45 protein-coding genes (1 of these 45 running past the window's edge) are annotated in these 57,671 nt (G+C 72.1%); 28 read left to right on the forward strand and 17 right to left on the reverse strand.

The features are described from left to right. The first annotated feature begins 895 nt into the window (after positions 1–895). The 9 genes from AB0M28_RS17455 (at position 896) to AB0M28_RS17495 (ending at position 13,159) form a co-directional block, all read left to right on the forward strand. On the forward strand, positions 896–1,657 hold the full coding sequence (locus tag AB0M28_RS17455; RefSeq protein ID WP_365404883.1) for an acyltransferase: 762 nt from the start codon (positions 896–898) through the stop codon (positions 1,655–1,657). 117 nt (positions 1,658–1,774) lie between these two features. Further along, complete coding sequence (locus tag AB0M28_RS17460; RefSeq protein ID WP_365404886.1) at positions 1,775–2,563, forward strand: GDSL-type esterase/lipase family protein; 789 nt, start codon at positions 1,775–1,777, stop codon at positions 2,561–2,563. A gap of 186 nt (positions 2,564–2,749) precedes the next feature. Continuing rightward, positions 2,750–3,958, forward strand: a complete 1,209-nt coding sequence (locus AB0M28_RS17465; protein ID WP_365404889.1) for an SGNH/GDSL hydrolase family protein — start codon at positions 2,750–2,752, stop codon at positions 3,956–3,958. Between the two features lie 107 nt (positions 3,959–4,065). Then, positions 4,066–5,625 (forward strand): phosphodiester glycosidase family protein, encoded by a 1,560-nt coding sequence (locus AB0M28_RS17470; RefSeq protein ID WP_365405014.1) that lies wholly within the window; start codon positions 4,066–4,068, stop codon positions 5,623–5,625. Between the two features lie 164 nt (positions 5,626–5,789). Then, complete coding sequence (locus AB0M28_RS17475; RefSeq protein WP_365404891.1) at positions 5,790–6,812, forward strand: alpha/beta hydrolase family protein; 1,023 nt, start codon at positions 5,790–5,792, stop codon at positions 6,810–6,812. A 138-nt stretch (positions 6,813–6,950) separates the two neighbouring features. After that, positions 6,951–8,099: an ROK family transcriptional regulator gene (locus AB0M28_RS17480; protein ID WP_365404894.1), complete on the forward strand. Its 1,149-nt coding sequence runs from the start codon at positions 6,951–6,953 to the stop codon at positions 8,097–8,099. A gap of 341 nt (positions 8,100–8,440) precedes the next feature. Then, positions 8,441–10,039 (forward strand): carboxylesterase family protein, encoded by a 1,599-nt coding sequence (locus tag AB0M28_RS17485; protein WP_365404897.1) that lies wholly within the window; start codon positions 8,441–8,443, stop codon positions 10,037–10,039. Positions 10,040–10,095: 56 nt separating this feature from the next. Next, a complete protein-coding gene (locus tag AB0M28_RS17490; RefSeq protein ID WP_365404900.1) occupies positions 10,096–11,514 on the forward strand; it encodes a neutral/alkaline non-lysosomal ceramidase N-terminal domain-containing protein in 1,419 nt (472 codons plus the stop codon). A gap of 31 nt (positions 11,515–11,545) precedes the next feature. Further along, a complete protein-coding gene (locus AB0M28_RS17495) occupies positions 11,546–13,159 on the forward strand; it encodes a carboxylesterase family protein (protein WP_365404903.1) in 1,614 nt (537 codons plus the stop codon). 65 nt (positions 13,160–13,224) lie between these two features. On the opposite strand, the gene AB0M28_RS17500 is transcribed toward AB0M28_RS17495, so the two are convergent. Both AB0M28_RS17500 and AB0M28_RS17505 read right to left on the reverse strand, forming a co-directional pair. Next, on the reverse strand, positions 13,225–15,297 hold the full coding sequence (locus tag AB0M28_RS17500) for an NAD(+) synthase (protein WP_365404905.1): 2,073 nt from the start codon (positions 15,295–15,297) through the stop codon (positions 13,225–13,227). 55 nt (positions 15,298–15,352) lie between these two features. Beyond that, positions 15,353–16,339, reverse strand: a complete 987-nt coding sequence (locus AB0M28_RS17505; RefSeq protein ID WP_365404908.1) for an acetylxylan esterase — start codon at positions 16,337–16,339, stop codon at positions 15,353–15,355. A 183-nt stretch (positions 16,340–16,522) separates the two neighbouring features. Between AB0M28_RS17505 and AB0M28_RS17510 the strand changes: the two genes are divergently transcribed. Next, positions 16,523–17,554 carry a hypothetical protein gene (locus AB0M28_RS17510; RefSeq protein ID WP_365404910.1) on the forward strand — a complete coding sequence of 344 codons (1,032 nt, stop codon included), beginning with the start codon at positions 16,523–16,525 and terminating at the stop codon, positions 17,552–17,554. A gap of 74 nt (positions 17,555–17,628) precedes the next feature. On the opposite strand, the gene AB0M28_RS17515 is transcribed toward AB0M28_RS17510, so the two are convergent. Continuing rightward, on the reverse strand, positions 17,629–20,799 hold the full coding sequence (locus AB0M28_RS17515) for a caspase family protein (RefSeq protein WP_365404913.1): 3,171 nt from the start codon (positions 20,797–20,799) through the stop codon (positions 17,629–17,631). A gap of 70 nt (positions 20,800–20,869) precedes the next feature. Here AB0M28_RS17515 and AB0M28_RS17520 point away from each other — a divergent pair, with 70 nt between their 5' ends. Beyond that, positions 20,870–21,283, forward strand: coding sequence for a hypothetical protein (locus AB0M28_RS17520; RefSeq protein WP_365404914.1), 414 nt, complete (start codon positions 20,870–20,872; stop codon positions 21,281–21,283). Between the two features lie 6 nt (positions 21,284–21,289). Here the strand turns inward: AB0M28_RS17520 and AB0M28_RS17525 are convergent, their stop codons facing one another. Both AB0M28_RS17525 and AB0M28_RS17530 read right to left on the reverse strand, forming a co-directional pair. Beyond that, positions 21,290–22,141 (reverse strand): NAD(P)H-binding protein, encoded by an 852-nt coding sequence (locus AB0M28_RS17525; RefSeq protein WP_365404917.1) that lies wholly within the window; start codon positions 22,139–22,141, stop codon positions 21,290–21,292. 82 nt (positions 22,142–22,223) lie between these two features. Next, entirely contained in the window at positions 22,224–23,054 is an 831-nt protein-coding gene (locus AB0M28_RS17530) for a helix-turn-helix transcriptional regulator (protein ID WP_365404920.1), read from the reverse strand. Positions 23,055–23,185: 131 nt separating this feature from the next. Here AB0M28_RS17530 and AB0M28_RS17535 point away from each other — a divergent pair, with 131 nt between their 5' ends. Then, complete coding sequence (locus tag AB0M28_RS17535) at positions 23,186–23,995, forward strand: NAD(P)-binding domain-containing protein (protein WP_365404923.1); 810 nt, start codon at positions 23,186–23,188, stop codon at positions 23,993–23,995. Between the two features lie 59 nt (positions 23,996–24,054). After that, positions 24,055–24,660 carry a hypothetical protein gene (locus AB0M28_RS17540; RefSeq protein WP_365404926.1) on the forward strand — a complete coding sequence of 202 codons (606 nt, stop codon included), beginning with the start codon at positions 24,055–24,057 and terminating at the stop codon, positions 24,658–24,660. A gap of 110 nt (positions 24,661–24,770) precedes the next feature. On the opposite strand, the gene AB0M28_RS17545 is transcribed toward AB0M28_RS17540, so the two are convergent. The 3 genes from AB0M28_RS17545 to AB0M28_RS17555 form a co-directional block, all read right to left on the reverse strand. Further along, positions 24,771–25,526 carry a MerR family transcriptional regulator gene (locus AB0M28_RS17545; protein ID WP_365404930.1) on the reverse strand — a complete coding sequence of 252 codons (756 nt, stop codon included), beginning with the start codon at positions 25,524–25,526 and terminating at the stop codon, positions 24,771–24,773. A 71-nt stretch (positions 25,527–25,597) separates the two neighbouring features. Continuing rightward, on the reverse strand, positions 25,598–26,359 hold the full coding sequence (locus AB0M28_RS17550) for a PIG-L deacetylase family protein (protein WP_365404933.1): 762 nt from the start codon (positions 26,357–26,359) through the stop codon (positions 25,598–25,600). A gap of 134 nt (positions 26,360–26,493) precedes the next feature. Continuing rightward, a complete protein-coding gene (locus AB0M28_RS17555; RefSeq protein WP_365404936.1) occupies positions 26,494–27,798 on the reverse strand; it encodes a glycoside hydrolase family 18 protein in 1,305 nt (434 codons plus the stop codon). 240 nt (positions 27,799–28,038) lie between these two features. On the opposite strand from AB0M28_RS17555, the gene mgtE reads away from it, so the two are divergent. From mgtE to AB0M28_RS17585, 6 genes are all read left to right on the forward strand, one after another. Next, positions 28,039–29,373: a magnesium transporter gene (gene mgtE, locus AB0M28_RS17560; RefSeq protein WP_365404939.1), complete on the forward strand. Its 1,335-nt coding sequence runs from the start codon at positions 28,039–28,041 to the stop codon at positions 29,371–29,373. Between the two features lie 181 nt (positions 29,374–29,554). After that, positions 29,555–30,307, forward strand: a complete 753-nt coding sequence (locus AB0M28_RS17565) for a GntR family transcriptional regulator (RefSeq protein ID WP_365404942.1) — start codon at positions 29,555–29,557, stop codon at positions 30,305–30,307. 329 nt (positions 30,308–30,636) lie between these two features. Beyond that, on the forward strand, positions 30,637–30,831 hold the full coding sequence (locus AB0M28_RS17570) for an SPOR domain-containing protein (protein WP_365404945.1): 195 nt from the start codon (positions 30,637–30,639) through the stop codon (positions 30,829–30,831). Positions 30,832–31,013: 182 nt separating this feature from the next. Then, entirely contained in the window at positions 31,014–31,421 is a 408-nt protein-coding gene (locus AB0M28_RS17575) for an ATP-binding protein (RefSeq protein ID WP_365405017.1), read from the forward strand. 116 nt (positions 31,422–31,537) lie between these two features. Next, positions 31,538–33,976, forward strand: a complete 2,439-nt coding sequence (locus AB0M28_RS17580) for a SpoIIE family protein phosphatase (RefSeq protein ID WP_365404948.1) — start codon at positions 31,538–31,540, stop codon at positions 33,974–33,976. A gap of 28 nt (positions 33,977–34,004) precedes the next feature. Next, on the forward strand, positions 34,005–34,412 hold the full coding sequence (locus AB0M28_RS17585; RefSeq protein ID WP_365404951.1) for a hypothetical protein: 408 nt from the start codon (positions 34,005–34,007) through the stop codon (positions 34,410–34,412). A gap of 30 nt (positions 34,413–34,442) precedes the next feature. Here the strand turns inward: AB0M28_RS17585 and AB0M28_RS17590 are convergent, their stop codons facing one another. The 4 genes from AB0M28_RS17590 to dacB form a co-directional block, all read right to left on the reverse strand. Then, positions 34,443–35,195, reverse strand: coding sequence for a PspA/IM30 family protein (locus tag AB0M28_RS17590; RefSeq protein ID WP_365404954.1), 753 nt, complete (start codon positions 35,193–35,195; stop codon positions 34,443–34,445). A 90-nt stretch (positions 35,196–35,285) separates the two neighbouring features. After that, positions 35,286–37,394 (reverse strand): TPM domain-containing protein, encoded by a 2,109-nt coding sequence (locus AB0M28_RS17595; RefSeq protein WP_365404957.1) that lies wholly within the window; start codon positions 37,392–37,394, stop codon positions 35,286–35,288. A 103-nt stretch (positions 37,395–37,497) separates the two neighbouring features. Further along, entirely contained in the window at positions 37,498–38,343 is an 846-nt protein-coding gene (locus tag AB0M28_RS17600; RefSeq protein WP_365404960.1) for an NAD(P)H-binding protein, read from the reverse strand. A 73-nt stretch (positions 38,344–38,416) separates the two neighbouring features. Further along, positions 38,417–40,009, reverse strand: a complete 1,593-nt coding sequence (gene dacB, locus AB0M28_RS17605; protein WP_365404963.1) for a D-alanyl-D-alanine carboxypeptidase/D-alanyl-D-alanine-endopeptidase — start codon at positions 40,007–40,009, stop codon at positions 38,417–38,419. A 355-nt stretch (positions 40,010–40,364) separates the two neighbouring features. Between dacB and AB0M28_RS17610 the strand changes: the two genes are divergently transcribed. Beyond that, positions 40,365–41,342 (forward strand): hypothetical protein, encoded by a 978-nt coding sequence (locus AB0M28_RS17610; RefSeq protein ID WP_365404966.1) that lies wholly within the window; start codon positions 40,365–40,367, stop codon positions 41,340–41,342. Between the two features lie 57 nt (positions 41,343–41,399). On the opposite strand, the gene AB0M28_RS17615 is transcribed toward AB0M28_RS17610, so the two are convergent. The 4 genes from AB0M28_RS17615 to AB0M28_RS17630 form a co-directional block, all read right to left on the reverse strand. Next, positions 41,400–42,158: a succinate dehydrogenase/fumarate reductase iron-sulfur subunit gene (locus AB0M28_RS17615; RefSeq protein WP_365405019.1), complete on the reverse strand. Its 759-nt coding sequence runs from the start codon at positions 42,156–42,158 to the stop codon at positions 41,400–41,402. Between the two features lie 59 nt (positions 42,159–42,217). Continuing rightward, a complete protein-coding gene (locus AB0M28_RS17620; RefSeq protein ID WP_365404970.1) occupies positions 42,218–44,155 on the reverse strand; it encodes a fumarate reductase/succinate dehydrogenase flavoprotein subunit in 1,938 nt (645 codons plus the stop codon). A gap of 17 nt (positions 44,156–44,172) precedes the next feature. Further along, on the reverse strand, positions 44,173–45,015 hold the full coding sequence (locus tag AB0M28_RS17625; RefSeq protein WP_365404973.1) for a hypothetical protein: 843 nt from the start codon (positions 45,013–45,015) through the stop codon (positions 44,173–44,175). 143 nt (positions 45,016–45,158) lie between these two features. Beyond that, entirely contained in the window at positions 45,159–45,446 is a 288-nt protein-coding gene (locus AB0M28_RS17630; RefSeq protein ID WP_365404975.1) for a hypothetical protein, read from the reverse strand. A 436-nt stretch (positions 45,447–45,882) separates the two neighbouring features. Here AB0M28_RS17630 and AB0M28_RS17635 point away from each other — a divergent pair, with 436 nt between their 5' ends. From AB0M28_RS17635 to AB0M28_RS17665, 7 genes are all read left to right on the forward strand, one after another. Continuing rightward, the gene (locus tag AB0M28_RS17635) at positions 45,883–48,162 is read left to right on the forward strand and encodes an ABC transporter family substrate-binding protein (RefSeq protein WP_365404978.1); all 2,280 of its coding nucleotides are present in this window, start codon (positions 45,883–45,885) and stop codon (positions 48,160–48,162) included. 351 nt (positions 48,163–48,513) lie between these two features. Next, positions 48,514–50,427 (forward strand): translational GTPase TypA, encoded by a 1,914-nt coding sequence (typA, locus tag AB0M28_RS17640; protein ID WP_365404981.1) that lies wholly within the window; start codon positions 48,514–48,516, stop codon positions 50,425–50,427. A 442-nt stretch (positions 50,428–50,869) separates the two neighbouring features. Next, entirely contained in the window at positions 50,870–52,507 is a 1,638-nt protein-coding gene (locus AB0M28_RS17645; RefSeq protein WP_365404983.1) for an ABC transporter substrate-binding protein, read from the forward strand. 95 nt (positions 52,508–52,602) lie between these two features. Further along, entirely contained in the window at positions 52,603–53,529 is a 927-nt protein-coding gene (locus AB0M28_RS17650) for an ABC transporter permease (protein WP_365404986.1), read from the forward strand. Further along, complete coding sequence (locus AB0M28_RS17655) at positions 53,522–54,433, forward strand: ABC transporter permease (protein WP_365404989.1); 912 nt, start codon at positions 53,522–53,524, stop codon at positions 54,431–54,433. Before AB0M28_RS17650 ends, AB0M28_RS17655 begins: the two co-directional genes overlap by 8 nt. Positions 54,434–54,446: 13 nt before the next feature. Beyond that, a complete protein-coding gene (locus AB0M28_RS17660; protein WP_365404992.1) occupies positions 54,447–55,454 on the forward strand; it encodes an ABC transporter ATP-binding protein in 1,008 nt (335 codons plus the stop codon). Then, complete coding sequence (locus AB0M28_RS17665; RefSeq protein ID WP_365404995.1) at positions 55,447–56,478, forward strand: dipeptide ABC transporter ATP-binding protein; 1,032 nt, start codon at positions 55,447–55,449, stop codon at positions 56,476–56,478. The genes AB0M28_RS17660 and AB0M28_RS17665 overlap by 8 nt, the downstream gene beginning before the upstream one ends. Before the next feature lie 205 nt (positions 56,479–56,683). Here AB0M28_RS17665 and AB0M28_RS17670 read toward each other — a convergent pair whose 3' ends face one another. Further along, a complete protein-coding gene (locus AB0M28_RS17670; protein WP_365404998.1) occupies positions 56,684–56,929 on the reverse strand; it encodes a hypothetical protein in 246 nt (81 codons plus the stop codon). 166 nt (positions 56,930–57,095) lie between these two features. Here AB0M28_RS17670 and AB0M28_RS17675 point away from each other — a divergent pair, with 166 nt between their 5' ends. After that, positions 57,096–57,671, forward strand: partial view of an ABC transporter substrate-binding protein gene (locus AB0M28_RS17675; protein WP_365405001.1) — the beginning only. 1,065 nt of this gene lie beyond the right edge of the window; 576 of the gene's 1,641 nt are visible here — the first part of the coding sequence; its start codon is at positions 57,096–57,098; the stop codon falls past the right edge of the window.

Below are 57,671 nucleotides of genomic sequence, written 5' to 3' on the forward strand. Positions count from 1 at the left end.
GTCTTGTGATATGCCCTCCCGGCGCTCGCCGGGCGCGCCCCTCATCACCGCGGGGTGGTGTGGCCGCCCCGCCACCCCCGGGGGCCGCCCCCCCCGGGCCCCCGGGGGAGAGGCGGCCGCGTCGGCCCGGACCGGGCTGCGGGCGCTCGTGCCGTCTTCGGACCGCCGCGCGGCGGTGTTGCTCCGTCGGGGGAGGGGGGCCGCGTCGGCTCGAACGCGGCTGTCGGCGCCCGTGCCGCCTTCGGGCGGCCTGCTGCGGACGCGCCGGAAGCGGGCGCAAGCCCCGAAGGGCGCGGACCAGCGCCCGGCGCGAATCGGGCCCGGCACGGCCCGTCCCCCGGGCCCCGGAGGACGTCGACCCCGGCGGACGCCGGACACCGAGCCCCGCCGGGACGTCCGCGCACACGTCGCACGGCAGCCACGTCGGCCTGGGGCGGTCATCCCCCTGCCCAGGGGCCCAGGGGCGAAGGCCCGGCGGAGCAGCACCGCCGCGGGGCCGGGGCTTGCCCGGGTGGGCGTGGGCGCCCCGGGGCCGGGACCTTCCCGCAGGCCGGGGTGGGCGCCGGCGTGCCGTGCCGGGCTCCGTTCCGGCCCCTCGTCGCGGCGGCCGCGTCCCTGCTCGCCCGCGCCGGGCGGCGGGGCCGTCTCACCCGACCGGGGTAAGCGCCGGTGGCGGTGTGCCGTGCTCGGCCGGGGCGATCCCGGGGCGTGTGACCACCCTGTCGCCAGGGGGTTCCGGGGGCGGAGCCCCCGGGATACAGGGGGCGGCGGGCCTCGCCGCGGACCGCGTTCCGGCCGTGCGGGGCGCGCGGGGGTGGCGGTCAATGGGGGTCGTACACACCGGCAGGAGCCGATCGCGGCCGCCGGACCGGACGTACGGGACGGAGTACGGGCCATGTCGGCACTGGGAACGGGGCTGTCGCGGCTGCGGGCGGCCACCGGAGGCGCGGGCACCCGATGGACCGCCGCCGCGGGCGACGCGGGCACCCGATGGACCGCCGCCGCAGGCGACGCGGGTGCGCGGATGGCCGCGGCCATGGTCCACCGGGGCGACGACTGGATCCGCCGGCGCGGACAGCTCAGCCGCGGCCGCACCGGCCGCTACCGGTTCGCGCACTTCGGGGAGGGCACCCGGATCGGCTTCCCCGTCGGCTGCCTGTTCAACACCGAGTGGATCTCCCTCGGCTCCCGCACGCTGGTCGGCGAGCACGTGAGCCTGACCGCGGGCATGGCCCCGTGCCAGGACCTGGGGGACCGGCCGCCGCTGCTGTGGATCGGCGACGCCTGCGTCATCGGCCGCGGCAGCCACATCGTCGCGCACGAGTCCGTGCGCATCGGCGGCCACGTCTACGTCGCCCCGTACGTCTACATCACCGACCAGAACCACGGCTACACCGCACTCGAGGAGCCCATCGGGCTGCAGATCCCGGCGAACCGCCCCGTGGTCGTCGGCGACGGCTGCTGGATCGGGACCGGCGTGATCATCCTGCCGGGCACCCGCCTCGGCCGTAACGTCGCCGTGGCCGGCGGCGCCGTGGTGCGCGGCACGTTCCCCGACCACTGCGTGATCGGCGGCGTCCCGGCCCGCGTCCTGCGCCGCTACGAGCCCGGGACCGGGTGGCGGGCGGTCGACCTGGACCGCACCCGTTCGGCCTAGGGGACCGGCCCGCCGGCCGGCGCGCGCCCCGGCAGGATCCGAAGGACAGGCCCCAGGGCCGCGGGAGGCATCACGGTCAGGGATCTCGACACGCCCGAGTCCGCCGACGTCACGATGATGGTGGTCGGCGACTCGATCAGCCACGGCAGCACCGGCGACTACACCTGGCGCTACCGCTTCTGGCGGCACCTGCGCGAGCAGCGCGTCGCCGTGGACTTCGTGGGGCCGAAGAAGTCCCTCGACACCGTCGCGACCCACACCATGGGCGACGAGGACCTCCGCTACGCCGATCCCGGGTTCGACCGCGACCACGCCTGCCAGTGGGGACTGACGTACGCCGACGCCAAGAACGAGATCGCCGATCTCGTGCTCACGTACCGACCGGACTACGTGCTGGTGCTCCTCGGCATCGACGACATCGTCTGGAACGACACGCGACCGCCCGGGTTCGAGGCCAACCTGCGGGAGTTCCTCACCGCCGCGCGCCGGGGCCGGACGGACGTACGGCTGGTGATCGGCACCATCCTCGACACCAACCGGGCGCACGAGGACGTCGGCTTCGCCCGGCGCGTCTTCCAGTGCAACGAGGTGATCCGCGACGTCTGCTCCGAACTGGACGACGAAACGTCGCCGGTCGCCGTCGCCGACACCTGCCGGGAGTTCTTCGCCCCGGACCACACCTGGGACGGCACGCATCCCAACCCGCGCGGCGAACTGCGCGTCGCCGCCGCCTTCGCGGACATGCTGGCCCTGCGCTTCGGGGTGGGACGGGCGTTCCGCCGGCCGCTGCCGGACGTCGGGGACGTGGCCGCGGAGCTGAAGCGCGACGCGGTGCCGGAGCTGAGGCTGGAGCGGTCCAAGGGCGGCTGGTACTCGATCCGGGAAAAGGGCGAGCAGACGCCCTGAGCCGACGCACTGAATCGATTCCGGGTCCACCGCCGTCACACCCGTCCGCCGCCCCCGTCACACGCGTCCGTGTGATCCCAACCGCCCCTTGGGTATTGACGATTGGTTGCCGCCCGTTCACCGTTGAGGTGTTCGATTCACCGTGCACGTGACCGGTCCGCCCAACCTCGGGGAAGGGATGAATCGTTGGAACAGCAGGGGCTGAGTCGGAAGCAACTCCTCGGCATGGCCGCCGCGGGCGCCGGCGCCCTCGTGCTCGGTCCGGGGCTTCCCCGGGCGTACGCGGACGGCGACGCCACCTACGCGGACGGCGATGCCACCGCGGGCGCCGCCGAGGCGCAGGCCCTGGTCGACGAGGCGGTCGACTGGTACGACGTGTCGCAGTGGGGCGTGGAGGGCAGGGGCTGGAGCGACACGGCCCGCTTCTACGACCGGCTCCCCGCCCGGGCGCAGGCGTCGGTACGCCCGGTGATCTGGAACCTCAGCCGCAACTCCGCCGGGATGGCGACCCGGTTCCGCACCGACGCGACGGCCGTGTACGTCCGCTACACGCTGCGCTCGACGAGCCTCGCCCTGCCGCACATGCCGGCGACCGGGGTGAGCGGCATCGATCTGTACGCCCGTGACGAGGCGACCGGACGCGACCGCTGGGCCGCCGTCGTCAAACCCGCCGCGCGGACCGTGGAGACGGCGCTCCTCACCGGGATCGACCCGGGCATGCGCCAGTTCACGGCGTATCTCCCGCTCTACAACGGCGTCGACTCGCTGGAGTTCGGCGTCCCGGCCGGCTCGGCCTTCCGTCCCGTGACGCCCCGGGAGCGCAGGCCGGTCATCATCTACGGATCGTCCATCGCGCAGGGCGCCTGCGCCTCCCGGCCGGGGATGGCGTTCTCCGCGATACTGGGCCGGCGCTTCGACCGGCCGGTCATCAACCTGGGCTTCTCCGGCAACGCGTTCATGGAACCGGAGGTCGGCGCGCTGCTCGCCGAGCTGGATCCGGAGGTGTTCGTGGTCGACGCCCTGCCGAACATGGAGGCGGACCTGGTGGCCGAGCGGGGTGAGCCGCTGATACGGCAGCTGCGCGCGGCGCGGCCGGAGACCCCCGTCGTGATGGCCGAGGACCGGACGTACGCGAACGCCTGGCTCTCCGCGGGGCTGCGGGAGCGGCAGGCCGCCAGCCGCGCGGCCTACCGGGAGGCGTACCGCAGCCTCCTCACCTCCGGCGTCCAGCGGCTGATCTACCTCGCGGGGGAGGACCAGCTCGGGAGCGACGACGAGGCCACGACCGACGGATCCCACCCCAGCGACCTCGGCATGGTCCGCTACGCCGACGCCTACACCCAGGTGCTGCAGCGGGTGCTGCACCCCGACGTCCCGGCCCCGGCCGGGTCGTGAACCCCCCTCCCAGTCCCCCCAGTCCGGCTCCTTCCTCCAAGGCGGTACAGGTGAAGCGCAGATCCATCGGTGTCCTCGGTACGGGGACCGTCCTCGGCCTCCTCGCCCTGACGGGTGTGGCCCCGGCGCAGGCCGCGCCGGAGCCGTGGTCCGGGCTCCCGCTGGGCCCGGCCGGGCTGACCGAGACCCGGACGACCGAGACCCTCCAGCCCGGTGTCACGCTCACCCGTATCGTGCGCGGCGCGGACGCCCCGGCGCTGACGTGGACGGTCGAGCTGGCCATCCCGGGCGGGGCCGGCTCGCCCGACCCCGACGCGCCGCCGACCGCGCTCAAGGACCAGGTGAGCGCGCAGGAGCTGCGCGCCGAGCTGGTCGCGGGCGGCTTCGCCGCGCGGGCCGAGGAGGTGGTGACGCCCGAGGTCGCCGACTACGCGGGCGGGACGCTCGGCTGGCGGGTGCGGGTCGGGGAGTTCGCCACCCAGACCGCCGCGAACGCCGAGCGCACCCGGCTGCGGAACGCCGGGTACACCGGATCCGCGTGGTACACCGGCTGGGACGGCGACCGGCCGTCCGACCCCGGTCCGTGGCGGATCGACGTCCTCACCATCGACCCGAGCCGCTTCCACGGCGCCCTGGAGGCGTCGTACGGGCCGGATCTCCAGGACCGGGAGAAGACCAGCGATCTGGCCACGGCGGCCGGCGCGTTCGCCGCGGTCAACGCCGGGTTCTTCGTCCTCGACCCGCGCGCCGGCGCGCCCGGCGACCCGGCCGGTACCGGCGTCTACGACGGGCGGCTGCTGAGCGAGCCGGTGGCGGGGCGGCCCGCGTTCGTCGTCCACAACGACGGCCGGCTCGGCCAGGTCGCTCGGCTCACCTGGCAGGGGCAGGTCGCCGGCAAGGACAGCGCGCTGCCGCTGGACGGCCTGAACCGCGTGCCGGGGCTGATCCGCAACTGCGGCGGCACCGCGGACGATCTGCCGACCGCCGCCCCGCTGCACGACGTGACCTGCACCGACCCCGACGAAATCATCGCCTTCACCCCGGAGTTCGCGGCGGGCACGCCGGCCGGCGACGGGCTGGAGGCCGTGCTGGACGCGCACGGCGAGGTCGTCGAGCTGCGCTCGCCGCGCGGCGGCGCCCTGCCGGCCGGCGGCAGCTCCGTCCAGGCGACGGGGGAGGCGGCCGGCCGGCTCGCCGCCCTCGCGCACACCGGCGAGCGGCTGCGGGTGACGAGCGATCTGCGGGACGAGCACGGCGCGCGGGTGTACCCGTCGCCCGAGACGAGCATCGTCAACGGCGGCCCCGAACTCGTCCGCGACGGACAGCAGTACGTCACCCTGGCCACCGACGGCATGGTGCAGCCCGGCAACCCGAGCTTCTACTACGGGTGGGTCCACAAGCGGAACCCGCGGACCATCGCCGGGACCGACGCCCAGGGGCGGATCGTGCTCGTGACCGCCGACGGCCGCGACACGGACGCGCTGGGCCTGAGCATCCCCGAGAGCGCGGCCGTGGCCCAGGCGCTCGGGCTGCGCGACGCCGTGAACCTCGACGGCGGCGGGTCGACCACGATGGTCGTCGGCGGCGCGGTGATCAACGATCCGTCCGACGCCGCCGGTGAACGCCCCGTCGGGGACGCGCTGCTGCTCGTGCCCGGCGACGACTGAGCCACGGGGTCCGCACCGGACCTCGACCGGCACACGGGGTCCGCACCGGACCTCGACCGGCACACGGGTCCGAACCGGACCTCGACCGACCCGCGGGGTCCGCACCGGCCCGGTGCGGACCCCGGCACGTCCTCCTCGTACGTCCACCGACCGAGGGAGCCGCCATGTCCGGCGTACCGACCGTCCTGCCCGCCCTGTACGGGCGGGCGCACCGGCTGCTCGTCCTGCTCGCGCTGCTGCTCGCCGCGCTGGCGCCCGCCCCGTCGGCGCTCGCCGTCGAGCCCGCCCCGCCGCCCTCGCCGCCGGGGGCCGAGGTCGTCGGCGTCACCCAGGTCGCCGACCGGCAGGTGGACCTCGCCGTACGGTCGCAGGCGCTCGGCGGCCGGACGGTGAAGGTGCGGCTGCTCACGCCCGACGGCTGGGACCCGGCCGACCGGAGCGAGCGGTGGCCGACGCTGTGGCTGCTGCACGGCTGCTGCGGGGACTACACGTCGTGGACGAAGGCGACCGACGTCGCCTCGATCGACAGCCTGCGCGACGTGCTCGTCGTGATGCCCGAGGCCGGCTGGAACGGCTGGTACAGCGACTGGTGGAACCACGGCGAGGGCGGCGACCCCGCCTGGGACACCTTCCACACCCAGGAGCTGCGGCTGCTGCTGGAGACCGGCTGGGGCGCGAGCAGCAACCGCGTGGTGGCGGGGCTGTCGATGGGCGGCCAGGGCGCGCTGCTGTACGCGGCACGGCACCCGGGGATGTTCAAGGCGGCGGCTGCGTACTCCGGTTCGGTGCACCCGCTGCTGAACGACGAGTCGGTGAACCGGATCATGGGGTACTTCGCCGGCCAGGGCAACGACCCCCTGCGGGTGTGGGGCGACCCGGTCGCCCAGCGCGACGTCTGGGAGGCCCACGACCCGTACCACCTGGCGTACCGGCTCCGCTCGATCCCCGTGTACCTCTCGTGCGGTGACGGCACCACGGGCCCCCTGGACCCGCCGGGACGCACCAGCGCGGTCGAGACGGACTTCAACCGCCAGAACCAGGCGCTGGCCGCCGAACTCGAGCGGCTGGGGGCAAAGCAGGTCGTGACGAACTTCTACGGCCCGGGCACCCACGCCTGGGCCTACTGGCAGCGCGAACTGCACGCGTCGCTCCCGATGTTGCTGGGAGCGCTGCGGGCGGAGGGCTGAGCCCGCCGGGACCGAACGCGGCGCGGTCCCAAATCACCGTTTGCTGTCAGGACTTGAACCCAGGAAAGTTTCGGCGATCGGTCGTCCGGCGCCCCAGGATATGTAAAGCCCACTGACGGATCTGCTAGCGTGCCGCGCATGGCTGAGGGGCGGCGGGACGCCGTGCGCGGGCTGCACCGGGACCATGTGGTCGGCGTGTTGCGCGACCACGGGTCCGCCAGCAGGTCCGACCTGGTGCGGGCGACCGGGCTGTCCCGGCCGACCGTCTCGGCGATCGTCGCCGAACTGCTGGGTGCGGGAACCGTCCGCGAGGTGGGCACGGCCAGCTCGGGCGAGCGTAAGGGCCGGCCCTCCAAGCTGCTCGCGCTGACCCCGCCGAGCGGGCGCGTGCTGGCTGTCGACATCGGGCACACCCACGTCCGCGCGGTCGTCGCCGACGCGTCCGGGCACGTCGTCCAGGAGCGCGCCGTGGCCTTCGAGCGGAGCGGCGGCCTCGGCGACGTCCTCGGCCAGGCGCGGCGACTGGTCGACGAAGTGCTGCGCGCGGCCGGCGTGGAGCCGCGCGGGCTGCACGCCGCCACCGTGGGCGTCCCGTCGCCGGTCGACCTGGCCGCCGGGCGCCCCCTGGCGTCGCGCTACCGGGGCCTCGGCCTGCCCGGTTCGCTCGGGCTCGACGCCTGGACCGACCGGGTGCGCGTGGCCAACGACGCCGATCTGGGAGCGGTCGGCGAGGCCGCCTTCGGATCCGGGGCGCGGTTCGGCACGTTCGTGTACGTCAAGGTCTCGCACGGCGTCGGCGCCGGACTGATCCTCGGCGGCCGGCTGTTCCAGGGCCGGGGATTCGCCGGCGACATCGGCCATATCCGCATCGTCGACGACGGCGAGGTCTGCATCTGCGGAAACCGCGGCTGCCTGGAGACGTTCACCTCCAGCGCCGCCCTGCTCAGGGCGCTGCAGCCCGCCCACGACACCCCCCTCGGCTTCTCCGACCTGGTGCGCCTCGCCGACGCCGGCGACCGCGGTACCTGCGCCCTGCTCGGCGACGCGGGCCGCACCATCGGCCGCGCCCTGTCGGCCGTCGTGACCACGCTGAACCCCGAGGCGATCGTGGTCGGCGGCGCGCTGGGCTCCCTCGGCGGACCGGTGGTGGGCGGCATCGAGGAGGCGCTGCGGCGCTACTGCCAGCCGGCCGCGCTGCGGGACCTCGTGGTGACCGTGGCGACGTGCGGGGAGCACGCCGAGGCGCTGGGCGGAGTGGCCCTCGGCTTCGGGCTCGTCGGGCACTGATTCCACCACCGGCGCACCACTGGCAAACGTCAAGTTCTTTGACGTAATACCCCTGTCATGCAGCCGTATTACGCCATTGACACGTCAGAAATCCCCTCTCTAAGCTCCGAACCCAACCGCCGGTGGTCACCGCTCAGTCAAGGCACTTGTCGAACCCTCACGACACCGCACCACACCGTGAAGCGGAGATTCCATGCCCAGGCCCGGTTACGCGGCCCGCACCGCCGGCGGCGGCGAGACCCTCGCGTGGGTCTTCGTACCCGGGTGAGAGCCCACCGCCCTCCAACAGCTCCTCAGGCACCGGAACGGTCCACCGCACCCCGATCCAGAAGGAGACTCCCTTGAGGTTCCCCCCGAAGAAACGCCTCGCCGCACTCATCTCCGCCCTCGTCCTCCCCGCCCTCGTGCTCACAGGCGCGGGCTCGCCGGCCGCGGGCGCCGGGGCGCCGGCCGGCGCCGACCCCGTCGTCCTTACGGACAGCGGCGCCGTCCGCGGCGACACGACGACCCTGACCCGGGCCGGCGCCACCCAGCGCTTCGACCAGTTCCTCGGACTGCCCTACGCCGCCCCGCCGGTCCGCGACCTGCGGTTCGCAGCGCCCGCCGCGCCCACGGCGTGGGAGGGGATCCGGGAGGCGGACCGGCAGTCGCCCGCCTGTCTGCAGTTCGAGCCCACCGGCGTCCGCGAGGAGCAGGCGGTCAGCGAGGACTGCCTCTACCTCGACGTCTACCGGCCCGCCCGGACCGACAGGAGCGCGAAACTGCCGGTGATGGTGTGGTTCCACGGCGGCGGCCACACCCAGGGCACCGGCGTGATCTACGGCGGCGGCACCATGGCCGCCAAGACCGGCACGATCGTCATCTCCGTCAACTACCGCCTCGGCGCACTGGGCTTCCTCGCCCACCCCGCCCTCAGCGCCGCCACCCCCGGCGGGTCCGGCAACTACGGGCGGATGGACCAGCTCGCCTCCCTGCGCTGGGTCCGGGACAACATCGCCCGCTTCGGCGGCGACCCCGGCAACGTGACGGTCTACGGCCAGTCCGCCGGCGGCTCCGCGGTGTGCGACCTGCTCGCCATGCCATCGGCCAAGGGTCTGTTCCACCGGGCCGCCGTCGAGAGCTCCGTCTGTACGTCGACCCGCACCACCCTCGCCGCCGGCGAGCAGAGCGGCGTCAGGTTCGCCACCTCCGTCGGCTGCACCGACGCGGCGACCGTCGTCGCCTGTCTGCGGAAGGCCTGGCCCGGCACCCTCATCGCCAACCAGGCTAACTACCAGGGCGGTTCCAAGGTCGGCGGCTCCCTGCTGCCGAAGTCGTTCAGCGAGGCGTTCGCCGACGGCAGCTGGAACGCGGTCCCGGTCCTGACCGGCACCATCCGCTCCGAGAACCGCCTCACCTCCACGGCGCTCGCCGGCATCACCGCGCACGGCTACACCGATCTGGTCCGCTCCACGTACGGCGCCAAGGCGGACGGCGTGCTGGAGCGCTACCCGCTGAGTGACTTCAAGAGCCCCTGGGACGCCATCACCCAGGTCCAGACGGACTCCCAGCGCGCCTGCCCCAACAACCAGGCCGCCCAGGTCATCGGTGCCAGGACCCCGGTCTACCGGTACGAGTTCAACGACCCGACCTCGCCGACCCTGTACGGCTTCCGCGTCCCCGGCGAGGACATGTCGAACGGGCACAGCGCCGAGCTGGCGTACCTCTTCGACTTCACCCTCGGCGAGGGCCCGCTGACCGCCGAGCAGGAGCGGCTCTCCGACCAGATGATGCGCTACTGGGGCGCCTTCGCCCACAGCGGCGACCCCAACACCGGCCGGGCGCCGACCTGGCCCGTGTACGGCGCCGCGCACAACGTGCTGCAGCTGCGCACCGGCGGCGCCAGCCAGGTCATCCACACCTTCGAGGCCGACCACCACTGCGCCTTCTGGCTCGGCTGACCAAGGCTCCATCCCCGCATCCCCGCATCCCCGCATCCCCGCATGAAGGGTGAGCAATGAATCCAGGAAGAGTACGGGGAGTCGTCGCCGCCATCGCCCTGGCACTGGCGGTCGGCGTGTCCCCCCTCGGCAGCACCGCAGGCGCCAGCGGCACCCCCGCCCAGGCCCCCGCCCAGGGCAAGGGCCAGCTCCGGGCCGGCGCGGCACGGGTGGACATCACCCCGCCGGCCGACCCGAAGTACCCGGCCCTGAACGAGTACGACAGCGAGAAGCTCTACCTCCGCGCCATCGTCTTCGAGAACCGGGGCGTACGCGGCGCCCTGATCGGCGCCGACCTCGGCGGCATCGACGAGGCGGTCTGGGCGGACACGGTCGCGAAGGTCGCGGGCGAGCTGAGGACGGCGCCCGAGAACATCATCGTCTCCTCCACGCACACGCACAGCGGCGTACCCGCCGGCCCGCCGGTCTCCGGCCCCCGGTACGGCACGGCGTTCGTCGCGGACACCGCCCTGAAGGCTGTCAGGCAGGCACGTACGCACCTGGCGCCCGCCCAGGTCGGCTACGCGGTCGGCGAGGCGTCGCTGAACGTCAACCGCGACGCCATCAGCCCGGCGACCCACAAGTGGACCCAGGCCGCGAACTTCGACGCCCCGGTGGACCGGTCCGTACCGGTCCTCACCTTCTACCGGAAGGACGGCGGCTGGCCGATCGCCACGTACGCCAACTACGCCATGCACCCCGTCAACGGCTACCTCAGCGGATTCACCTCCGCCGACTTCGCCGGGGCGACCAGCCGGTACGTGGAGCAGGCGTTCGGCGACGACATGGTGGCGGTGTTCACCCAGGGCGCCTCCGGCGACGTCAACCCGCGCTGGCTGCGCACCGGCACCAACGTGCTGGCGTCCCGGACCGACGTCCCCGTCACCGGCTACGAGATGGTCCGCGAGGACGTCGAGGCACCGCTGAGGGACGGCAAGGTCCCGTTCGGCGAGGCGGATCCCGCCGTCGTACGCCGGCTCTTCGACTACATGCAGGCCGTCGGCATCGTCCTCGGCGAAGAGGTCATCCGGGTGATGTCCCACCCGGGGGACCGCTCCTCCGACCCGGTGATCCAGGGGCGGCAGACGACCGTCACCTGCCCCGGCCGCACCCGGCTGGACAACGCCCGCGAGGGCGTCCCCGGCCAGTACGAGGACGGGCCCGACGTGTCGATCCGGATCGGCGCCCTCACCCTCGGCGACATCGCGCTCGCCACCACCGGCGCCGAGGTCTACACCCGCATCGGACTGCGCGTGAAGGAGCAGTCACCCCTCACCAAGACCATGTACGTGACCCTGGCCAACGGCCGGGCGGCGTCCGGCTACATCCCCGACGACGAGTCGTACGGACACCAGACCTTCCAGGTCCTCGGCTCCCGGCTGAAGCCCGGCTGCGCGGAGGACGCCATCGCGGACGGCATCGCCGACCTGATCTGACGGACGACGAACGAAGGCAGGAGGAAAACGCATGAGAGCCAGTGCAAGGACGGTGCTGGTGGCGGTGGTCTCGGCCGCGGTCTCGGCCGCGACGGCGCTCACGGCCACGGCCCAGCTCGGCGGCGGGGACTCCGACTACCCCGGTCAGTACCCGGTGGTGAGGACCGACAAGGGAGCCGTCCGGGGTGAGGCGAAGGCCATGGTCACCTCGTTCAAGGGCATCCCGTACGCGAAGGCGCCGGTCGGCGGGCTGCGGTGGAAGGCGCCGCAGCCGGCCGGGGCTTGGCAGGGGGTGCGGGACGCGACGCGGTTCGGCGGGTCCTGCGTGCAGGGCACCGGCTGGGACCCGGGCTACGAGCAGCCGACGCTCACCGAGGACTGCCTCTACCTCAACGTCTACGTCCCCTCGGACGCCGGGAAGAGGAAGCTGCCCGTCTTCGTCTGGAACCACGGCGGCGGCAACACCGGCGGCGCGGGCCGGGACACCAACCCCGACAAGTTCGTCACCCGCGAGGACGTCGTCTACGTCACCATCAACTACCGCCTCGGCGCGATGGGCTATCTCCTCACCCCCGCGCTGGAGCAGGACAACACCGACGGGGCGGCCGGCAACTTCGGCATCCTCGACCAGCAGGCCGCGCTGCGCTGGGTGCAGCGCAACATCGGCGCCTTCGGCGGCGACGCGGACAACGTCACCCTGGCCGGCCAGTCCGCGGGCGCGTCCAACACCGCCGTCCAGCTGGCCGCGCCCGGCGCCCGCGGCCTGTTCGACCGGGCGATCCTGCAGAGCGGCGGCGGCAACGCGGCGCGCACGCTCACCTCGGCCCGTACCAGCGGTGAGCGCTTCGCGGCCGAGCTCGGCTGCGCGCCGGGCGCGGACCAGGCGGCGTGCCTGCGGGCCAAGAGCCCGGCGGAGATCCTCGCCACGCAGCAGAAGGTCGGCACGTCCGGCGCCGTCGCCGGCACGCCCGTACTGCCCGAGGACCCCGTCGCGCTGATGAAGGCGGGCAAGCTCACCAGGCTGCCGGTCATCGTCGGCGGCACCTCCGACGAGCGCCAGCAGGCCGTCTTCGGCCAGTACGACTACCGGGGCGACCCGCTCACGGCGGCGCGGGTCGACGAGCTGATCGGCTCCTCGTACGGCGGCGGGGCGGACAAGGTGCGCGCCGCGTACGACGTGGGGGACTACTGGTCGCCCACCGTCGCCTGGGGCGCGATCACCAGCGACGAACGGGCCTGCCGCGACCGGACGCTGCGCGAGCGGCTGGCGGCCAACACCCGCACGTACGGCTACGAGTTCGCGGAGAAGGACGGCCCGCCGTTCACGTCGATCTGGCGCCTGGGCACGGACTACCCCTTCGGCGCCACCCACGTGAACGACCTCGGCTATCTGTGGGACTACCTCGGCACCGCGCTGCCGTTCAGCACCGCGCAGGTCGACCTGTCCAACCAGATGATCAGCTACTGGGGCAGCTTCGCGAAGGACGGCGACCCCAACACCGCGCTCGCGCCCGCCTGGCCGCGCTACGCCGCGCAGGGTGACGTGCTGCAGTTCCACGCCCCCTCGGCCGACCGGGTCGGGCCCGCCGCCATCGGCGCCGCGCACAACTGCGCGCTGTGGGACGAGGTGAGCCCGCTGCCCTGACGGCGCCCTTGGGAGACTCCGCCACGGCACGCCTGCGGGTCAGGCGCGGTGCGTGCCGTGGCGGCTCACGCCTTCTCCGGCTCCGCGGTCTCCGGCTCCTTGATGCTCCCGACGTCCCACCGCGCCAGATCGCGCAGCCACACCTCCGCCGAGCCGTCCGACGGGGCGCGCCAGTCGCCGCGCGGGGACAGGGAGCCGCCGGCCAGGACCTTCGGGCCGTTCGGCATCGCGGAGCGCTTGAACTGGGCGAACGCGAAGAAGCGGCGGCAGAAGTACTCCAGCCAGTGCCAGATCTCCGGCAGGTCGTACCGCACGCGCTTGGCGTCGGGGAAGTTCGGCGGCCACGCGCCCGACTCCCGGTCGTGCCAGGCGTGCCACGCCAGGAAGGCGATCTTCGAGGGGCGGAAGCCGTGGCGCAGCACGTGGAAGAGCGTGAAGTCGTGCAGCGCGTACGGGCCGATCTTCGACTCCGTCGACTGCAGCTCCTCGCCCGGCACCAGTTCCGGGCTGATCTCCGTGTCGAGGATCGCGGCCAGCGTGGCGTTCGCGTCCTCGTCGAACTGGCCGGTGCTGATCACCCAGCGGATCAGATGCTGGATGAGGGTCTTGGGCACCCCGGAGTTCACGTTGTAGTGGCTCATCTGGTCGCCGACGCCGTACGTGCACCAGCCCAGCGCCAGTTCCGACAGGTCGCCCGTGCCCAGCACGATGCCGCCGCGCTGGTTGGCCAGCCGGAACAGGTAGTCGGTGCGCAGGCCGGCCTGCACGTTCTCGAAGGTGACGTCGTACACCGGCTCGCCCTCGGCGAACGGATGCCCCATCTCCTTCAGCATCAGCCGGGCCGTCTCCGTGATGTCCAGCTCGGCCGCGGTCACCCCGAGGGCGCGCATCAGCCGGTGCGCGTTGTCCTTGGTGTGGTCGCCGGTCGCGAAGCCCGGCATGGTGAACGCCAGGATGTCGCTGCGCGGGCGGCCCATCCGGTCCATCGCGCGGGCGGCGACGATCAGCGCGTGCGTGGAGTCCAGGCCGCCGGAGACACCGATGACGACCTTCGGGCCGCCGATGGCGGTCAGCCGCTGCTGCAGCGCGGAGACCTGGATGTTGTACGCCTCGTAGCAGTCCTGCGCGAGCCGGTTCGGGTCCGCCGGTACGAACGGGAAGCGCTCCACGCGGCGGCGCAGCCCGAGGTCCGTGAGCGGCGGGTCGAGCCGGAACGCCACCCGGCGGAAGTCGCCGGTGCGGGCGGCGTGGGTACGGCGGTTCTCGTCGAACGTGCCCATCCGCGCCCGCTCCTGGCGCAGCAGGTCCAGGTCGACGTCCGCGACCGCGTACCGGTCGCCCTGCGGGAAGCGGTCCGTCTCGGCGAGCAGCACGCCGTTCTCGTAGATCATCGTCTGCCCGTCCCAGGACAGATCGGTGCTCGACTCGCCCAGTCCGGCGGCCGCGTAGACGTACGCGCCGAGATAGCGGGCGGAGGCCGAGCGGCACAGCAGCCGACGGTCCTCGGCGCGGCCGACGGTGATGGGGCTGCCCGACAGGTTGGCGAGCACGGTCGCTCCGGCCAGCGCCGCCTCCGCGCTCGGCGGCACCGGCACCCACATGTCCTCGCAGATCTCCGCGTGCAGCACCAGCCCCGGCACGTCCTCCGCCTCGAACAGCAGGTCCGTGCCGAACGGGACGTACGCGCCGCCGACGCGGATCGTGCCGCCGCGCTCGTCGTCGCCGGGGGCGAGCTGGCGGCGCTCGTAGAACTCGCGGTAGGTCGGCAGGTACGACTTGGGGGCCACGCCCAGGATCCGGCCGCGGTGGACGACCACGGCGCAGTTGTAGATCCGGTTGCGGTGGCGCAGCGGGGCGCCGACGACGAGGACCGGCAGCAGGTCCGCGGAGCCCGCCACCACGGTCGCGAGCGCCTGTTCGACGTCGTCGAGCAGGGCGTCCTGCAGCAGCAGGTCCTCGATGGAGTACCCGCACAGACAGAGCTCCGGGAAGACGGCGACGGCGGCCCCGTCGTCGGCGCAGCGGCGCGCCTGGCGCAGGACCGCCGCCGCGTTGGCCCGGGGGTCGGCGATGGCGGCGTGCCCGGTGCAGGCGGCGATCCTGGCGAAGCCGTGCTGGTAGAGCGACCAGAAGTTCACCGCACCAGTATCCCATCCGGGGGTGCGCGTGATCGGAGGCGAGGCCCCCGCGGGCCTATCCGAGCGCCCGGCCGAAGAACTCCGCCTTCGCCTTCGTCAGCGCCGCCGTGGCCGCGTCCAGCCCGTCGTACTCGAAGTGCCCGGCCGCCAGGACGTGCGGCTCGCCCTGGGGCAGCGCGTTGTGCACCGCGAACTGGCCGGGCGGCGGCACCGACGGATCGAACAGCGCTGGCGCCGTCAGCACCGGCTTGCGCAGCCGCGTCGCCGCCGTCGCCGCGTCGAAGTACCGCAGGACCTCCGCCACCTCGGGGTGCGTGCGGTGGTACGCCCGCACCGACTCGCCGCTGCCCGTGCAGGGCAGCGTCAGCCGCAGCGGATGGTTGCCGAACGTCGGCACCGTCAGCTGGCCCGCCGCGAAGCGGTCGTCCCAGGGCAGGGCGAGCGCGCCCAGCCCGCCGCCGAAGCTCTCGCCGAGGTAGCCCAGACGCGGGGCGCCGGCCAGCTCCGGCACCAGCCGCAGCAGCGCCGACGCCGCGCACCACAGGTCGGCCACGCAGCCGCCGATGACGTACGACTCACGCGACCCGATGCCGTGCAGCACGTGCTCCGCGGCCTCGGACGGGATGCCGGGGACCGTGCCGCGCTCCGCCATGCCGCGCACACAGGGCAGGATCGCCGCCGACCGGGGCAGCGGCAGCGGCATGTCGGGACCGGGCTCGCCGCGACCGCCGTAGCCGTGGCCGATCACGAAGCCGTGCTCGGCGGGCCCGTCGGCGGGCAGGGCCAGCCAGCCGCCGAGCCGCAGCCCGTCCACCGACGTGTACGTCACCTCGTGGACGCGTACGCCGTCGCGCTCCTCGACGAGCGGACCCACCTCCGGCCGCGGGTCCACGGCGAGCGCCTCGGCGTGACGCCCGCGCCAGAACGCCTCGAAGTCGCCAGGCGCGGCGGGTGCGGGGACGCGGAGCAGTTCCTCGCGGGTGTAGCCGTGCGTGGGGTCGAAGGGCAGGTCGTGGGCGAAGGACGGCATGGCATCGGTCATGCGCCCGACCCTAGGCCAGGGGGCGTCGCAGGCATATTTGAGCCACGTAAGCCGCAGGAATGCCTCACACGGTTATGCGAGGTCTTAGAAGGGGAGGTATCGGGCGACTTCAAGTCACCTATGGGCTTTAGTAGTTGGCAGATCGCCCACGGGTGATCGTATCCGATCCCGAGGAGACCAGAAGTGACCATCGCGAGTGAGCTGCCCACCGGGGCACGGATACCTGCCCTGTGGTGCCCGATCGATCACCAGTTGCACCCGGAGGCGGAGGGCGCGGACGACCGGCTCTTCGCCTGGGCGCGGAAGTTCGACCTGATTCGCGGCGAGGCCGCGGCGGAACGTTTCTACAGGGCCGGTTACGGATACTTCTGCGCGCTGACGTATCCCCGGGCCCGCCGCCTGGACCTGATGTCCGAGTGGAACGCCTACAACTGGATCCTCGACGATCTCCTCGACGAGGGCCATGCGGACTCCACGCACGAGGACCGCATACGCATCTGCCGGGAGGTGCTCGCGCAGATGCCCGCGGACATGAACGCACCCCGGCCCACCAGCCCCCTCACCGAAGCGGCCGCCGACCTCTGGGAGCGCTCCGCCCGCCCCATGTCGGTGGCCTGGCGCAAGCGGTACGTCGCGCACTACGCGGACTGGGTCGGGCAGTCCATGCTGCAGCACGTGCCCTCCGGGCCCGCGGACGAGGGCAGCCTGTACACGCATCTGCGGCGGCGGCGCATCCACTCCGGCTGCGAGCTGAGCTTCGACCTGATCGAGACGGGCAACCTCGAGGAGGTCCCCGAGGAGATCACCTCGGTCGACGCGTACGAGGCCGTGCGCGCCTCCGCGTCGGACGCGATCTGCTGGACGAACGACATCTACTCCATCCGCAAGGAGACGGCCCGCGGCGACTACGACCACCTCGTGCCCTTCCTCGTGGACCGCCAGTCCCTCGACTGGGACGGCGCGCTCGACGCCGCCGCGGGAATGATCGAGACGGCCACCCGCGACTACCTCGCGGCCTGCCGCGACCTGCGCGCGCTGCGCCCGCTGTTCACCATGCCGGACGAGGCGTGGACGCGGGTGGAGAACTCGCTCACCGACCTCGGTCTGTGGATCACCGGCAGCCTCCAGTGGCACCGCTGGTCCCCGCGCTACTCGGTGGTGGAGGCGACCACCGCGGGCCGGACGCCGAGCTACATCGAGTGGCACGTGGCCTGACGCCCTTCCGTGCGGCCAGGCCGACCCGGCCGCACGCGCCACCGTGACACGCGGACTCTCGCCGGCGAGGGGCGTCAGAGGGACCCGTCCACAGATCTGCCGAGCCTGCCCTCGAAGTAGCGGTCCTCGTACGCCTGCATCAGGCGCTCACCCAGCAGTCGCCGCGCCTCCGTCTCCAGCGCGTGGTGTGCGATGTGTACGGACCCGCCGTCGGGCGGCCCGCCCCTGGTGAAGCGGAACAGCCTGCCCAGACCGCCCGCGAGCATTCTGTCGACCTCGTACGGCGCCACACCGGCCAGCTCCGCCAGCACGGCCACCGTGACCTCACCGCCAGCGGCCAGGGCCAGGCCCACCACGTCGCGCTGCGCCTCCGAGCCGGTGAACACCGCGCTCAGTTCGGCCCCTGCCGCACGCAGCGGCTCCCCGGCGAGCGTCCACGGCTCCAGTTCGTGCACCGGACAGGCGCGCAGCGGATGCGCGGGCGATACGTCGTCGGGCAGCGGCACTTCGCGGCCCGTGACCAGCACCCGGAGCCCGGGGCCGGGCGTCGCGGGCAGCAGCGAGGCGATGCTCGGCAGCCCCGTCGCAGGGCCGAGGTCCTCGTCGATGCCGTCCACGACGAGGAGCAGCCGGCGGCGCTGCTGTTGGGCCTTGCCGGCCGCGTCGGCCAGCAGCCTGCGGCGCAGGGTGTCGAGCGCGCCGGTCTGCACCGAGGACGTGGTGCGCGGCTCGTCCAGATACCAGCAGAGCTGGTCGACGAGGGCGTCGGTGAACGCGGAGCTGTCGTTCTGGCCGGCGAGCCGGCTGGTGACGAAGAAGGAGAGGACGTCCACGTCCGGCGGCGGCTGCAGGGTGAAGTACGACGCCAGCGCCGTCTTGCCCGACCAGGGCCGCCCGCGCCAGCGGGCGTACGGGGCGTCGCCGCGGCAGAAGGCGAGGAGTTCCGTCAGCTCACCGTTCCGGCCGGAGAGCCGCTCGGGCGCGAGGTCCTGCACCCGCGCCAGATAGCCCGACGAACGCGGCAGCGCCGGCGCGGGTGTCTCGGGCAGGTCGACGGGCTCGGGGATGCCCAGCAGCGCGGGGAGGGCCGCGTGCTCCGGTGAGGAGCCGACGAGCAGACCGTCGATGCGGGCGGCGAGCACCGTGGCGTCGTCTTTCCTGTGCCGCCGGTTGACGATCCCGACGAGCAGCCCCTCGGCCCACACGGGACTGCCCGACACGCCGTGCCACGCGGCCGGGGTGAACTGGATGCTGAGCGGGCTGGTGCGCCGGCTGGCCAGGCTGGACGCGACCCCCTTCGCGTGGACCAGCTCGAACAACCCCGGCGACGAGCCGGACATCTCGTACCGGGACAGACCGGCCGCCTCGACCTCGATGAACTCGGGGCCCGTCGACACCCTGCCGTAGCGCACCGGGGCGACGACCTCTGCCTCGCCGGGCGGTGTGAAGCGCAGCACGGCCACGTCCGCGGAGGCGTCCGCGAAGACCACCTCGACCCGTGCCTCCCACGGCGTCGCCCCGTGCGGGAACCGCAGGGCGTACTCGCCCGCGTCGGCGACCACATGCGCGGCCGTGAGCGCCGTGTCGCTTGTCACCCGGTACGCCATGCCGCGTACGAACGCGTCGCCGTGAAGCGTCACTCCCGCCATCCGGTGCACCTCGATGGTGCTCGACTGTCCCGTCCGGGGGGCAGGTACGACGACGCCCGTAGCCGGCGGCCCGGAGTCCTCCGCCGGCGCCACCAGCGGGAACACCGTCACCGTGATCATCCCCTGCCGGATCGCCACCACCGGCTCCGGTGCGCCCACCGCCCGGCAGTCGGCCACCGAGCGCGGCAGCCCCGCGCCGACCGACTCGACCAGCTTCGCCCACGACAGCACCCGGGCCAGCCGGAAGTTGCGCGGCTGCGACTGGCGCTCCAGGGTGCCCAGCCGCTGCTGGCCGTCCGGCACCGGCACACCGCCGCCCCAGGTCCCCGGGCTGATCACCTCGACGCGGTCGTCGTAGACATGGATCTGCACGCAGGCGTCGGGGTGCGTGTAGTCGCGGTGGACCAGCGCGTTGGCGATGATCTCGCGGACGGCGATCATCGGATAGCGGTAGAGCCCGTCGCTCGTGGCGCCCTCCGCCGTCGGCAGCTCGCCGAGCAGCGCGGCCGAGGCGACGAAGTCGCGGGCCTGGACGATGAGTTCGGGCAGTGTGCCGTGCAGCTCCGTGCCCGTGAGGGGCCGCGTCTTGTCCCGGCCGCGGAAACGCGCGCAGCGCACCATCGCGGTCGGCAGCAGGGCGCTCGGGTTCTCCCCGAAGAGCAGCGCCGCGGCGTACGTCGGCCGGCCCTCCCGGACCAGGCCCGAGCGCTGCAGGAACTCGCTCGACGTCAGCTGCGGCGGATAGGCGGTCGCCATGTCCTCGCGCAGCTCCCCGCGGAACGACCGGATCCGGGTGTCGTCCAGGATCGCGCCCGGGGCTACGCTCTCCAGCAGGTCCGCGCCCTGCGGGGCGGGGGCCGCGGGCTGTACGGGGATCGGGGGCGGCCCGGCCGGCGCGTCCGTCCGGCGTGCGATCGGGACGGCCCCGGCGCCGTCGTACTTGCGCTGCGGCTCGTGGCCGTTGAAGCGTACGCGCGCCACATGGGCGTACAGGTCGTCCAGATCCACCGCGCCGTCGCCGTCGCCGTCCGCGGCCCCGGTCAGCAGCCCTTCGACCAGCGCCTTCGTGAAGGGGCTCGGTTCGCCGCGCCGCTCCGCGTCCCCCGCCCGGTCCGCGGCCGACGCCGCGGCCAGGACGAACCGGCCCCTGCCCGACAGCCCTTCGACGAGGTCCCCGCCCTTGAAGCCGCCGCCGTGGCAGCAGTCCAGGATCACGATCTTCACCTGGGCGAAGCTCCGGTTGATCATCCGGGACAGGGTGCTGGACGCGACGGCCGACGACTCCAGCCGGTCGGCGCGGGTGTTGCCCGCGCACAGGTACAACTCCTGGCCGAGGCTGCGTCCGTGGCCGCTGTAGTAGAGCAGCAGGGTGTCGTCCGGCTCGGCGCCCGCGAAGAAGTCGTCCACCGCGTCGAGGACCTCCGGCGCGTCGGCCTCCGGCAGCAGGGCGACGTTGCTCCGGTCGAACATCCCGGTGCCCGGATCCGTGAGCGCGTCCCGCAGCAGCATCCCGTCCGCCTTGGGCCCGTTGAGCTCGGGGAGGGCCGAAGCGTCTTTCGCAAAGCGGGAGTTGCAGACGATCAGGGCCCGGTACATAGGATCCTATCCACGCTCAGCCATCCACCAGCCACGCTGTACGCCAGCTTAGGTCGCGGAGGAACCAGCCATGGGACGGACGAGGGAAGTCAGGATCGAGGAGCGGCTCGCCGGACTCGACGCGGGACACGAGGCGGCCCTGGAGGCGCGGGCGGAGCTGCTCGCCGACCTGCGGGCCGCGGCCGGGCTGGAGGCGCACGAGCGGGCGCTCCCGGCCGAGGGGACCAAGGGCGTCGCCACGGAGCTGGTGATCGGGCTGAGCGGCGCCGGCTCCGTCGGGGCGTTCGCGCAGATCGTCAAGGCGTGGCTGGGCCGCGACCGGCGCAGGTCGCTGACGGTGACCGTCACCGAGAGTGCGAACGGCAAGGTCGTACGCGTCGAGGGCGACACCGTCTCGAACGACGCGCTGATCGCCGCCCTGAACGGCCAGGAGCAGCCGACCGCCCCGTCTGCCGCGGAGGAGGAGCCCACGGGGCAGGCATGAGGGCGGTCAGCCCCCGAAGTCCGCGGCGTGGTCCCGGGCCCACTGGAGATACGTCCGGGCCGGGCGGCCCGTGATCTGCTCGACGGCCGGTGACACGGTCTCCGGCTCGTCGACCATCCGGGCGTGGGCGGCGAGGATGGCGCGGGCCACCTCCTCGGGGAGGCCGTGCGCGGTGTACTGGGCGAGGGCCTCCTCCGCCGGGATCTCCACCATGCGCACGGGGCGGCCCAGGGCCTCGCCGATCGCGTCGACCTGCGCCGCCTGGGTCAGCGCCTGCGGGCCCGTGAGGTGGTACACCGCCTCGGCGTGGCCGCCCGCGGTGAGGATCCGGGTGGCGACCGCCGCGATGTCGGCCTCGTGGATCAGCGAGCGGGTGGCGCCCGCGTACGGGGCGTACACCGTGTCCCCGGCGCTCACCTGGGGTGCCCAGCCGAGGGTGTTGGTGGCGAAGCCGCCCGCCCGCAGCACGGTCCACTCCAGTCCCGACGTACGGACGAGGCGCTCGACCCCGGCGTGCGTGCCGAGGATGTCCCCCTCGGGCCGCGAGCCGTCGTCCGGCACGCCCCAGGCGGACAGCTGCACGATACGGCGGGCGTGCCGCCCGATCGCGGCGACGACCTCGGCGGCGGGCCCGGGCGTGAGCAGCGGCCAGATCAGGAAGACGCCGTCGACGCCGGGCAGCGCCTCCTCGACGGAGACGGGGTCGGTGAGGTCGCCCCGCACCACCTCGACGCCCGCCGGCAGCCCGGCCGCCTCCGGTTTACGGACCAGCGCGCGCACCTGCGCCCCGGCGTCGAGCAGCTGGGCGACGGCCTGCCGGCCGACCGTGCCGGTGGCGGCGGTGACGAGAACGCGCATGAGGACCTCCGTGACTCGGGCTGGTGCGTGGCCTCCAGCCTGCGAGCTGAACCGGGGTTGAGGTCAAGCGCCGCCCACGCGCTCACGGTTCCACGAGCCCGCGCAGCGCCTCCTCGGACGCCGAACCCGGCTCCGCGGCGTACAGGTCGAGCCCGCAGCACGCCGGGGCGTCGGGCAGGGACACGAGTTCGCCGTGCAGGGTCAGCGCGCCGGCGACCGGATGGTCCAGGACCAGGACGCGGTGCCGGGCCCGGGCGACCGGGTACATCGCCCACATCCGTGCGAAATCCGCGCTCAGCCCCCGCATGTCCGCGAGGTGCGCGGCGAGCCCGGCGTCCCCGCGGAACCGGCCGAGCAGCACGCGCAGATGCGCCACGTGCCCGTACGCCGCCTGCTCCCAGCCGGTGCGGAACAGCGCACGGGTCCCGGCCTCGGTGAACAGCAGGTGCGACAGCGTACGGCGGTCCTCCGGCAGCGCGGAGAAGTCGCCGAACACGGCCGCCGCCGGCCGGTTCCAGCCGAGGATCTGGGTGTGCCGGCCGATCGCCAGCGCCGGCGTCAGCACCATCGACTCCAGCAGGTACCGCAGGCTCGGCGGCACCTCCGGTGCCGCGGTGACCTGGGCGCACGGCTGCGGGCGGCGGGCGACGCGGTGCAGATGGGCGAGTTCGTCGGGGCTCAGGCGAAGGGCCGCGCCGACGGCGTCCAGCACCTCGTCCGAGACGCTGTCGCCCCTGCCCTGCTCCAGGCGCGTGTAGTGGGCGATGCTCACGCCCGCGAGCCGGGCCAGTTCGTCGCGCCGCAGGCCCGCGACCCGCCGCACCGTGCCGTCGTCCCGCAACCCGACGTCCCGCGGGCGCAGTCGGGCACGGCGTGACAGGAGGAACCCGCGCAACTCGGTGCGATCGTCCATCCGGACAGGGTAAGTCGGCGTGCGCGCCCGGGTGATCACGTCGTGCGTACGCAGGAGGCGGCTCTGGCTGGGGAGCGGGAACCGTTCGAGGCTGTCTCTGATCGACGGATGCATACGAACGGAGACACCCGATGCCCCAGACCCTCGGACTCATCGGCAGCGGAATGATCGGCTCGGCCGTCGCCCGGCTGGCCGTCGCGGCCGGCTTCGACGTGATCCTCAGCAACACGCGGGGCCCGGACACGCTCGCCGGGCTCGTCGCCGAACTCAACGGACCGGCCGGACTCGACGGACTGGACGGACGCGGTGGACGCGGCGGGCGCGGTGGACGCGGCGGGCGGGCCAGGGCCGCCACGCCGGCCGAGGCGGCCCGCGCCGGCGATCTGGTCGTGGCGGCCGTCCCCCTGGGCGCGTTCCGGGGGCTCCCGGTGGACGCCCTCCACGGCAAGACCGTGCTGGACACGGCGAACTACTACCCCGAACGGGACGGCATGGTGCCCGAACTGGACTCGGGCGAGCTGACCTCCAGCGCCCTGCTCCAGCACCACCTCCCGCACTCCCATGTGATCAAGGCGCTCAACAACGTCACCCCGCACCAGCTCCGCACCCTCGCCCGGCCCGCCGGCGCACCGGACCGCAGCGCCCTGCCGGTCGCCGGCGACCAGGCGGCGCCCAAGGCCGAGGCGGTCCGGCTGCTGGACGCCCTCGGCTACGACGCGGTGGACACCGGGCCGCTCGCGGACAGCTGGCGCAGCGAGCCGGACACACCGGTGTACATCCGCCCCTACCTCGGCGCCATCCCCGCCCTGGACGTCGAGGCGTTCCTCCGCTGGACGCTGGGGACACCCGGCGTCCCCGTACCGGCGGCGCGGGTCACCGACCTCGTGGGCGCGGCCGTCCGCCGACGGGCGGGGGACGCGAGGCTCCCCAGCGCCGGGTGACGCGGAGGCCGCCGGGCTCCCCGGCGCCGGGTCACGCGGAGGCCGCTAGGGTGTGGATCGTGACCCAGACGCCCGAGCCCAGCGACTACGTCCGCGGCCTCCCCTTCGGCGAGGAACTGCCCGTCCCCGAGGACTCCTTCGTCCACTGGGCGACGTTCCCCTTCGAGGGGGAGTTCACGGTGAAGCGGCTGACGGAGCCCGAGCTGCCCGAGCCGCCGCGCGACGGCGAGGCCGGGTCCGCGGACTGCTCGACGTGCCGTACGCCCGTCGAGGAGGCCCTCTGGGCGGACGACCACTGGCGGGTGGACGCGATCCGGACGGGGCTGCCCAGCTGTCTGATGCTGCAGCCCCGGGCCCACCACGACCTGGCCGACCTGCCGCCGGAGCGGGCCGTGGAGCTCGGGCCGATGATCCAGCGCGTGGAGCGCGCCCTGCACTCGCTGGGCGGGATCGCCCGGGTCCATGTGAACCGGTGGGGCGACGGCGGTGCCCATCTGCACCTGTGGTTCCTGCCCCGGCCCCAGGGGCTGACCCAGTTCCGCGGCACGTTCCTCTCGCTCTGGGAGGAACTCATCCCGCAGCGCACCCCCGACCAGCTCGCCACGGCGAACCGCCAGGTCGCCGCATCCCTGGCCAAGGACGGCGGCACGGCCTACCTGGTCTAGGCCGCGCGCCGGGCCGCCCCACCGGGTCCGGACTGCGAGCCGGGGCCACCCCTACCGGGTCCGGACCGCGCCGGGCTGCAACCAGGCGCAGGCCCAGGCACAGGCCCGCGCTACCCCAACTCCCGCTCCGCGTACACCCGCATCGCGTCCCGGACGAACTCCGCCGTACCCTCGCCGTGCCGGTCGTAGTTCGCCGTGAAGCGCGGATCGTCGACGTACATCTGGCCCAGGCCCGTGAACGCCTCCGCCGTGGGACGGCGGCCCTGCCAGCCCACCGCGATCCAGTCGTAGTGGCGCCGCGTGATCTCCTGGACCTCGTCGCTGTCCGGGGACCTCCCGGCGGCCAGCGCCGCCGCGTAGTCCCGCGCGATGTCCAGCTGCGTCTGCTGGAAGTCCCGCTTGTCGTGCTCCGAGAGCGAGCGCCACCAGCGGTCGCCCCGCTGCCAGGCCTCGCGGCCCCAGCGCTCCGTCACCTCCTGCTCGTACTGTGCGTGGTCGAACCCGTCGAACACTTCCTCCGCCATGAGCGGTTCACCTCGTTCCGTCTTGTCCAGCGTGGTCCGTACCGAGGCGATCCGGCGCCGCAGCAGCCGCTGCTCCTGCTCCAGGAGGGCCAGATGCGTGCGCAGGGCGGCGGACGTGTCCCGCTCGCCCTCCAGCACCTCGGCGATCGCCGGCAGCCCGAGCCCCAGCTCACGCAGCAGCAGGATCCGCTGCAGCCGGACGAGGGAGTCCTCGTCGTAGTAGCGGTAGCCGTTGGCGCCGATCCGGCTCGGGGTCAGCAGTCCCTTCTCGCCGTAGTGGCGAAGGGTGCGACTCGTCGTCCCGGCCGCCTTGGCCAGGTCCTGGATCGACCATTCCGACACCGTTCACCCCTTTCCTCGGTACGACAACCACGCTAGAAGTTGACGCAACGTAAAGGTCAAGCGAAGCCCGCTCAGCCCCGCGGGTAGAGCTCGAAGCTCACCGCCAGCTCCGTGCCGAGCCGCTCCCCGGCGCCCTTCAGCATCTGCTCGATGAACCCCTTCGCGTACTCCCGCGGATCCTCCTTCACCCCCAGTCCCTCGATGTACGCCCGGTGTTCCGCCAGCGAGGCCACCGCCTTGGTGAACGGATCGTCGGCCACCCCCACCGCGTGCGTCGGCTGCGGGGACCCGGCCACCGCGACCCACCGCACACCGCCCCACGGCTCCAGCCGCTCGCCGGACAGCAGCTCGGGGAAGATCCACCGGTTGCCCGCGTCCCCCGCGGCGTCCAGCACCGCGCGCCCGACCACCCGGTGGTCGGGGGTGTTCCACCAGGAGCCCGGACCCGTACCCCAGGTGTCGTGGTGGTTGAGGGTGATCAGCAGCTCCGGGCGGTGCCGGCGGATGGCCGCGGCCAGGTCCCGGCGCAGCGGCAGACCCTCCTCGATCACCCCGTCGCGGTGGTCGAGGAACTCCACCGCGCTCACGCCGACCACCGAGGCGCTGGCCCGCTGCTCCTCCTCGCGGACCCGGGCCGCCTCCTCCGGGTCCATCCCGTCGATCCCCGCCTCGCCCCGCGTGACGAGCAGGTACGCGATCTGCTTCCCCTGGTCCGCCCAGTGGGAGATCGCGGCCGCGGCACCGTACTCGAGATCGTCGGGATGCGCGACGATCGCGAGCGCCCTCTCCCAGTCGTCGGGCATCTCCTGCAAGGACTGCGCTTCAGTCGTCATGCCCGTCATCGTGGCACAGCCCCCGCCGGGCTCGGCGGGGGCTGTGGACGACCATCACTCTGTGGACAACTCCGTCACCTGAAAGGGGCGGAGGGGGATCCGGCGCCGCGGCACCGGTCCCTTTGGCGGCGCCGCTACATCAGCCCCGCCGACAGCGCCGCGAACAGTTCCCCGTTCGCCGTGTCCCCGTCCAGCGACCACACCATCGCGCCGCCCAGGCGGTTCTCGCGCACCCAGTCCGCCTTGGCCCGTACGACCTGCGGGTCGTCGTAGTTCCAGAACGTCGTCCCGTCGAAGAGCCAGGCGTGGCCGTTCGCCTCGTCCCGGTACACCGTGTAACCGCCGGACTCCGCCAGCTGCTTGAGCACCTTGTAGTCCTCGTAACCGGCTTCCCACGTGGCGGGCGCGGGCCCGGTCGCCGGCTGCTGGTAGCCGTCGCCGCCGCCGGTCACGCCCGTCCAGCCGTGGCCGAAGAACGGCACGCCCACCACGATCTTCCGTCCCGGCGCCCCGCGCTGCCGCCAGTCCTGTACGACCTGCGTCAGGCTGAAGTCGGGCGAGCCGATGGCCGACTGCTGGTTGGTCTCACTCTCCCAGGGGCCGTGCAGGTCGTAGCCCTGCACGGTGGCGAAGTCGAGCAGGTCGAAGACCTTGCCGGCCTCGAAGCCCGCGTCCATGGCGTTCGGGTTCGCCGGCAGGAAGGCCGTCAGCAGGTAGCGCTTGTGGTCCTTCAGTCCCTGGACGAGCAGCTGGCGCCGGAACTCGGCCAGCATCGCCGTGTAGTTCTGCTTGTCCTCGGGGCGGTAGACCGTGTCGGTGTCGGCCGGCCAGTTCGGCCACTCCCAGTCGATGTCGATGCCGTCGAAGATCCCGCGCGCCGACCCGGGGCCGCCCTTGCCGTCGAGCAGCGGCAGATCGCCCTTGAGGAACAGGTCGATGCACGACGCCACGAACGCCTTGCGCTTGGCGGGCGTGCGGACCGCGTCGGAGAAGTGCGTGGACCAGCTCCAGCCGCCCAGCGAGATGAGGACCTTGAGCTTGGGGTACTTGGCCTTGAGCTCGCGCAGCTGGTTGAAGTTGCCGGCCACCGCCTGGTCGGCCGTGTCCGCGACCCCGTCGACGGAGTTCGCGGCGTCCAGCGGACGCTGGTAGTCCGCCCAGGCGTCGCCCTCGCCGGGGATGTTGGCCTCGAAGCACCTGCCGTCCGCGCCGACGTTGCCGAACGCGTAGTTGAGGTGCGTGAGCCGGGCCGCCGTACCGCTGGTGACCAGGTCGTTCACCTGGAAGTCGCGACCGTACACACCCCACTGGGTGAAGTAGCCGACGCGCTTGTACGACGGGCCCCTGTCCCCGTCGTGCGCGTCGGCGAGGGACGGCGTGAGCAGGAGCGACAGGGTGCAGCCGGCGACCGCCAGCCTGCCGAGGAGTCTTCGGCGCATGGTGCCCTCTTCCGTGAGAAGCGTGCGTGCCGTGCGGGTGGGGAACGTGCGTGCCGTGCGGGTGCGAAGCGTGCGTGCCGTGCCGATGAGAAGCGGCCGATGAGAAGCGCGCGCTGCGGGCACGCTATTGGCCTAGACCAAAGCGGTCAAGAGGTCGGTACGCCCCCGCGCTTCCGGCGAGGCGCACCCAACCCGCAGGACATAGGCTGAACCAGGTCGAACCAGGTCATGGAGGTGTGCATGCCCGCCCAGGTCGAGCTGCACGACCTCCTCGACGGCAACGACGTACCCGGTGTACAGGCCTGGCTCGCCGACAACCCCCCGCACGTCATCGCGGACGAACTCGCCCGCGCCGACGACATGCGCTCCGTCCTGCTCTTCCGGCTGCTGGACAAGGAGAGCGCGCACGAGGTCTTCGAGGAGCTCGACCCAGTCGACCAGCAGAAGGTCCTCTCCGGTCTGCGCGACCAGACCTTCCGCGACGTCGTCGAGGGGATGGACCCGGACGACCGCGCCCGGCTGCTGGGAGAGGCGCCGGCGAACTTCACCCAGCGGGTGCTCGCCGGTCTCAGCCCGCACGAGCGCTCCCTCACGGCCCGGCTGCTCGGGTACGGACCGGACGACGTCGGCCGTTACATGTCGCCGGAGATGGTGCTGCTGCACGAGCACGCCACCGTCGCGGAGGCGCTCGCCCGGGTGCGGGCGGCGGGTGCCCGGGCGGAGACCATCTACACGCTCCCCGTCGCCGACGTCTCCCGCCGTCTGGTCGGCGTCGTCTCGCTGCGCGACCTGGTGCTCGCGGAGCCGTCGCACCCGCTGGCGGACCTCGTCGACACCGAGTGCGTACGGGTACGCGCCACCGACGAGGCGGAGGCCGCCGCCCGCCTGATGCAGGAGGCGAACCTCCTCGACCTGCCGGTCGTCGACAGCGACGACCGGGTCGTCGGCCTGCTCACGATCGACGACGCCCTCGAGGTCATCGAGGAGGCCGACACCGAGGACATCGCCCGGCAGTACGGCCAGAGCCCGGTCGAGGGCCACTACATGTCCGTCGGCGTCTTCCGGCTCGCCCGGTCCCGGATCGTCTGGCTCTTCCTGCTGATCGTCGCGGCGACGATGACCGCCAAGGTGCTGCAGGCGTTCGAGGGCGAGCTGGAGCAGGTCACACAGCTGGCGGTGTTCATCCCCCTGCTCGTCGGTACGGGCGGCAACGTCGGCGCCCAGGCGGCGACCGGTGCGGTGCGCGCGCTGGCGGTCGGCGAACTGCGGCCCGGGGACGTGTTCCGGCTCGCGTGGCGGGAGTGCCGGGTGGGGCTGCTGCTGGGGCTCGGGCTGGCCGCCGTCGGGCTGGTGCTGGCGGCGGTGATGACGGACGGCGGGATCGCCGTGACGGTGGCGCTGTCGATCGTCGCGATCTGCGCCTGGGCGGCCGTGGTCGGCGCGACGATGCCGCTGCTGGCGCGGCAGTTCGGCATCGACCCGGCGGTCATCTCCGCGCCGCTCGTGACCACGCTGGTGGACGCCACGGGTCTGATCATCTACTTCCTGATCGCCCGTGTGGTGCTGGGACTGTAGTGCGAGCGTTCGTCAGGTGGGGTGAGGGCGTCCCGGCCGCCGGATCGCCCTGCCGTGCCCTGAGGCTTCGTACGGCCCCGGCCTGCGGGTTCCATACGGAAAGTGAAGTTCACCCCTGAACTTGCGGGTGGCGAACCGCGGTTGCCAAGCTGTCGCGGACTGTCAAGCTTTGGGAGCACATGTGTCGTTCGGTGAGCAGCCCGCGTACCTCCGGGTGGCCGGAGACCTGCGCAAGAAGATCGTGGAGGGGGACCTGCCGCCCCATTCGCGCCTGCCTTCGCAGGCCCGGATCCGCGAGGAGTACGGCGTCTCCGACACGGTCGCCCTGGAGGCGCGCAAGGTGCTGATGGCCGAGGGGCTGGTCGAGGGCCGCTCGGGCTCCGGCACGTACGTGCGCGAGCAGCCCGTGCCGCGGCGGATCTCCCGGACCGGCTACCGGATCATCGGCGACTCCTCGCCGTTCCGGCAGGAGCAGACGGACGAGCGGGTCGCCGGCAGCTGGGAGTCGACGAGCGCGCAGGCGGCCGCCGGCCGGGAGGTCGCGGAGCGGCTCGGGATCGAGGCCGGCGATCGCGTGATGCGGACGGAGTACCTCTTCCGGGCCGGTGGTGAGCCGGTCATGCGGTCGATCTCGTACGAGCCGCTCGCGCTGACCGGGCGTACGCCGGTGATGCTGCCGGAGGAGGGGCCGCTGGCGGGGCAGGGGGTCGTCGAGCGGATGGCGGCGATCGACGTGATCGTGGACAACGTGCTCGAGGAGGTTTCCGCGCGGCCGGGGCTGGCCGAGGAGACGTTGCCGCTGGGCGGGTTTCCGGGGCAGCTCGTGCTCGTCGTGTCGCGGACGTTCTTCGCCTCGGGGCGGGCGGTGGAGACGGCTGACATCGTCGCGCTCGCGGAGCGGCATCGCGTCGCGTATCACCTGCCGGTGAAGTAGCGCCGCTTCCGGTTCGCCTCCCGCTGCCGGGGGCTCCGCCCCCGGACCCCCGTCGCGCCTGGACGGCGCTCGTCCTCAAACGCCGGACGGGCTGGGATTGCGGCCTCTACCCCCGCCCCCCTCCCACCCCCTCACCCGACCCCCGAGTCCCACCTCCCACCCCCTCACCCCCTGTCTCGAATAATTCGAACAAGGTGGCGATTAAGGCATCGCTTTGTGTAAACTCGTATCCGGCGCGTGAAGGCCAGGCGTAAGCTCTGGCATATGCAATCTTGGGGACCGTGCGGCTTATGCGCGCGGAAGGTAGGCGACCGGCCGGGGGAGAGGCGATGAGCGACAGCGGAGCCGTACGTCCGTGGGTGGTCATACGCCAGGACGACAACGGCAATCGCTATCGCGTGGGGAGCTACGCGACGCGGGCCGAGGCCGAGCGGGTGGCCGCTCGCTTCGACAGCGGCGGGCACAAGCAGCTCTACCTCGTGGAGCGCATCAACGGGACCGGCGGAGCGTCGAACGGGATCTGACCAGCCCCGACGCCCGGCCTCACGATGAGTGAGCGTCCTGTCTTGTAACAGTTACGTTGACGCCGTGAAATTCGTCTCAAATCGGGTATCCCATAACTAATCCCCCGATTTTGGACTGGGATGTGGTCGGCGTGACACACACCGCTGATGCGGCGGAATCCTCATACGCTCCCCACGCCGCCCTGGTGCCCCCGGAAGGTCCCGCGGAATGGACCTTCCCCGCGGACCCGGGCGCGGTCCGCACGGCGCGCGCCGTCGTGCGTGAGACCCTGCGCGGCTGGCGGCTCGACCCGGTGAGCGACGTGACCGTGCTGCTCGTCAGCGAGCTGGTCACCAACTCCCTGCGCTACGCGGCCGGGCCCATCGTCGTGCGCCTCACCCGCCTCCCCGGCCCCGACGGCCGCCGTCCGGGCGCCCTGCGGGTCGAGGTCTCCGACCCGCTGCCCGATCCGCCCTGCATCCGCGCGGCGGGCCCGCAGGACGAGGGCGGGCGGGGTCTGCAGCTCGTCGCCGTGGCCGCCCGCAGCTGGGGCACGAAGCCGGGGCGGGCCGGGAAAACCGTGTGGTTCGAGTTGCCTCTGGCTGGTTAGAAGAAGGGGGGAGCACGGTCGGGACGGGGCTCACCGAGACACAACCGCGATCTGAGGGGCATGTTCCGGATGGCCGCTTCTGTCGCATACTCGGGCCTACGCGTACCCGGAGCAGGATGAGCAAAGGGGGCGGACGCGTGACGGAACCGCTGTGGACGAGCAGCCCACCGGGCTCGATCTACGACCACATCCAGGTGGCGTCCTTCTCCCTGGGCCCCGACGGGCGTGTCGACCAGTGGAGCGACCGGGCCGCCGAGCTCTTCGGCATCCCCGCCGAACGGGCGCTGGGCGTGGACCCGGTGCAGGCGCTCATCCCACGGCAGATCCGGGCCGGTGCCGCCTCCACGGTGGTGCAGATCCTCGACGGGCGCGAGTGGACGGGACTCGTCCCGTACGGCCGCAGCGGCGAGGCCGAGGGCATCGCCGAGCTCTACGTGATGCCCACCCAGGCCGCCGGCGGCCGGCGCGGGGCGGTCTGCATCGCCGTCGACGTGTACGCGCTGCGCAGGATTGAGACAGATCTGGCCGCCTCCCAGGCCGTCTTCGGGCAGTCCCCGATGGGCTTTCTCCTCTTCGGTACGGACCTGAGGCTCATCCGCGTCAACGAGCGCTTCGCGTCCGCCTTCGGCCGCCCCACCGACGCGCACGTCGGCCGTACACCGCAGGACTATCTGCCCCGAGCCGAGGCCGAGCGCTTCGTCGCCGCCTGCCGGCAGGTGCTGGAGAGCGGCGAGCCGGTCACCGACATGCAGATCATGGGCCCCTCGCCGGAGGAGCCGCAGCGGCTGCGCTGGTCCGTCTCCCTGTACCGGGTGCACTCCGGCACCGGCCGCCCGATGGGCGTCGCCGCGATAGCCACCGACGTCACCAGCCGCCGCCGCGCGGAGAGCGAGGCCGCCAGCGCCCGCCGCAACCTCGCCCTGCTGAACGAGGCGGGCGCCCGTATCGGCAACACCCTCGATCTGGAGACCACCGCCCGCGAGCTGCTCGACGTCACCGTGCCGCAGTTCTGCGACATGGCCTGCGTGGACCTCTACCAGGGGCTGCTCGACGGCGACGAGGGCCGCCCCGGGATAGCCGACGGCAGCGCCGAACTGCGCCGCGTCGCGTTCGCCTCCGCCGTCTCCGACACCCCGGTCACGGCGGTCGGGTCCACCCACCGCTTCGCGTTCCACTCGCCCTACGCCAGTGCGCTGCGCACCGCGCAGGTGCAGGTCGTGTCCTCCAGCGAGGAGGACGCGCACGTGCAGACGACGCTCGCCGTCCCGCTGGTCGCGGGCGACACTGTGGTCGGGCTGGTGCAGTTCTCCCGTACCAAGGGCAGCGAGGACTTCGGGGAGCGGGACACCGCGCTGGCGATACAGATCGCGGCGCGCGCGGCCGTGTGCATCGACAACGCGCGGCTGTACCGGCGCGAGCACGCCCGGGCGCTGATACTCCAGCGCAGCCTGCTGCCGCCGGGGGAGCCCGAGGCGGCGGGCCTCGACATCGCCTGCCGGTATCTGCCGGGCAACACGGCGACCGAGGTGGGCGGCGACTGGTTCGACGTGATCGAGTTGCCCGGGCACCGGACCGCGCTGGTGGTCGGTGACGTGATGGGGCGCGGGTTGCGCGCCGCCGTGGCGATGGGGGAGCTGCGCACCGCCGTACGCACCCTCGCGCTGCTGGACCTCGAACCCGCCGACGTACTCACCGCGCTGGACGAGATCGCCAGCGGTCTCGGCGACGTGTCCGAGGTCTACATGGCCACCTGCGTGTACGCCGTCTACGACTCGGTGACCCGGCGCTGCATGATCGCCAACGCCGGCCATCTGCCCCCCATGCTGGTCGAGCCCGGCGAGCCGCCGATGCTGCTGGAGGTGCCCTCGGGCATGCCGCTCGGCGTCGGCGGCGAGCCGTTCGAGGAGGTGGAGGTCGAGCTGCCGGAGGGCGCGATGCTCGCCCTGTACACAGACGGGCTGGTGGAGTCCCGCGAACACCCGCTGGACGAGGGCCTGGAGGCGTTCCGCAAGGCGCTGACCGGCGGGCCGCGGGCGCTGGAGGACGTCTGCGACCACGTGCTCGACACGCTCAACACCCGGCACGGCGAGGACGACGTCGCGCTGCTGATGGCCCGGGTGCGCGGGCTGCCGCACGAGAGCGTCGGCGACTGGCGGCTGGAGGCCGAGCCCCGGTCCGTGGCGCGGGCGCGCGAGCTGGCCCGGGCGCAGCTGATGGCCTGGGGGCTGGACGACCTCGTCGACACGAGCGAGCTGCTCGTCTCGGAGCTGGTCACCAACGCCCTGCGGCACGGTGAGGGCGAGATCCGGCTGCGCCTGTTGCTGGACCGCACGCTGGTGTGCGAGGTCTGGGACGCGGCCCTGCGCCAGCCCCGCCGCCGCCGCGCCCGCGACACGGACGAGGGCGGCCGCGGCCTGCAACTCGTCTCCCTCCTCAGCCGGAGCTGGGGCTCCCGCCGCACCCCGCAGGGCAAGACGGTCTGGTTCGAACTGGACCTCCCGGGCGAGGGCCCACCCCCGGGCGACGCCGTGGAGGCCCTGCTCTCGGTGTTCTGAGGGGCGACGGCCGCGCGATACTCGCCCCGTGGAGTGGTACGAGGAAGCAAGGGCGGCGGAGGAGCGCCGGGACTGGGACACCGCCATCGAGCTGGTGAGCGCCCGGGCCGAGTGCTACGCCGCCGATCACGTCCGACACGACGCCCACCTCTGGCACATGGACCTGCTCGTCCGCGCGGACCGGCTCCCGGAGCTCGTCGAGCGCGGCGGCACGGACGTCCACGCCCGCCGGAGGCTCAACCGGGCGCTCGCCGGGCGGGGGGAGGCCGAGTCGCTGCGCGCGCGGGCGGCGGACGGCGACCGCGGGGCGCTGTACGCACTGGTCCGGCTGCTGTGCGAGACGGGCCGGGAGGCGGAGGCCCAGCGGGCGGTCGAGGAGCTCGGCCCGGACGACCGGTACGCACACGAGATCGCGGCCGACCACCGGTCGCGGTGACCGGACCCCGGGGGCGATGCCCCGGTGTGCTCAGGCCGCCCGGCCGGTGCCGATCGCGGTGACCGTGCCGCCGCCGTTCTTCAGGGCCGCCAGGCGGAGTTCGACCTCCGACTTCGCCGCCATGTCGTCCAGGGACTCGAACTGGGCGTCCAGGGACGACGCCGCCAGCTCCGACTTGCCCATGGCCTTCGCCTCCTCGCGGCGGATCTTGTCCTCGAAGCGGCCGAGTTCGGACGTCGGGTCCATGACGTCCATGGACTTCACCGCGTCCAGCATCTGGTTCTGGGCGTCCGCCGTACGCGCCCGCGCCAGCAGCGAGTCGCGCTTGGCGTTCAGGTCCTCCAGCTTGAGCTTCATCGCGTCGAGGTTCGACTTCAGCTTGTCGACGACCTCCGTCTGCGAGGCGATCATCGGCGCCGAGGTCTTCGCCTCGCCCTCGTGCCTCAGCTGGCGCTCCAGCGCCACCCGGGCCAGCTGGTCGAAGTGGTCCGCCTGCGCCGTGTCGCCGGCGGCGCGCAGCTGGTCCGCCCGCTGACTGGCGGCCAGGGCCTTGCCGCCCCACTCCTCGGCGGTGCTGACGTCCTCGCGGTGGTCCTGCTCCATCAGCCGCAGATTGCCGATGGTGGTGGCCACCGCCTGCTCGGCCTCGCGGATGTTGTTCGTGTAGTCGCGGATCAGCTGGTCGAGCATCTTCTGCGGATCCTCGGCCTGGTCCAGCAGGGCGTTGATGTTGGCCCGCGCCAGCTGGAGGGTGCGGCCGAGGATGGTCTGCTTGCCGGTCATCTGGGTACTCCCTTGCGTTGGTTGGCTGCGCGCGCCGCTGGTGCCACAGGCCCGTGACGACGCGGCGGAAGGGTCGGAGCAGGTGATGGGTCAGAAGCGTCCTCCGCCGCCCATCCGCCCGGTGGTGCGGACGCCGCCGAAGGAACCGGGGCTGAAGCCGCCCCCCGAGCCCCCGAACCCTCCGCCGCCCCGGCCGCCGCCGCCGAGCATGCCGCCGAGGATCAGCCCGCCGAGCATCCCGGTGTTGATCCCGCCGCCCATCCGCCCGCCGCCGTACCCGCCGTAGCCGGACACGTCCTCCTCGGCCAGCCGCCGCGCCTCGCGCCCCAGCTGGTCGGCGCGCTGCGCGTGCTGCAGCGCGCTGGGCGCGTCCGTACGGGACAGCGCGGCGGCCTGCTCCAGATGCCGCTGCGCCTCGTGCAGCCGGGTACGTGCCTGGGTGCCGATCGCGCCGCGGTGGGTGGTGATGAAGTCGCGGGCGGCGCCGACCTCGCTGCGGGCGGTGAGCAGCGCCTGCTCGAGCAGGCCGCCCGCCCGGCGCTCCGCCTCCTCGTGCTCGCGGGCGCCGCGCAGGGCGTCCTCCAGGGCGGCGTCGGCCTCCTCGAGCCGGCGCAGCACGGACAGCGGGTCGTAGCGGCCGGCGTTCACCTCCCGGCTGACCTCGGCGAGCACCGTCTCGGCACGGCCGATCCGGCCCTGCAGACCGGCCGTCGAATCGTCCGCCTTCGTACCGCTGACCATGCCGCGGGCGTCCGCGAGGTCGGCCTGCATGTCGCGGACGGCCTCGGTGGTCCGGCCCGCCGCCTCGTGCAGCTCGCTCTCGCGCCGCAGCACCGCGTCGGCCAGCGTCTCGGCCTGGTCGACGGCCCCCTCGGCGGCCCGGACGTGGACGGCGGTGGTGTTGCTGTCGCCGCCCTCCAGGGCCGTACGGGCCTGGGCGAGGTTCTTCGCCGCGAACTGGAAGCGGTCCTTGGCCTCGCGCGGATGGCCGGTGACCGCGGCGACGGCGGACGGGGCGTACGCGTCGGCCATCGCGGCCAGCGCCTTCTCGGCGGCCTGGATCTTCTCCGGCACCTGCTGGGCGGCCGTCTCCGCGTTGGCGAGCACCGCCGGCGCGTTGGCCACCATCTGGCGCAGCCGGTCGAAGGCGGCGGACTCCGCGTCCAGCCGCTGACTGGCCTGGGTACAGCGGTGGATGATCTCGTCGAGCATCTTCCGCTTGGTGGCGTCGTCCTCGGGGAAGGCGTCGTCGAGCTGCTGGCGCAGCCGGAACGCCCTGGTGATCTCCGCCTTGGCGTAGCCGACGGCCTGGTTGAAGGGCTCGGCGGTCGCCTCGCCGAACTGGGCGCTGGCGAAGCCCAGCTCCTCCTGGCTGGTACGGATCGCGTCGTCGGTCTCCACGAGCAGCTGTTTGGCCCTGCCGTCCAGCTCGGGGAGCGGCACCTGGGCCGGCCCGCCCCATGTCTGCTGCCCCTCCTTCGCGGTCCGCCGCTTCCGCCGCTTCCCGGAGAAGAGGTACGCGGCGGCCAGCCCCGCGCCGCCCACGGCCACCACGGGGATGAGCAGATCGGAGCCGGTGAACTGCTCGGCCCCGGTGCCGCCGCCGGGGTTCGCCGGGCCCGGGGTGATCACCGGTGCGGGGATCGGGACGCCCTCCAGCACGGCGGCGAAGCCGTCGGCGCCGCCGATGGCGGCCCCGGCCCAGTCGTTCTGGCGCAGCGCGGGCTCGATGGCCTCGGCGTTCACCTGGCGGATCTGGTCCTCGGTGAAGCCGGAGTCGGTGGCGGCGGAGACGGCGTACTGGCGGTCGCGGGTGGCGACGGCGAGCAGCAGGTCGTTCTGGCCGAGGCCGTTCTTCTCGGCGGTGGCGTCGGCCCAGGACTGGGCGCCCCGGCTGGCGAAGTTGCGCACGTACGCGACGTACAGCTGGACCCGGTGCTCGACGTCGAGGCTCGCGAGCGCGGCCTCGACCTCGGATCTGCGGCTGCCGAGGGCGCCGACCTCGTCGGTGATCTGGCCGGGGCTGTCGAGCGTGATCGGATCGACGGCGGGCACGGCCCCGGACGCGGCGGCGGGCACGACCCCGGACGCGGCGGCGCGCACGACCTCCGATGCGGCGGCTGCCGCCGCGGGCGCGCCCGAGTTGAGCAGCAGTACGGCGGTCGCTCCCAGCGCCGCGGCCAGTCGGCGTATGTGCATGGGGCTGCGCCCGCCTCCTCCGCGATCCAGCTCCAAGGTCGTTTTGCCTGCTTTTGGAGCTTATGCGGGGAGCAGGGGAGGCGCGAGCGGGGACCGGAACCGCTCAGAGCGCGGGCAGTACGTCCTGAAGCGCCGCCGGCACGCGGCCCGTCAGCCGGCCGTACTCGCCGGAAACCGCCGCCCAGCGGCCCTCGCGGACCGACGCGAACATCGAGGTGAAGGCGTACAGCCACCAGGGGTCCTCACCGGCCCGCGCGGTCTCCGCCAGGTACTCCGCCGGTGTGAGCTCCTCGTAGCGCACGGGCACGCCCCAGGCCCGGGACGTGATCTCCGCGATCTCCCCGACGTCCGGCGCGGCCGGGCCGGTGATGTCGTGGTGGCGGCCGGTGGCCGCGCCCAGCGCCAGGGCGGCCAGCGCATGGCCGACGTCCGCGCGTGAGACCAGGGCGATCCGGCCGTCGCCCGCCGGGAGCCGCAGCGTGCCGGTGGTACGGGCCGTGGTCAGCCAGTGCCCGAAGAACTCCGCGTAGATCGACGCCCGGGCGAGGGAGTACGGGATGCCGCTGCGGCGGATCAGGTCCTCGGTGTAGCCGTTGGCCATGGCGTAGCAGAAGGGCGAGGCCGTGTCGGCGTCGACGCTGCTCAGGGCGGCTATGTGGGAGACGCCGGCGGCGACCGCCGCCCCCACCAGGTTGGCGTGGTGGGTCATCACGTGCGCGGTCTCGCCGTCGCTGGAGACGAGGACCAGCGTGTCGACGCCGTCCAGCGCCTTGTGCAGCGCGTCGACGTCGCCGTAGTCGGCCTGGCGGACCTCGGCCGCCGCCGGCAGGAGCCCCTCCGGCGGCTGCCGGCGCGTCAGCGCGACGGGCCGCACCGAGCCGTGCGCGGCGATCTCGTGTACGACGGCCCCGCCCAGCCGCCCGGTCGCGCCGGTGACAGCGATACGCATGTGTCCCCCGTTGAGTTGTACGGCCGGGGTGCCGGGGATCCCTGTGCGGGACCCCCGGCACCCCGGCACCGGTTCAGCAGCCGCGCGGCTTCATCCACGCGCACTCGAGGTCGGCCCGCGGTGCGGAACTCCGCGTCGAGGGCGACTCGACGGCCGTGGTGGCGGCCATACCGGAAGAGTACGACGCCAGGGCCACGGCCACCTTGTCCTCGATGTCCTTCACGGACGAGGCCAGGTAGTTGTTGAGCTGGATCGTGAAGACCAGCTCCCGGCCGTCCGCGTCCGTGACGTAACCCGACAGCGCCGACGCCCCGGTGAGCGAGCCGGTCTTGGCGTGGACGTTGCCCGCGGCCGCGGTGTCGCACATGCGGGTGCGCAGGGTGCCGCCGGTGAAGCGGTCGGCGACGCAGGCCACCGGCAGCGAGTCGTACCACTGCTGGAACCAGGGCTCGGCCCGCGCCGCGGTCAGCAGCTTCACGAACGCCTCGCCGGAGATGTTGTTCATCCGGGACAGCCCCGAGCCGTCGACCTGGCGGAGCCCCGCCGTCTGCACGCCCACGGAGGCCAGATAGCCGCGGATGCCGGCGAGGCCCGCGCTCCACGTGCCCGAGCCGGAGACCTCGTAGCCGATGGTCTTGGTGAGCATCTCGGCGTGCATGTTGTTCGACAGCTTCATGAACGGGATCAGCAGCTGCCCCAGCGTCATCGACTCGTGCGTGGCCACCGGCGTCGCGTCCGCCGGGGTCGTGCGGCTGAGTTCGGTGCCGCCCTGCACGCTCACGCCGTGCGCGGCGAGCGCGTCACGGAAGACGGACGCGGCGTAGCCGGTGGGCTCCCAGACGGCGATCCACTCCTTGGTGGCGGACGCCTTCTCCGGGATGTCGCCGCTGACCACGATGGTGTTGGTGCCGTGCTCGCGCTCGATGCCGAGGGTGTCGGGCTGCCCCTTCGCCACCGTCGTACCGCGCACGTCGATCTTCACGTACGAGGTGGGCGGCGTGACCTTCACGACCGGCGGGTCGCCGGCCTTCTTGCCCGGGAACGCCTCGACGATGACGGTGCCCGAGTCGTAGTCCGTGTCGGGCGCGAGGGTGAGCGCGGAGATCTGCGCCGAGTAGTACGCCGACTCGTCGTCGGCCGCCCAGGAGCGGCCGAGGCGGCTGGCGTCGAAGCGGGTGTCGTCGGCGACGAGCCCGCCGGTGACGTTGGTGATGCCCGCCGCGGCGATCTTCGCGGCGAGGGCGTCGTAGTCGGCGGCGAGCATCGTCGGGTCGCCGGTGCCGCGCAGATACAGGTCGCCCCGCAGCTCGGAGCCGGCGCGGTCGCCGCTCGCGAGTACGTCGGTGCTCCACCGGTAGTCGGCACCGAGCAGCTCCATCGCGGCGGTGGACGTCGGCAGCTTGGTGTTAGAGGCCGGCATCAGCCGGGTGTTCGGGCTGTGCTCGAAGATCCGCTCACCGGTCTTCGCGTCGGCGACGATTACGTCGGCGACGCTTCCGTCGAGGCGCGGATCGGCAAGGATGTTGGTAAGGGTCTGCCGGAGCGCGTCATCGTCCGGCGCGGACGAGGCGGGACTGCTCACGGTCAGCCCGAAGGCCAGTGCGGCGGCGGTGACGGGCCACATCCAGGCCCGGGCCGGCAGTCTGAGTCGCGGGGGTCTGCTCATGGGGGGAGGATCGCGGATCACGGGGCCGGGCAACAAGCGTTTCCACGGGCGTTATTGGTTGAACCGGTGACATCCCGCAGCTTCAGGCTTCCCGTGATCGCGCCTCCAACCCTGCACTGATGCGCCACTATCCCGACCTGGCGGTCGCGGCGACCCGACAGCCCACCAAGAGATCCGTCCGCCGACTGCACGGCCCCCGCCCTGGACCGGTCGGCGGTCTACACCGGTGGCGCCCTCGTCGCGCACAACGGCCACACCTGGAACGCCCAGTGGCGGACGCCGGGCGAGGAACCCCCGCCGGCCCGCGGACAAACCAGTGGCCCATCCGGGCTTTCAGCCCGCATCGTGGACCCTGATGACGGAGGAGACCTGGACCTACGCCCACCACCGCACGCTGGAGGGCCTGTTGCAGCGCGGGCGCGGAGCCGGGGCACGGGCCGCGCTGCACTCAGCACGCGCTCCGGAGCTGGTGTACCGGTGCGTCGAGCACGACACCCGCTGGTGGTCGTTCATCGACGAGCGGGCGGGATACCTGGCGGGTCTCGTTCGCGACCTGGAGCTGGACACCGCGCCGATCGCACGGATGCTCGAGCAGCCGGCCGACCCAGTCGACTTCGAGCACGCGGCCGACGTCCTCCGGGCACTCGGCCGGATCCGCTACGGGCAGGCGGAGGAGCAACTGCTGCGGTACGTGCACTCCGGCGAGCGGTGGACGTACGTCCTGCAGGGCATCGCCCACGACTGGCCGCGCGAACGCTGGGACGGACTGCGCGACCGGGCACTGGCCAGACTGCACGCCGACCCGGGAGAGCACTATCTGCCCCTGGCGGAGCCCTGGCGTACCTGGGCTCCGCCGGATACGCCGCCACCGGAGCCTCGCCGGACGGCGTCCCCCCGCCGAGTGGCCGCCCGCCCGCAGGGCGTCGCCGAGCTGATCGCCGGGTGGCGCGGGCTCCGGGCGAGTGGCCACTGGTGCGGGTACGACCGGCTCGCGGACGGACTCGCGGTGCACGGCGAGGCGGCGCGTGAGGCGATACCCCTGCTGCGGGGCTACTTTCTGCGTTCACCGCATTCGTACGAACGCGAGTCCGTGCTCTCGGCGCTGCTCGCGATCGCACCCACGGACTCGGGCGCCGTCCTCGTGGACGCGTTGTGGGACTGCGAGCCCGGGGTCCGGCTGCTGGCCGTCAGGGCGCTGGAGCCCACCGCCGAGGTGCGGGAGCGACTGGCCGATCTGCGTGACGATCCGCTGGAGGAGGCGGAGGCGCGCGCCGCGGCACGCGCCCGTGCCGCGGGAACGGCGCCGCCCGATTCGCGCCCGGGCGCCCGCTGACGCCGAACGCCCCCGCGGAGCGAGATCCGCGAGGGCGTCCACGTACCGGCCGGAGGTCTACTGCCCCCGGCGGCGGATCTTGCTGCCCAGCCAGACCAGTGGGTCGTACTTGCGGTCCACCGCCCGTTCCTTCAGCGGGATCAGGGCGTTGTCCGTGATCTTGATGTGCTCGGGGCACACCTCCGTGCAGCACTTCGTGATGTTGCAGTAGCCCAGGCCGTGCTCCTCCTGCGCCGTCTTCTTACGGTCCAGGCCCGACTCCTCCGCCGCGTCCAGCGGGTGCATGTCCAGCTCCGCCACCCGCATCAGGAAGCGCGGGCCCGCGAAGGCCGCCTTGTTCTCCTCGTGGTCGCGGACCACGTGGCAGGTGTCCTGGCACAGGAAGCACTCGATGCACTTGCGGAACTCCTGCGAGCGGTTCACGTCCGCCTGCTGCATCCGGTACTCGCCCGGGCCGAGGTCCGGCGGCGGGACGAACGCCGGGACCTCGCGGGCCTTGGCGTAGTTGAAGCCCACGTCCGTCACCAGGTCGCGGATCACCGGGAACGCCCGCAGCGGGGTGACCGTGATGGTCTCCTCGGGGTCGAACACCGACATCCGCGTCATGCACATCAGCCGCGGCCGGCCGTTGACCTCGGCGCTGCACGAACCGCACTTGCCCGCCTTGCAGTTCCACCGCACCGCCAGGTCCGGCGCCTGCGTCGCCTGCAGCCGGTGGATGATGTCGAGGACGACCTCGCCCTCGTTCACCTCGACCTCGAAGTCCTCCAGGCCGCCGCCGTCGGTGTCCCCGCGCCAGACCTTGAAGTGGGCCAGGGGGGTCTGGGGGGCTTGCCCCCCAGTGGGCTCAGTCCCCTTGCTGGGTGGTGCGGTGGTCACTTGGTCAGCTCCTCGTCGGTCAGGTACTTCACCAGCTCTTCCTTCTCGAAGAGGTCGAGCAGGTCGGGGCGGATCGGCGGCATCTCCCGCTTCTCCAGCCGGATCTGACCGCGCTCGGGGTCGGTGGCCGCCAGGCCGCCCGTCGGGTCGGAGAGCCGGCACACCAGGTTGGACCTGCGCCACTCGCGGTCCATCCCCGGGTAGTCGTCCCTGGTGTGCCCGCCGCGCGACTCCGTGCGCTCCCGGGCCGCCCGCGCCACGCACTCGCTGACCAGCAGCATGTTGCGCAGGTCGATGGCCAGGTGCCAGCCCGGGTTGAACTGCCGGTGGCCTTCCACTCCGGCCCGCCGCGCCCGTACCCGGAAGTCGGCGAGCTTGCGGAGCGCCTCCGTCATCTCGGCCTCCTTCCTGATGATGCCGACCAGGTCGTTCATCGCCTGCTGCAGCTCCTGGTGGATCGTGTACGGGTTCTCCGGCGGCCGTGCCGCCTCGTCCCCCGACGCCTCCGCGCTGAACGGCCGCAGGGCCTCCGCGGACGCCGACGCGATCTCGTCGTCGTCTACCGCCGGCCGGTCCGCGCCGAGCCCGGTCGCGTACTCCGCGGCGTGCAGGCCCGCGCGCCGGCCGAAGACCAGCAGGTCGGACAGCGAGTTGCCGCCGAGCCGGTTCGACCCGTGCATACCGCCCGCCACCTCACCGGCCGCGAACAGCCCGGGCACGCCCACCGCGGCCGCCGTGTCGGGGTCGACGTCGACGCCGCCCATCACGTAGTGGCAGGTCGGCCCGACCTCCATCGGCTCGGCGGTGATGTCGACGTCCGCCAGCTCCTTGAACTGGTGGTGCATCGACGGCAGCCGGCGCTTGATCTCCTCGGCCTCCAGCCGCGTCGACACGTCCAGGAACACCCCGCCGTGCGGGGAGCCCCGCCCCGCCTTGACCTCGGAGTTGATGGCGCGCGCCACCTCGTCGCGGGGGAGCAGCTCGGGGGGACGGCGGTTGTTGTCCGGGTCGGTGTACCAGCGGTCGCCCTCCTCCTCGGACTGGGCGTACTTCTCCTTGAACACGTCCGGGACGTACTCGAACATGAACCGCTTGCCCTCGCTGTTGCGCAGGACACCGCCGTCGCCGCGGACCGACTCGGTGACGAGGATCCCCTTCACCGACGGCGGCCAGACCATCCCCGTGGGGTGGAACTGGACGAACTCCATGTTGATCAGCGAACCGCCCGCGAGCAGCGCCAGCGCGTGCCCGTCCCCGGTGTACTCCCAGGAGTTGGACGTCACCTTGAAGGACTTGCCGATACCGCCGGTCGCCAGCACCACGGCCGGCGACTCGATGACGAAGAACCGGCCCGACTCCCGCTCGTAGCAGAAGGCCCCGGACACCCGGTCGCCGTCCTTGAGGATCCGGGTGACCGTGCACTCCTGGAAGACCTTGATCCGCGATTCGTAGTCGCCGGACTCCTTGAAGTCCTCCTGCTGGAGCTGGACGACCTTCTGCTGGAGCGTACGGATCAGCTCCAGGCCCGTGCGGTCGCCGACGTGCGCCAGGCGCGGGTACTCGTGCCCGCCGAAGTTGCGCTGGGAGATCCGGCCGTCCTTCGTACGGTCGAAGAGCGCGCCCCACGTCTCCAGCTCCCAGACCCGGTCCGGGGCCTCCTTGGCGTGCAGCTCCGCCATCCGCCAGTGGTTCAGGAACTTGCCGCCGCGCATCGTGTCGCGGAAGTGGACCTGCCAGTTGTCGCCCTCGTTGACATTGCCCATGGAGGCGGCGATGCCGCCCTCGGCCATCACCGTATGGGCCTTGCCGAAGAGGGACTTGCAGATGATCGCGGTGCGCAGCCCCTGCTCGCGGGCCTCGATGGCCGCCCGCAGACCGGCGCCGCCGGCCCCGACGACCACGACGTCCCACTGCTGCCGTTCGACTTGCGTCATGGTGTTTCGCTTCCCTCTCAGAACAGCGACGGGTCGTCGAAGGCGCCCGTGGCCAGCAGATACACATAGAAGTCGGCGAACGCCACGCTGATCAGCGAGGCCCAGGCGAGGAACATGTGCCGCTCGTTGAGCTTCCCCACCCACACCCACATGCGGTACCGCACCGGATGCTTGGAGAAGTGCCGCAGCCTGCCGCCGATCAGATGCCGGCAGGAGTGGCAGGAGAGGGTGTACGCCCAGATCAGCGCGATGTTGACCAGGAAGACGAGCGTGCCGAGGCCCATATGGCCCCACGCGTAGTTCTCGTCGCGGAAGGCCAGCACCGTGTCGTACGTGAGGATCCCCGCGACGGGCAGCGCCGCGTAGAAGAAGTAGCGGTGCATGTTCTGCAGGATCAGCGGGAATCGCGTCTCGCCGCTGTACTTCTGGTGCGGCTCGCTCACCGCGCAGGCGGGCGGCGACGCCCAGAACGCGCGGTAGTAGGCCTTGCGGTAGTAGTAGCAGGTGAGCCGGAAGCCCAGCGGGAAGATCAGGATCAGCAGCGCCGGGGACAGCCCCCACCAGCTGCCGAGCAGATCGAAGTTCGGGCCGCTCCGCATGTCCCGGCAGTTCTCCGCCAGACAGGGCGAGTAGAACGGCGAGACGTACGGGGCCGCGTAGTAGTCCGTGTCCGCGAAGGCCCGCCAGGTCGAGTAGACGACGAAGAGGAACAGACCGGTGAAGGTGGCCGCGGGCTGCAGCCACCACCGGTCCGTACGCAGATGTCTCGCGGAGATCGACGCGCGTCCGGCGGATGTGACACCGCCCGAGGGCGGGGGAGGGGGCGGGGTGTCCGGTGTTTCGGTGGCTGACGTTGCCAAGGTGGTCTCCGACAGGGGGATGGCTGGGGGTGGCGCGGCTCTTCGGGACGGGCTCTCCGGGCGAGGCCCTTCGGGACGGGCTCTCGGGACGGGACGGGCTCCAGGGACGCGGCGGGACGCCCGGCGGGCTGCCGGGCCCGCCGTCAGGGCGCGTGGCGGTCGCGGGCGCCCAGGCCCTCGTCGTCGGCGTCGGTCCACAGGGAGCGGTCGTACGGCTGGTCCGGGATCCGGATCCAGTCCTGCTGGGCGTGCGGCTTCGCGGGTGTGCAGTCCCGGAGCAGGGCGAGGCTCTCGCGCAGATGCTCCGAGTCGGTACGGACGCGACGGATCTCGAGCGTCCCGCTGCCCATGGCCTCTTCCAGCCGGCTGAGGGTGCGTGCGAGATCGTCCAGGCAGCGCTGGGCTGCCGTCAGTTCTTCGTGCAGGGACATGTGGTGCCCTCACCTCTCCGCAACGGTGCGGCGCGCTGACCTTCGAGAGTGTTGCGCGTCACAGTCGCGCTTGGGAAGGGATCTGCGTTATTCCGCTCTGGCGGGTGAGGGGTTTGCCGGGGGTGACAGCTGTGGTCGCCGTGTGCGGTCTTCCCGTACGTAAACCGCACCGCCCTATACGTAAACCGCACCGCCCTATAGGCCGACGACTGGGCCGGACGGGTTGAATCGCGCGCCGCGCCCGCCGTGTCGCGGGGGGCCGGGGGGCCCGCTCACTTTCAGTGGTTTGACGCAGACCGATGTGATGAGCAGCCAAAGAGCCCAAAAGTGAGCATCTCGGAGGTTCTGCGGTTTTCGGGGACAAACCCCGGACTCCCAGCCGGACAAGCAGGCCGGTGACTCCGACGCCTGCGACACCGCGAGGTGATTCTCAGCAATGGTCATGTCCCGTCCCTACCGGCTCCCGGCCGCCGTGCTCGCCGCGGGGCTGCTGCTCCCGCTGGCGGGCTGCAGCGCCGACGACGCCTCCTCGACCCGCGCCGCGCAGGACGTGGCCGTCGCGAGCCGCCAGGAGCTGCGCTCCGGCGGGACCGTGCGCTGGGCCGTGGACAGCGCTCCGCAGACCTTCAACGTCTTCCAGGCCGACGCCTCGGAGGCGACCGAGCGGGTCGCCGGCGCCGTACTGCCCTCCCTCTTCACCCTCGACCGGCGCGGCCGCCCCCAGGTCAACACCGACTACCTCCTCTCCGCGAAGGTCGTCGACGAGGCGCCGCGCCAGGTCGTGGTCTACACCCTCAACCCCAAGGCCAAGTGGAGCGACGGACAGCCGCTGTCCGTGGAGGACTTCCAGGCCCAGTGGCAGGCGCTGAACGGCAAGGACGGCGCGTTCTGGACGGCCCGCAACGCCGGGTACGACCGGATCCGCTCCGTCTCCCCGGGCAAGAAGCCGGGCGAGGTCCGGGTCGTGTTCGCCGACCGGTACGCCGACTGGGAGGCGCTCTTCACGCCGCTGTACCCGCAGAGCGTGATGAGCAGCCCCGAGGAGTTCAACACCACCTCGCGCACGCGGCTCGACGTGACCGCGGGCCCGTTCGCGGTGCAGGGCGCGCAGGACGGCAAGGGAGCCAAGGCCGCCGCGAAGCCCAAGGTGGGCGGCCCGGTGACGCTGGTGCGCAACACCGCGTGGTGGGGGCGGACGGCGCTGCTGGACAGCATCGTCTTCACGGAGGTCGCGCGCGACAAGCGCCAGGCCGCGATGCGGGCGGGCACGGTCGACATCGCCGAGGTGGACCGCGAACTCGCCCTGGACCTCGCGCAGCGGCGCGCGGCGGCCGACGCGGCGAAGGGCGCGGGCGGCGCCGGAGGCGCAGACGGCAAGAACACCGACGACAAGCCCCCGGCCGGTCAGGCCGAGCCGGGCAAGGCGGGTTACGGACAGGGGCGGGCCGGCGCGCCGAACCAGCACGTCGACGAGGTCCAGGTCAGCGTCGACCAGATGAGGCGGGCGGACGAGGAGGCGGCCGCCGAGGAGGACGCGGCCTCCGGCGACGACGCGAAGCCCGGCGCCGCCGCGCCCGCGGGCCGGACGCCCGCGGAGCTCGACCCCGCGCGCGCCTACACGCTGCACCGCGCTCTGGAGCCCGCGTACACCCAGCTCGCCCTGAACGGCAGCGACGGCCCGCTGGCCGACGAGCAGGTCCGCCGCGCCGTGGCCCGCGCCATCGACCGCAGGGTCATCGCCCGCAGTGTGCTCGCGCCGCTCGGGCTGCCCGCGGCGCCGCTCGGCAGCCATCTGCTGATGGAGGCGCAGGAGGGTTACGCCGACCAGAGCCCGGCCCTCGGACGGCAGGACATCCAGGCAGCGCAGGCCCTGATCGCCGAGGCGGGCTGGAAGGGCGGTCCCGTGGGACGGCCCGGCGGCACGGAGGCCAAGGGCGACGACTCGAAGGCGCTCTTCGTGCGGACGTCGCTGTTCACCGGGGTGCCCATGTCCGTACGCCCGGTGATCGGGGTGCAGTACGGGACGCTGGTCGTGCAGGCGAAGCTGGCCAGGGTCGCGGAGGAGTCCGGCAAGGACAGCGAGGAGTACGCGAAGGCCCGCAAGCAGGCCAGGGCGCAGATCGCGAAGCTGGTGCACGCGAGCACCCCGCTCGCCGAGGCGGTGGCGAACCCGGTGCAGCGGCCGTTCGTCAAGGACGGCAAGCCGCTGACGCTGCGGTTCGTGGTCCCCAGCGACCCGGGCTCCGGGCAGCTGCGGCAGGTCGCCGCGCGGATCGTGCGGATGCTGGACTCGATCGGGGTGCGGACGCAGGTCGTCGAGACGGAGGGCGAGAGCTACTTCCGTGACTACATCGCCTCCGGCGACTACGACCTCGCCCTGTACTCCTGGCCCGGCACGGCCTACCCGGCGACGGACGCCCGGCCCATCTACGCCAAGCCCGTGCCGGCGGCGGACGGGTCGCTGATGGTCGAGCAGAACTACACCCGGGTCGGCACGGACGAGATCGACCGGCTCTTCGACAAGGCGGCGTCCGAGCTGAACGGCCGGATGGCACGCGAGCTGCTGGCGCGCGCGGACGCGCGCATCTGGGCGTCGGCGGGATCCGTCCCGCTGTACCAGCGCCCGGAGCTGGTGGCCGTACGAAACGGCCTCGCGAACGCGGGAGCGTTCGGCTTCGCCACGCCGCACTACGAGGACATGGGCTACCGCCGGTAGGCGGTGCGCTCGCCACGGCGCCGGTCCGCACGTCGCGGCCGGCGCCGGAGGACCACACGGTTGCTGTCCGTGATGAAAGTCACGGTCGCCGTCTCGGCACCGGGTTTCCCGATGCCGAGATCCGGCGTTCGAGGACGTCGGCCGAAGGCCGGACGCGCGTCAGCCGGCGCGAACCGGACCGCTCGGTGAGGGCCCGTACCCGGGGGCCCGGAAGGCTGTGGGAAGCGGAATCGCGAAGGGCCCGTAAAATGGGACCGAGGCCGTGGCTTGTCCTGCCCGGCACGGGGGACGCGCCCCGCAGTCCCCGCAGGCGCGCCCGCTACTAACGATCCCGGGAGAAGCGCCGCACGCATGGCTGTCACTCAGCGCCACGATATCCGCAACGTCGCCATCGTCGCCCACGTCGACCACGGCAAGACCACCCTGGTCGACGCGATGCTCAAGCAGGCGGGCGCCTTCGCCGCCCACCAGCTGGAGTCCGTCGACGACCGGGTGATGGACTCGAACGACCTCGAGCGCGAGAAGGGCATCACCATTCTCGCCAAGAACACCGCGGTCAAGTACCACCCCAAGGACGGTGGCGACCCGATCACGATCAACATCATCGACACCCCCGGCCACGCCGACTTCGGCGGTGAGGTCGAGCGCGGACTGTCGATGGTCGACGCCGTCGTGCTGCTGGTGGACGCGTCCGAGGGGCCGCTGCCGCAGACCCGCTTCGTGCTGCGCAAGGCGCTGCAGGCGCGGATGCCCGTGATCCTGTGCATCAACAAGACCGACCGCCCGGACTCGCGGATCGACGAGGTCGTCAACGAGACCTACGACCTGTTCCTCGACCTGGACGCGGACGAGGAGCAGATCGAGTTCCCGATCGTCTACGCCTGCGCCCGTGACGGCATCGCCTCCCTCACCAAGCCCGAGGACGGCAGCGTCCCGCAGGACTCCGACAGCCTGGAGCCCTTCTTCTCCACCCTGCTCGCGCACGTCCCCGCCCCGTCGTACGACGAGGACGCCCCGCTGCAGGCGCACGTCACCAATCTGGACGCCGACAACTTCCTCGGCCGTATCGCGCTGCTCCGCGTCGAGCAGGGCGAGCTGCGCAAGGGCCAGACCGTGGCGTGGATCAAGCGCGACGGCTCCGTGGCGAACGTGCGCATCAGCGAGCTGATGATGACCGAGGCGCTGACGCGCAAGCCCGCCGAGAAGGCCGGGCCGGGCGACATCTGCGCCGTCGCCGGTATCCCGGACATCATGATCGGCGAGACGCTCGCGGACACCGAGAACCCGGTCGCGCTGCCGCTGATCACGGTCGACGAGCCGGCGATCTCCATGACCATCGGCACGAACACCTCGCCGCTGGTCGGCCGCGGCGGCACCGGCAAGGGCGCGGGTGCGAAGTCGGCCGTGAAGGACCGCAAGGTCACCGCCCGCCAGGTCAAGGACCGCCTCGACCGCGAGCTGATCGGCAACGTCTCGCTGCGGGTGCTGGACACCGAGCGCCCGGACGCCTGGGAGGTTCAGGGCCGCGGTGAGCTGGCGCTGGCCATCCTGGTGGAGACCATGCGCCGGGAGGGCTACGAGCTCACCGTCGGCAAGCCCCAGGTGGTCACCAAGGAGGTCGACGGCAAGGTCTACGAGCCCGTCGAGCGGATGACCATCGACGTCCCCGAGGAGCACATGGGCGCGGTCACGCAGCTCATGGGCACCCGCAAGGGCCGGATGGACAACATGTCCAACCACGGCTCCGGCTGGGTCCGGATGGAGTTCGTCGTCCCCTCGCGCGGTCTGATCGGCTTCCGTACGGAGTTCCTGACCAACACCCGCGGCACGGGTATCGGGCACTCGATCCACGAGGGCCACGAGCCGTGGTTCGGCACCCTGCAGACCCGTAACAACGGCTCGCTGGTGGCGGACCGCGCCGGTGCGGTCACGGCCTTCGCCATGACGAACCTGCAGGAGCGCGGCGTGCTGTTCACCGAGCCGGGCACCGAGGTGTACGAGGGCATGATCGTCGGTGAGAACTCGCGGTCCGACGACATGGACGTGAACATCACCAAGGAGAAGAAGCTCACGAACATGCGCTCCTCCACGGCCGACGTCACCGAGTCGATCGTGCCGCCGCGCAAGCTCTCCCTGGAGCAGTCCCTGGAGTTCTGCCGCGACGACGAGTGCGTCGAGGTCACGCCGGAGGCGGTGCGCATCCGCAAGGTCGCCCTCGACCAGCGTGACCGCGCGCGGGCGGCCTCGCGGGCCAAGCACGGCTGAGCCGTCCCGAGCTCCCGAAGGGGCCGGTCCCGGGTTTCCGGGGCCGGCCCCTTCGGCGTGTCGCCGTATCAGATCCGGGTGAAGGGTGGATGATCCCGATTTGACAGCCGTCGAACGAACCGGTGAAAAAGCCGCATACACGGCGCCTGGATCACGCTGTGTTCGGATATCGGACGTGATCTACGCCTCAACGGACGGCAGTTTGTCATGGTTAGGGGTGATTTCCCTAGGCGATTTGGGGCAATGTGACGTGCGCTTCAGGGATTCACCCGTGACTTATGGGACGCCTGTGGACCAGGATGTAGCCACTTCAGCTCGGGTCAACGGGTGCGATGTGCCCGCGAGCTCAGGGGTCCTAGCCGGGCGGCTGCTGTCAGGGGTGTCAGCGCTGATCGGACACCCCGCTCTCGTAGAAACAGTGGCTTCCTGAGGAGGAACCCTCATGCGTGGTGCCAAGAGCGCCAAGTGGGTCGGTGCTGCCGTCGTCGTGGCGATGGCCGCGACCGCCTGCAGCAGCGGCGACGATTCCAGCAGCTCCGGTGACGGTGGCAGCAAGGTCATCCGGGCTTCCTGGGGTGACCCGCAGAACCCGCTCGAGCCCGCCAACACCAACGAGGTGCAGGGCGGCAAGGTCCTCGACATGATCTTCGAGGGTCTGAAGTACTACGACCCGAAGACGGGCGAGGCCCAGGACGCGGTGGCGCAGTCCATCGACTCCTCGGACCAGCAGAGCTTCACCATCAAGATCAAGGACAACTACAAGTTCTCCGACGGCACCGCGGTCACCGCCAAGTCCTTCGTGGACGCGTGGAACTACGGCGCCCTGCTGGACAACGCCCAGAACAACGCGTACTTCTTCTCGGACATCGAGGGTTACGACGCCGTCCACCCGGCGGACGAGAAGTCCAAGCCGACCGCGAAGACCATGTCCGGCCTCAAGGTCGTCGACGACACCACCTTCACGGTCAAGCTGACCTCGAAGAACTCGATCTGGCCCGAGCGCCTGGGCTACAAGGCCTACGCGCCGCTGCCCGAGGTCTTCTTCTCCGACCACGACGCCTACCTGAACAAGCCGGTCGGCAACGGTCCGTACAAGATCGACTCGTACGCCAAGGGCTCCGAGATGAAGCTCTCGGTGAACGAGAACTACGGCGGCACGCACAAGGCGAAGAACGACGGCGTGGACCTGAAGGTCTACACCGACAACAACACCGCCTACAACGACCTGCAGGCCGGCAACCTCGACCTGATCGACGACGTGCCCGCCGCGCAGCTGGCGAACGCCGAGTCGGACCTGTCGGGCCGCTTCATCAACCAGCCCGCCGGCATCATCCAGACCGTGTCCTTCCCGCTGTACGACGAGGCGTGGAACAAGCCGGGCATGGAGAAGGTCCGCAAGGGCCTGTCGATGGCCGTCGACCGCGACGCCATCACCAAGCAGATCTTCCAGGGCTCCCGCACCCCGGCCACCGACCTCACCTCCCCGGTGCTGGGCGAGGCCGGCGGCTTCAAGGAGGGCCTGTGCGGTGACGCCTGCACGTACAACCCGACCGAGGCCAAGAAGCTGATCGAGGAGGGTGGCGGCATCCCCGGCGGCAAGCTGACCATCTCCTCGAACGCCGACACCGGTTCGCACAAGGACTGGATCGACGCGGTCTGCAACTCCATCAACAAGGCGATGGGCGACAACGTCTGCACCGCGAACATGATCGGCACCTTCGGTGACTTCCGTAACCAGGTGACCAGCGAGAAGCTGGACGGCCCGTTCCGTACCGGCTGGCAGATGGACTACCCGAACATCGAGAACTTCATCGCCCCGCTGTACACCACCAACGGTTCCAGCAACGACTCGAAGTACTCGAACGAGAAGGTCGACGCGGACGTCAAGAAGGCCTACACCCAGGCCGACACCGCCGCCGCGGTCAGCCTCTTCCAGGACGCCGAGAAGCAGGTCATCGCGGACATGCCGGTGATCCCGCTGTGGTACCAGAACGGCACCGCCGGCTACTCGGACCGCGTGGACAACGTCGCGCTGAACTCCTTCAGCGAGCCGGTCTTCACGGACATCACCGTCAAGTAAGCCCCGACCGCCACGTGCGGTGACAGCCGGAGCCGGGGGATGGTTCCCCCGGCTCCGGCCCACCCGCATGTGCGGACATCTCCCTTGGAGGTCCCATGGGGCGCTACGTCATACGACGCCTGCTCCAGATGGTGCCCGTGTTCATCGGCACCACCTTCCTGATATTCGTCATGGTGCATGTGCTCGGCGACCCCGTCGCCGCCATGTTCGGCGACCGCAAGCCCGACCCGGCCACCGCCGCGGCGATACGCCACGAGCTGGGTCTCGACAAGAACGTCTTCCTGCAGTACTGGGACTACATCACTGACATCTTCCGCGGCGACTTCGGCACGGCCTTCAACGGCCAGCCCGTCACCGAGCTGATGTCGACCGCCTTCCCGGTGACCCTCAAGCTCACCGCGGTCGCGATCACCGTCGAGGCGGTCATCGGCATCACGCTCGGCATGCTGAGCGGTCTGCGCCCGGGCCGGTTCACCGACAACGGCTCGCTCGCCTTCACCATGCTGATCATCTCGGTGCCCACCTTCGTCATGGGTTATCTGCTGCAGTACCTGCTCGGCGTGAAGTGGGGCGTGCCCGGCACCATCTCCGTCGACCCCGACGCCCCGATCAGCCAGCTGCTGATACCGGGCCTGGTGGTGGCCGGTGTCTCCCTCGCGTACGTCACCCGCCTCACCCGCACCTCGGTCGCCGAGAACATGCGCAGCGACTACCTGCGCACCGCCGTCGCCAAGGGCCTCCCCCGCCGCCGCGTGGTGGGCGTGCACCTGATGCGCAACTCGCTGATCCCCGTCGTCACCTTCATCGGCGCCGACGTCGGCGGTCTGATGGCGGGCGCGATCATCACCGAGAAGATCTTCAACATCCACGGCGTGGGCTTCCAGCTCTACAACGGCATCCTGCGCCAGAACGTCCAGACCGTCGTCGGGTTCGTCACCGTACTGGTGATCGTCTTCCTGCTGGTCAACCTGCTGGTGGACCTTCTCTACGCCGTGCTCGACCCGAGGATCCGCTATGCCTGACCTGCTTGAGAAGAACGCGCCCGGGCAGACCGGTGCCCCGCAGGCGGACAAGCCGGAGAAGGCGCGCAGCCTGTGGGGCGACGCCCGCTCCACCCTGCTGCGCAGCCCCGTCTTCCTGATATCCAGCGCCCTGATCCTGCTGCTGCTCGTCGTCGCGTTCTGGCCGGGGCTGTTCACCTCGACCAGCCCGTACGACTGCGACCTCGCGAACTCCCGCGGCGGCTCGGCGAGCGGCCACCCCTTCGGCTTCGACACCCAGGGCTGCGACGTCTACGCGCGCACCCTCTACGGCACCAAGGCCTCGATCATGGTGGGCCTGTTCACCACGGTCGGCGTCTTCCTGCTCGGCGGTCTGCTGGGCATGCTGGCCGGGTACTTCGGCGGCTGGTGGGACGCCATCCTGTCGCGGATCACCGACATCTTCTTCGGTATCCCGATCGTGCTCGGCGGCCTGGTGATCCTCTCGGTCGTCCGCGCGGACACCGTCTGGCCGGTGATCGGCTTCATGGTCGCCTTCGGCTGGCCGCCGATCGCCCGCGTCGCCCGCGGCTCGGTGATCACCGCCATGGGTCAGGACTACGTCCAGGCCGCCAAGGCGCTCGGCGCCGACAACCGGCGGATCATGATGCGGCACGTGCTGCCCAACGCCGTCGCGCCGGTGATCGTCGTCTCGACCATCGCGCTGGGCACGTTCATCTCGATGGAGGCGACGCTGTCCGTCCTGGGCGTGGGCCTGCAGCCGCCCACGGTCTCCTGGGGCCAGGACATCTCCAACGCCGCCCTGCAGTACCGCAACGCCCCGCACATGCTGATGTGGCCGGCGGCCGCCCTGAGCCTGACCGTGCTGTCGTTCATCATGCTCGGCGAAGCGGTCCGCAACGCCCTCGATCCCAAGCAGCGGTGAGGGAGGACCTGACATGACTGAGAACCTTTCGAAGGACGCGAGCACCCCGCTGCTCGAGGTGCGCGACCTGCACGTGGAGTTCCACACCCGGGACGGCGTGGTCAAGGCCGTCAACGGCGTGAACTACTCCGTGAACGCGGGCGAGACGCTGGCCGTCCTGGGCGAGTCCGGCTCGGGCAAGTCCGTGACGGCGCAGGCCGTCATGGGCATCCTGGACATGCCGCCCGGGAAGATCCCGCAGGGCGAGATCCTCTACCGCGGCAAGGACATGCTCGCCATGCCCGCCGAGGAGCGGCGCAAGCTGCGCGGCGCGAAGATGGCGATGATCTTCCAGGACGCGCTGTCGTCGCTGAACCCGGTGCTCAGCGTCGGCTACCAGCTCGGCGAGATGTTCCGGGTGCACCGGGGCATGTCCAAGAAGGACGCCAAGGCCAAGTCGATCGAGCTGATGGACCGCGTGCGCATCCCGGCGGCGAAGGAGCGGGTGAACGACTACCCGCACCAGTTCTCCGGCGGTATGCGCCAGCGCATCATGATCGCGATGGCGCTGGCCCTGGAGCCGGACCTGATCATCGCGGACGAGCCCACCACGGCCCTGGACGTCACCGTCCAGGCCCAGGTGATGGACCTCCTCGCGGAGCTCCAGCGCGAGTCCAACATGGGCCTGATCCTGATCACCCACGACCTCGGCGTCGTCGCCGACGTCGCGGACAAGATCGCGGTGATGTACGCGGGCCGGATCGTCGAGCAGGCGCCGGTCCACGAGATCTACAAGGCGCCCGCCCATCCGTACACCCGGGGTCTGCTCGACTCGATCCCGCGCCTGGACCAGAAGGGCCAGGAGCTGTACGCGATCAAGGGCCTGCCGCCCAACCTGCTCCGCGTGCCGAGCGGCTGCGCCTTCAACCCGCGCTGCCCGATGGCCACGGAGGCGTGCCACACCGACGTGCCTCAGCTCGAGGTCGTCGGGGCGGGGCGGAAGAGCGCCTGCCACCACTGGAAGGAGCAGCTCCATGGCTGAGCCGATTCTCCAGGTCCGCGACCTGGTGAAGCACTTCCCCATCACCCAGGGGATCCTCTTCAAGCGGCAGATCGGCGCGGTCCGCGCCGTGGACGGGGTCTCCTTCGACCTGCAGCAGGGCGAGACGCTCGGCATCGTCGGCGAGTCCGGCTGCGGCAAGTCGACCGTCGCCAAGCTGCTCATGCGGCTGGAGACGCCGACGTCGGGCCAGATCCTGTACAAGGGCGAGGACATCGCGAAGCTGTCCGGCCGGGCGCTCAAGGCGGTCCGCCGGAACATCCAGATGGTGTTCCAGGACCCGTACACGTCCCTGAACCCGCGGATGACGGTCGGCGACATCATCGGCGAGCCCTTCGACATCCACCCCGAGGTGGCGCCGAAGGGCTCCCGCCGGGCGAAGGTCCAGGAGCTGCTGGACGTCGTCGGCCTGAACCCGGAGTACATCAACCGGTACCCGCACCAGTTCTCCGGCGGCCAGCGCCAGCGCATCGGCATCGCGCGGGGGCTGGCGCTGCGGCCCGAGATCATCATCTGCGACGAGCCCGTCTCGGCCCTGGACGTCTCCGTCCAGGCGCAGGTCGTGAACCTCATGGAGCAGCTGCAGGGCGAGTTCGGCCTGTCGTACGTCTTCATCGCGCACGACCTGTCCGTGGTCCGGCACATCTCCGACCGGGTCGGTGTGATGTACCTCGGCCGGATGGCGGAGATCGGCACGGACGTGGAGATCTACGACCACCCGACGCACCCCTACACCCAGGCGCTGCTGTCGGCCGTGCCCGTCCCGGACCCCTCGACGCGGGGTCAGCGCGAGCGGATCATCCTCTCCGGCGACGTGCCGTCGCCGGCGAACCCGCCGTCGGGCTGCCGGTTCCGTACGCGGTGCTGGAAGGCGGTCGACCGCTGCGCGACGGAGACGCCGGTCCTGGCGATCCCGACCCGCTTCGCGGGCTCGGGCGCGGGTGCGGACCACGCGTCCGCGTGCCACTTCGCGGACGAGAAGGACGTCGTCCACGCGGTGGCGTAGGGCGTCTCGTCGGCATGACGCCGCGGGCCCCGGTCTTCCCTGGTGGGAGGCCGGGGCCCGGTGCGTTCAGCCGATGTGGCTGAACTGCAGGACGCGCAGGCCGTGAGTGGCATGGCTGACGAGAAGTACGGCGATGACGTTGTCCACGGTCAGGCAGCGCACGGTGCCGTCGTCGTGCCCATAGGCCTCGGTACGGCCGATCGGATCAGCCCGGGCCTCGATGAGGGCCGCCCCGAACGCCCGGCGGACCGGCTGCCGCCTCGCGGGCCTTGAGTTCTTCGGCCCGCTCGAGGGCGGCCGTCAGGTCCTCGGCGATGCGCTGCCACTTCTTCAGCACCGGCAGTATTCCGTCGACCGGGACCTGGTTGACCTCCGCGAAGAACTGCATGCGCACGGATGCCGGAATGGCCTCCGAGATGCGGGCGATGGTCCAGGTCTCGGTCGCGTTCACCGGGCAGGCTCCTCTCGCCGCTCTCAACGTATCGCGCGCCGATCGCGCATCCGGGCGGTTCCGTGCCACGAGTGGCCGCACGGCGGGGGGCGTGCGGATGCGCACCGATCGCGTATCGGGTCATATGGGGCTCTGAGTATGACCTCGGACCCTATGGAGGACCTCGATGCGGGGTGGAACGCGCGGTGTCTGGGCCATCGCCGCGACGGCCGTCGCGGCGGCGGCGGTGAGCGGATGCGCGGGCGGCGGTGGCGGAGGGGAGCCGGACCCCGACGGGATCGTGCGGGCGTCGTGGAGCGACCCGCAGCGCCCCATCGAGCCGGGGAACACCAACGAGGTCCAGGGCGGCAAGGTCCTCAGCCTGATCACGCGCGGGCTCACGCGCTACGACCCGCGCACCGCCGAGTCCGTGAACGCGCTCGCGGAGTCCATCGAGACCCACGACAGCCGGACCTGGCGCATCACGGTCCGGAAGGGGCAGCGCTTCAGCGACGGGACCCCCGTGACCGCGAGGTCCTTCACCGACGCCTGGAACTACGCCGCCCACCTGAAGAACCACCAGGTCAACGCCCCCTTCTTCCAGTACGTCGAGGGCTACGACGACGTCCACCCCGCGGATGAGAAGTCCGCGCCCAAGGCCACCGCCATGTCCGGCCTCAAGGTCACCGGCCCCCTCACCTTTGAGGTCCGGCTCAGGCAGCGCTACGCCACCTGGGCCGAGACCCTCGGCTACGCCGCGTTC

This window comes from Streptomyces sp. NPDC051940, assembly GCF_040680895.1.
Taxonomy (GTDB): Bacteria; Actinomycetota; Actinomycetes; order Streptomycetales; family Streptomycetaceae; genus Streptomyces.

Bases quoted from the DNA above. Each gene is read 5' to 3' on its own strand.
- AB0M28_RS17630 (WP_365404975.1), bottom strand. From the start codon at position 45,446: ATGTCCCTGCACGAAGAACTGACGGCAGCCCAGCGCTGCCTGGACGAT.
- AB0M28_RS17595 (WP_365404957.1), bottom strand. From the start codon at position 37,394: ATGCACATACGCCGACTGGCCGCGGCGCTGGGAGCGACCGCCGTACTG.
- AB0M28_RS17650 (WP_365404986.1), top strand. From the start codon at position 52,603: ATGGGGCGCTACGTCATACGACGCCTGCTCCAGATGGTGCCCGTGTTC.
- AB0M28_RS17515 (WP_365404913.1), bottom strand. From the start codon at position 20,799: ATGTACCGGGCCCTGATCGTCTGCAACTCCCGCTTTGCGAAAGACGCT.
- typA (WP_365404981.1), top strand. From the start codon at position 48,514: ATGGCTGTCACTCAGCGCCACGATATCCGCAACGTCGCCATCGTCGCC.
- AB0M28_RS17600 (WP_365404960.1), bottom strand. From the start codon at position 38,343: ATGCGTATCGCTGTCACCGGCGCGACCGGGCGGCTGGGCGGGGCCGTC.
- AB0M28_RS17460 (WP_365404886.1), top strand. From the start codon at position 1,775: ATGGTGGTCGGCGACTCGATCAGCCACGGCAGCACCGGCGACTACACC.
- AB0M28_RS17480 (WP_365404894.1), top strand. From the start codon at position 6,951: ATGGCTGAGGGGCGGCGGGACGCCGTGCGCGGGCTGCACCGGGACCAT.
- AB0M28_RS17520 (WP_365404914.1), top strand. From the start codon at position 20,870: ATGGGACGGACGAGGGAAGTCAGGATCGAGGAGCGGCTCGCCGGACTC.
- AB0M28_RS17655 (WP_365404989.1), top strand. From the start codon at position 53,522: ATGCCTGACCTGCTTGAGAAGAACGCGCCCGGGCAGACCGGTGCCCCG.
- AB0M28_RS17665 (WP_365404995.1), top strand. From the start codon at position 55,447: ATGGCTGAGCCGATTCTCCAGGTCCGCGACCTGGTGAAGCACTTCCCC.
- AB0M28_RS17580 (WP_365404948.1), top strand. From the start codon at position 31,538: ATGAGCAAAGGGGGCGGACGCGTGACGGAACCGCTGTGGACGAGCAGC.
- AB0M28_RS17590 (WP_365404954.1), bottom strand. From the start codon at position 35,195: ATGACCGGCAAGCAGACCATCCTCGGCCGCACCCTCCAGCTGGCGCGG.
- AB0M28_RS17525 (WP_365404917.1), bottom strand. From the start codon at position 22,141: ATGCGCGTTCTCGTCACCGCCGCCACCGGCACGGTCGGCCGGCAGGCC.
- AB0M28_RS17610 (WP_365404966.1), top strand. From the start codon at position 40,365: ATGACGGAGGAGACCTGGACCTACGCCCACCACCGCACGCTGGAGGGC.
- AB0M28_RS17495 (WP_365404903.1), top strand. From the start codon at position 11,546: ATGAGAGCCAGTGCAAGGACGGTGCTGGTGGCGGTGGTCTCGGCCGCG.
- AB0M28_RS17490 (WP_365404900.1), top strand. From the start codon at position 10,096: ATGAATCCAGGAAGAGTACGGGGAGTCGTCGCCGCCATCGCCCTGGCA.
- AB0M28_RS17555 (WP_365404936.1), bottom strand. From the start codon at position 27,798: ATGCGCCGAAGACTCCTCGGCAGGCTGGCGGTCGCCGGCTGCACCCTG.
- mgtE (WP_365404939.1), top strand. From the start codon at position 28,039: ATGCCCGCCCAGGTCGAGCTGCACGACCTCCTCGACGGCAACGACGTA.
- AB0M28_RS17635 (WP_365404978.1), top strand. From the start codon at position 45,883: ATGGTCATGTCCCGTCCCTACCGGCTCCCGGCCGCCGTGCTCGCCGCG.
- dacB (WP_365404963.1), bottom strand. From the start codon at position 40,009: ATGAGCAGACCCCCGCGACTCAGACTGCCGGCCCGGGCCTGGATGTGG.
- AB0M28_RS17660 (WP_365404992.1), top strand. From the start codon at position 54,447: ATGACTGAGAACCTTTCGAAGGACGCGAGCACCCCGCTGCTCGAGGTG.
- AB0M28_RS17645 (WP_365404983.1), top strand. From the start codon at position 50,870: ATGCGTGGTGCCAAGAGCGCCAAGTGGGTCGGTGCTGCCGTCGTCGTG.
- AB0M28_RS17530 (WP_365404920.1), bottom strand. From the start codon at position 23,054: ATGGACGATCGCACCGAGTTGCGCGGGTTCCTCCTGTCACGCCGTGCC.
- AB0M28_RS17620 (WP_365404970.1), bottom strand. From the start codon at position 44,155: ATGACGCAAGTCGAACGGCAGCAGTGGGACGTCGTGGTCGTCGGGGCC.
- AB0M28_RS17550 (WP_365404933.1), bottom strand. From the start codon at position 26,359: ATGACGACTGAAGCGCAGTCCTTGCAGGAGATGCCCGACGACTGGGAG.
- AB0M28_RS17475 (WP_365404891.1), top strand. From the start codon at position 5,790: ATGTCCGGCGTACCGACCGTCCTGCCCGCCCTGTACGGGCGGGCGCAC.
- AB0M28_RS17570 (WP_365404945.1), top strand. From the start codon at position 30,637: ATGAGCGACAGCGGAGCCGTACGTCCGTGGGTGGTCATACGCCAGGAC.
- AB0M28_RS17505 (WP_365404908.1), bottom strand. From the start codon at position 16,339: ATGACCGATGCCATGCCGTCCTTCGCCCACGACCTGCCCTTCGACCCC.
- AB0M28_RS17455 (WP_365404883.1), top strand. From the start codon at position 896: ATGTCGGCACTGGGAACGGGGCTGTCGCGGCTGCGGGCGGCCACCGGA.
- AB0M28_RS17535 (WP_365404923.1), top strand. From the start codon at position 23,186: ATGCCCCAGACCCTCGGACTCATCGGCAGCGGAATGATCGGCTCGGCC.